This window comes from Arthrobacter sp. 08Y14, from assembly GCF_002929455.1.
GTDB lineage: Bacteria > Actinomycetota > Actinomycetes > Actinomycetales > Micrococcaceae > Arthrobacter_B > Arthrobacter_B sunyaminii.
The window spans coordinates 538,601-596,271 of sequence record NZ_PJIX01000001.1; the positions used below are offsets into that span (position 1 = coordinate 538,601).

48 protein-coding genes and 1 pseudogene (1 of these 49 cut by a window edge) are annotated in these 57,671 nt (G+C 64.1%); 30 read left to right on the forward strand and 19 right to left on the reverse strand.

The annotated features are described in order from the left end of the window. Positions 1–1,477: the 3' portion of a DHA2 family efflux MFS transporter permease subunit gene (locus CXR03_RS02520; protein ID WP_104101709.1), read on the forward strand. Its footprint begins 179 nt before the window's first position; 1,477 of the gene's 1,656 nt are visible here — the last part of the coding sequence; its start codon lies beyond the left edge, outside the window; it ends in the stop codon at positions 1,475–1,477. A gap of 18 nt (positions 1,478–1,495) precedes the next feature. On the opposite strand, the gene CXR03_RS02525 is transcribed toward CXR03_RS02520, so the two are convergent. Together CXR03_RS02525 and CXR03_RS02530 are read right to left on the reverse strand one after the other, a co-directional pair. Continuing rightward, positions 1,496–2,851, reverse strand: coding sequence for a GAF domain-containing protein (locus CXR03_RS02525; RefSeq protein WP_104101711.1), 1,356 nt, complete (start codon positions 2,849–2,851; stop codon positions 1,496–1,498). 144 nt (positions 2,852–2,995) lie between these two features. Next, on the reverse strand, positions 2,996–4,417 hold the full coding sequence (locus tag CXR03_RS02530) for an FAD-dependent oxidoreductase (RefSeq protein WP_104101712.1): 1,422 nt from the start codon (positions 4,415–4,417) through the stop codon (positions 2,996–2,998). 194 nt (positions 4,418–4,611) lie between these two features. On the opposite strand from CXR03_RS02530, the gene rarD reads away from it, so the two are divergent. After that, entirely contained in the window at positions 4,612–5,658 is a 1,047-nt protein-coding gene (gene rarD / locus CXR03_RS02535; protein ID WP_258073461.1) for an EamA family transporter RarD, read from the forward strand. Positions 5,659–5,738: 80 nt separating this feature from the next. Here the strand turns inward: rarD and CXR03_RS02540 are convergent, their stop codons facing one another. The 3 genes from CXR03_RS02540 to CXR03_RS02550 form a co-directional block, all read right to left on the reverse strand. Beyond that, positions 5,739–7,382 (reverse strand): CAP domain-containing protein, encoded by a 1,644-nt coding sequence (locus tag CXR03_RS02540; RefSeq protein WP_104101715.1) that lies wholly within the window; start codon positions 7,380–7,382, stop codon positions 5,739–5,741. Between the two features lie 307 nt (positions 7,383–7,689). Beyond that, complete coding sequence (gene gabT, locus CXR03_RS02545) at positions 7,690–9,045, reverse strand: 4-aminobutyrate--2-oxoglutarate transaminase (protein ID WP_104101717.1); 1,356 nt, start codon at positions 9,043–9,045, stop codon at positions 7,690–7,692. A gap of 66 nt (positions 9,046–9,111) precedes the next feature. Beyond that, on the reverse strand, positions 9,112–10,542 hold the full coding sequence (locus tag CXR03_RS02550; RefSeq protein WP_104101719.1) for a gamma-aminobutyraldehyde dehydrogenase: 1,431 nt from the start codon (positions 10,540–10,542) through the stop codon (positions 9,112–9,114). A 159-nt stretch (positions 10,543–10,701) separates the two neighbouring features. Here CXR03_RS02550 and CXR03_RS02555 point away from each other — a divergent pair, with 159 nt between their 5' ends. The 11 genes from CXR03_RS02555 (at position 10,702) to katG (ending at position 22,833) form a co-directional block, all read left to right on the forward strand. Then, the gene (locus CXR03_RS02555; RefSeq protein ID WP_104101720.1) at positions 10,702–12,126 is read left to right on the forward strand and encodes a PucR family transcriptional regulator; all 1,425 of its coding nucleotides are present in this window, start codon (positions 10,702–10,704) and stop codon (positions 12,124–12,126) included. Positions 12,127–12,251: 125 nt separating this feature from the next. Then, positions 12,252–14,204: a M13 family metallopeptidase gene (locus CXR03_RS02560; protein ID WP_104101722.1), complete on the forward strand. Its 1,953-nt coding sequence runs from the start codon at positions 12,252–12,254 to the stop codon at positions 14,202–14,204. Positions 14,205–14,514: 310 nt separating this feature from the next. Next, on the forward strand, positions 14,515–14,991 hold the full coding sequence (locus CXR03_RS02565; protein ID WP_207347831.1) for an MSMEG_3727 family PQQ-associated protein: 477 nt from the start codon (positions 14,515–14,517) through the stop codon (positions 14,989–14,991). Positions 14,992–15,006: 15 nt separating this feature from the next. Continuing rightward, positions 15,007–16,692, forward strand: coding sequence for a PQQ-dependent dehydrogenase, methanol/ethanol family (locus tag CXR03_RS02570; protein WP_104052916.1), 1,686 nt, complete (start codon positions 15,007–15,009; stop codon positions 16,690–16,692). A gap of 58 nt (positions 16,693–16,750) precedes the next feature. Then, positions 16,751–16,846, forward strand: coding sequence for a pyrroloquinoline quinone precursor peptide PqqA (gene pqqA, locus CXR03_RS02575; RefSeq protein WP_104052918.1), 96 nt, complete (start codon positions 16,751–16,753; stop codon positions 16,844–16,846). Between the two features lie 74 nt (positions 16,847–16,920). Continuing rightward, positions 16,921–17,814 (forward strand): pyrroloquinoline quinone biosynthesis protein PqqB, encoded by an 894-nt coding sequence (gene pqqB / locus CXR03_RS02580; RefSeq protein ID WP_104101724.1) that lies wholly within the window; start codon positions 16,921–16,923, stop codon positions 17,812–17,814. 9 nt (positions 17,815–17,823) lie between these two features. Continuing rightward, positions 17,824–18,516 (forward strand): pyrroloquinoline-quinone synthase PqqC, encoded by a 693-nt coding sequence (pqqC, locus tag CXR03_RS02585; RefSeq protein WP_181034471.1) that lies wholly within the window; start codon positions 17,824–17,826, stop codon positions 18,514–18,516. Then, the gene (gene pqqD, locus CXR03_RS02590) at positions 18,503–18,781 is read left to right on the forward strand and encodes a pyrroloquinoline quinone biosynthesis peptide chaperone PqqD (RefSeq protein WP_104101727.1); all 279 of its coding nucleotides are present in this window, start codon (positions 18,503–18,505) and stop codon (positions 18,779–18,781) included. The genes pqqC and pqqD overlap by 14 nt, the downstream gene beginning before the upstream one ends. Next, positions 18,774–19,949, forward strand: coding sequence for a pyrroloquinoline quinone biosynthesis protein PqqE (gene pqqE / locus CXR03_RS02595; RefSeq protein ID WP_104101729.1), 1,176 nt, complete (start codon positions 18,774–18,776; stop codon positions 19,947–19,949). Before pqqD ends, pqqE begins: the two co-directional genes overlap by 8 nt. A 486-nt stretch (positions 19,950–20,435) precedes the next feature. Next, positions 20,436–20,531, forward strand: coding sequence for a pyrroloquinoline quinone precursor peptide PqqA (gene pqqA / locus CXR03_RS02605; RefSeq protein ID WP_104052918.1), 96 nt, complete (start codon positions 20,436–20,438; stop codon positions 20,529–20,531). A 61-nt stretch (positions 20,532–20,592) separates the two neighbouring features. Then, the gene (gene katG / locus CXR03_RS02610; protein ID WP_104101732.1) at positions 20,593–22,833 is read left to right on the forward strand and encodes a catalase/peroxidase HPI; all 2,241 of its coding nucleotides are present in this window, start codon (positions 20,593–20,595) and stop codon (positions 22,831–22,833) included. Positions 22,834–22,898: 65 nt separating this feature from the next. On the opposite strand, the gene CXR03_RS02615 is transcribed toward katG, so the two are convergent. Next, positions 22,899–23,297 (reverse strand): heme-binding protein, encoded by a 399-nt coding sequence (locus tag CXR03_RS02615; protein ID WP_104052933.1) that lies wholly within the window; start codon positions 23,295–23,297, stop codon positions 22,899–22,901. Positions 23,298–23,510: 213 nt separating this feature from the next. Here CXR03_RS02615 and CXR03_RS02620 point away from each other — a divergent pair, with 213 nt between their 5' ends. The 3 genes from CXR03_RS02620 to CXR03_RS02630 all read left to right on the forward strand — a co-directional run bounded on the left by CXR03_RS02620 (position 23,511) and on the right by CXR03_RS02630 (position 26,885). Beyond that, positions 23,511–24,125 carry a Chromate resistance protein ChrB gene (locus tag CXR03_RS02620; protein WP_258073526.1) on the forward strand — a complete coding sequence of 205 codons (615 nt, stop codon included), beginning with the start codon at positions 23,511–23,513 and terminating at the stop codon, positions 24,123–24,125. Continuing rightward, a complete protein-coding gene (locus CXR03_RS02625) occupies positions 24,122–25,339 on the forward strand; it encodes an MFS transporter (RefSeq protein WP_104101733.1) in 1,218 nt (405 codons plus the stop codon). The genes CXR03_RS02620 and CXR03_RS02625 overlap by 4 nt, the downstream gene beginning before the upstream one ends. Before the next feature lie 199 nt (positions 25,340–25,538). Further along, the gene (locus CXR03_RS02630; RefSeq protein WP_181034472.1) at positions 25,539–26,885 is read left to right on the forward strand and encodes a DNA-binding protein; all 1,347 of its coding nucleotides are present in this window, start codon (positions 25,539–25,541) and stop codon (positions 26,883–26,885) included. A gap of 25 nt (positions 26,886–26,910) precedes the next feature. Here the strand turns inward: CXR03_RS02630 and CXR03_RS02635 are convergent, their stop codons facing one another. Together CXR03_RS02635 and CXR03_RS02640 are read right to left on the reverse strand one after the other, a co-directional pair. Further along, positions 26,911–27,990, reverse strand: a complete 1,080-nt coding sequence (locus tag CXR03_RS02635; RefSeq protein WP_219816189.1) for a sodium:calcium antiporter — start codon at positions 27,988–27,990, stop codon at positions 26,911–26,913. Positions 27,991–28,218: 228 nt separating this feature from the next. After that, complete coding sequence (locus CXR03_RS02640; protein WP_104101737.1) at positions 28,219–29,523, reverse strand: LuxR C-terminal-related transcriptional regulator; 1,305 nt, start codon at positions 29,521–29,523, stop codon at positions 28,219–28,221. 161 nt (positions 29,524–29,684) lie between these two features. On the opposite strand from CXR03_RS02640, the pseudogene tkt reads away from it, so the two are divergent. From tkt to CXR03_RS02680, 8 genes and pseudogenes are all read left to right on the forward strand, one after another. Continuing rightward, positions 29,685–31,935: pseudogene (tkt, locus tag CXR03_RS02645) on the forward strand (transketolase). After that, positions 31,913–33,055 (forward strand): transaldolase, encoded by a 1,143-nt coding sequence (tal, locus tag CXR03_RS02650; protein ID WP_104101738.1) that lies wholly within the window; start codon positions 31,913–31,915, stop codon positions 33,053–33,055. The pseudogene tkt and the gene tal overlap by 23 nt, the downstream one beginning before the upstream one ends. Beyond that, positions 33,037–33,720, forward strand: a complete 684-nt coding sequence (rpe, locus tag CXR03_RS02655) for a ribulose-phosphate 3-epimerase (RefSeq protein ID WP_104101739.1) — start codon at positions 33,037–33,039, stop codon at positions 33,718–33,720. Before tal ends, rpe begins: the two co-directional genes overlap by 19 nt. 97 nt (positions 33,721–33,817) lie before the next feature. Beyond that, positions 33,818–34,441 carry a 6-phospho-3-hexuloisomerase gene (gene hxlB / locus CXR03_RS02660; protein ID WP_104101740.1) on the forward strand — a complete coding sequence of 208 codons (624 nt, stop codon included), beginning with the start codon at positions 33,818–33,820 and terminating at the stop codon, positions 34,439–34,441. Between the two features lie 55 nt (positions 34,442–34,496). After that, positions 34,497–35,120 (forward strand): 3-hexulose-6-phosphate synthase, encoded by a 624-nt coding sequence (hxlA, locus tag CXR03_RS02665; protein ID WP_104101741.1) that lies wholly within the window; start codon positions 34,497–34,499, stop codon positions 35,118–35,120. A 157-nt stretch (positions 35,121–35,277) separates the two neighbouring features. Continuing rightward, a complete protein-coding gene (locus CXR03_RS02670; protein ID WP_258073462.1) occupies positions 35,278–35,898 on the forward strand; it encodes a putative glycolipid-binding domain-containing protein in 621 nt (206 codons plus the stop codon). A 94-nt stretch (positions 35,899–35,992) separates the two neighbouring features. Continuing rightward, on the forward strand, positions 35,993–36,418 hold the full coding sequence (locus tag CXR03_RS02675) for a hypothetical protein (protein ID WP_104101744.1): 426 nt from the start codon (positions 35,993–35,995) through the stop codon (positions 36,416–36,418). Between the two features lie 23 nt (positions 36,419–36,441). Next, the gene (locus CXR03_RS02680) at positions 36,442–36,933 is read left to right on the forward strand and encodes an HIT family protein (RefSeq protein ID WP_104101746.1); all 492 of its coding nucleotides are present in this window, start codon (positions 36,442–36,444) and stop codon (positions 36,931–36,933) included. A 63-nt stretch (positions 36,934–36,996) separates the two neighbouring features. On the opposite strand, the gene CXR03_RS02685 is transcribed toward CXR03_RS02680, so the two are convergent. The 4 genes from CXR03_RS02685 to CXR03_RS02700 form a co-directional block, all read right to left on the reverse strand. Beyond that, complete coding sequence (locus tag CXR03_RS02685) at positions 36,997–37,977, reverse strand: lantibiotic dehydratase C-terminal domain-containing protein (protein ID WP_104101747.1); 981 nt, start codon at positions 37,975–37,977, stop codon at positions 36,997–36,999. A 141-nt stretch (positions 37,978–38,118) separates the two neighbouring features. Then, positions 38,119–39,180 (reverse strand): polyprenyl synthetase family protein, encoded by a 1,062-nt coding sequence (locus tag CXR03_RS02690; RefSeq protein ID WP_104101749.1) that lies wholly within the window; start codon positions 39,178–39,180, stop codon positions 38,119–38,121. Further along, positions 39,173–40,522 (reverse strand): geranylgeranyl reductase family protein, encoded by a 1,350-nt coding sequence (locus CXR03_RS02695; RefSeq protein WP_104101750.1) that lies wholly within the window; start codon positions 40,520–40,522, stop codon positions 39,173–39,175. The genes CXR03_RS02690 and CXR03_RS02695 overlap by 8 nt, the downstream gene beginning before the upstream one ends. Further along, on the reverse strand, positions 40,523–41,230 hold the full coding sequence (locus CXR03_RS02700) for a demethylmenaquinone methyltransferase (RefSeq protein WP_104052963.1): 708 nt from the start codon (positions 41,228–41,230) through the stop codon (positions 40,523–40,525). A gap of 140 nt (positions 41,231–41,370) precedes the next feature. Between CXR03_RS02700 and CXR03_RS02705 the strand changes: the two genes are divergently transcribed. The 5 genes from CXR03_RS02705 to CXR03_RS02725 all read left to right on the forward strand — a co-directional run bounded on the left by CXR03_RS02705 (position 41,371) and on the right by CXR03_RS02725 (position 46,260). Then, complete coding sequence (locus CXR03_RS02705) at positions 41,371–42,699, forward strand: isochorismate synthase MenF (protein ID WP_104101752.1); 1,329 nt, start codon at positions 41,371–41,373, stop codon at positions 42,697–42,699. 183 nt (positions 42,700–42,882) lie between these two features. Beyond that, entirely contained in the window at positions 42,883–43,674 is a 792-nt protein-coding gene (locus CXR03_RS02710) for a basic amino acid ABC transporter substrate-binding protein (RefSeq protein WP_104101753.1), read from the forward strand. A 144-nt stretch (positions 43,675–43,818) separates the two neighbouring features. Further along, complete coding sequence (locus CXR03_RS02715; RefSeq protein WP_104101755.1) at positions 43,819–44,607, forward strand: transporter substrate-binding domain-containing protein; 789 nt, start codon at positions 43,819–43,821, stop codon at positions 44,605–44,607. 88 nt (positions 44,608–44,695) lie between these two features. Continuing rightward, positions 44,696–45,481: an amino acid ABC transporter permease gene (locus CXR03_RS02720; RefSeq protein WP_104101756.1), complete on the forward strand. Its 786-nt coding sequence runs from the start codon at positions 44,696–44,698 to the stop codon at positions 45,479–45,481. 5 nt (positions 45,482–45,486) lie between these two features. Next, positions 45,487–46,260 carry an amino acid ABC transporter ATP-binding protein gene (locus tag CXR03_RS02725; RefSeq protein WP_104101758.1) on the forward strand — a complete coding sequence of 258 codons (774 nt, stop codon included), beginning with the start codon at positions 45,487–45,489 and terminating at the stop codon, positions 46,258–46,260. A 75-nt stretch (positions 46,261–46,335) separates the two neighbouring features. Here CXR03_RS02725 and menD read toward each other — a convergent pair whose 3' ends face one another. The 5 genes from menD to hisC all read right to left on the reverse strand — a co-directional run bounded on the left by menD (position 46,336) and on the right by hisC (position 55,174). Then, a complete protein-coding gene (menD, locus tag CXR03_RS02730) occupies positions 46,336–48,078 on the reverse strand; it encodes a 2-succinyl-5-enolpyruvyl-6-hydroxy-3-cyclohexene-1-carboxylic-acid synthase (protein WP_104101760.1) in 1,743 nt (580 codons plus the stop codon). Between the two features lie 239 nt (positions 48,079–48,317). Continuing rightward, positions 48,318–50,027 (reverse strand): thiamine pyrophosphate-dependent enzyme, encoded by a 1,710-nt coding sequence (locus CXR03_RS02735; protein WP_104101762.1) that lies wholly within the window; start codon positions 50,025–50,027, stop codon positions 48,318–48,320. Positions 50,028–50,350: 323 nt separating this feature from the next. After that, on the reverse strand, positions 50,351–52,282 hold the full coding sequence (locus CXR03_RS02740) for a BCCT family transporter (protein WP_104101763.1): 1,932 nt from the start codon (positions 52,280–52,282) through the stop codon (positions 50,351–50,353). A gap of 138 nt (positions 52,283–52,420) precedes the next feature. After that, positions 52,421–54,073, reverse strand: coding sequence for a thiamine pyrophosphate-binding protein (locus CXR03_RS02745; RefSeq protein ID WP_104101765.1), 1,653 nt, complete (start codon positions 54,071–54,073; stop codon positions 52,421–52,423). A gap of 15 nt (positions 54,074–54,088) precedes the next feature. Further along, complete coding sequence (hisC, locus tag CXR03_RS02750) at positions 54,089–55,174, reverse strand: histidinol-phosphate transaminase (RefSeq protein ID WP_104101767.1); 1,086 nt, start codon at positions 55,172–55,174, stop codon at positions 54,089–54,091. Between the two features lie 322 nt (positions 55,175–55,496). Here hisC and CXR03_RS02755 point away from each other — a divergent pair, with 322 nt between their 5' ends. Then, positions 55,497–56,903: an amino acid permease gene (locus CXR03_RS02755; protein WP_104101769.1), complete on the forward strand. Its 1,407-nt coding sequence runs from the start codon at positions 55,497–55,499 to the stop codon at positions 56,901–56,903. Positions 56,904–56,910: 7 nt separating this feature from the next. Here the strand turns inward: CXR03_RS02755 and CXR03_RS02760 are convergent, their stop codons facing one another. Together CXR03_RS02760 and CXR03_RS02765 are read right to left on the reverse strand one after the other, a co-directional pair. After that, on the reverse strand, positions 56,911–57,105 hold the full coding sequence (locus CXR03_RS02760) for a helix-turn-helix transcriptional regulator (RefSeq protein WP_104101770.1): 195 nt from the start codon (positions 57,103–57,105) through the stop codon (positions 56,911–56,913). Beyond that, the gene (locus CXR03_RS02765) at positions 57,105–57,560 is read right to left on the reverse strand and encodes a hypothetical protein (protein ID WP_104101772.1); all 456 of its coding nucleotides are present in this window, start codon (positions 57,558–57,560) and stop codon (positions 57,105–57,107) included. The genes CXR03_RS02760 and CXR03_RS02765 overlap by 1 nt, the downstream gene beginning before the upstream one ends. Between the last annotated feature and the right edge of the window lie 111 nt (positions 57,561–57,671).

A 57,671-nucleotide genomic window follows, 5' to 3' on the forward strand; every position in this document is an offset into this window, starting at 1 on the left:
CCAGTGGGTCCAGGAAATCTACACCCTGCTGTTCGCTGCCCTGCTCCTCACCTGGGGCCGGATCGCGGACCGGGTGGGACGACGGCGGGTGATGCTGGTCGGCGTCGTCCTGTTTGTTGCCGCGAGCATACTGTGCGCCCTCGCCGAGTCCGGCGGTGTACTGATCCTGGGGCGCGCCATCCAGGGGTTGGGCGGATCGATGATCCTGCCGACCACCCTGGCCCTGTTGAACGCCAATTTCCAGGGACGCGAACGCGGCATCGCTTTTGCCGTCTGGGGATCAACGATCGGCGGCATGGCGGCCATTGGCCCGCTGCTGGGCGGCTGGCTCACCGAGAATGCCAGCTGGCGCTGGGCTTTCGGCATCAACATCCCGGTTGGCGTGCTGATTGTGGGCGGTCTGCTGCTGTTTGTCGCGGAGTCGTCCGAACCCGTGGTTGGCGCCGCACAGCGCTTGGACCTGGGCGGAGCCGCCCTCTCCATTATCGGCTTCGGGGCACTGGTGTTCGGCCTGATCGAAGGCCGCACCTACGGCTGGTGGAATGCGTCCGAGGAGGCTGCGTTCCAGGTGGGGAGCCTCTCCCCTGTTCCCCTGGCCTTCCTGCTCGCTGTGGTGGCCCTGACGTGTTTTGTGCTGCTGCAGCGCTCGCGGACGGCCGCGGGGAAGGGTGTGATCCTGGACCTGTCGCTTTTCCGAATCCCGTCCTTCTCCAACGGCAACGTCACGGCGCTCATTGTCAGCTTCGGCGAGTTTGGGCTGATCCTTTCCCTGCCGCTGTGGTTCCAGAATGTGCTGGGCTTCACCGCTTTCCAAGCCGGCCTGGCGCTGCTGCCGCTGGCCGTGGGATCTTTCCTCGCCAGCGGAGGCGTGGCGGCGCTGGCACGGAGGTTCAGCCCCATCCTGGTGGTCCGGATGGGACTGGGCCTGGAAATCCTGAGCATTGCCGCCCTGGCCCTGCTGATCCGGCCGGACAGCACCGCCTGGCTGACCTCGCCCATCCTGCTGGGTTACGGCATTGGCGTGGGACTGGCTACCGCCCAACTCACCTCAGTGGTCCTTGCCGAAGTTCCCATTGCCAAGAGCGGACAGGGCTCGGCTACGCAGAGCACCGCGCGGCAGACCGGATCCGCGCTGGGCATCGCCGTGCTGGGAACGGCCTTCTTCACCACCCTGCGCACCGGCACCGAGGACCGGGTGGCGGACGCCGTCGCCGGCAACCCCCAGTTGGGTGCTGTGGTGGATTCCGTCAATGCAACCTCCGGGGGCAGCATCTCCGCGCTGGCAGCGGATCCGCAGACCGCTTTCATCGCGGACGCCGCTCGGGAAGCCATGACCAACGGGGCGTCCCTGGCGGGCTGGATCGCCGCTGCCGCACTGCTGATTGGCTTCCTCACCAGCCTGCGCATCAAGCCGGTTATCGGGCCGCAGGCCGGTGAGCGCGCTCCGGAGGAGGGCTCCGCGGCTTCCTCCGCCTAGCCGTCGCGAAATCCTGGGTCAGCCCAGTTCCCGCTCAATGCGCTGGAGGCCGGCCACTATCGAGGCTTTCCGCGGGGAGCGCGCAGGAAGCAGCTGCAGGGCGCGGGACCATGCCTCGGCGTCGTCCCTGCCCTCCGGCAATGCCAGGTACGCGAGCAGCGAATCCGGACCGGCGTCCGAGAGCATCGCCTCGCGCAGCACCATGCTTACCTCGCTGCGCAGAGCGGTAATGGCCGGGGCGTCCGAGCGCGGCAGGACCGGGCCCCGGTACAGTCCCAGCGCCAGCCGGTAGGCACCGTTCTCCAAGTAACCGAGCACCTGTTTGGCATCAATGACCACCCCGCGCGGAAGCCGGTACGGACGGGACTGCGGTACCAGGGCAGGCTCCGGCGCACCTTGGCTGTGCTTTCCCAGCAGATTCCGCAGCCGCAGCATTTCAGCACGGACGGTGCTCACGGAGGTGCGCTCCGGATAGACCATGACGGAAAGTTCATCGGCGGTGAGCCCGCCCGGGTGCAGGGCAAGGAGAGTGAGCAGCTCAGCGTGCCGGGTGCTGAGCGTCGCGGGCCGTCCGCCAACGTTGACCACCGCCGGATCACGGCCCAGAATCTGCAGGCTGTCCTGCCGAAGGAGGGTCCGGTGTGCTGCGCGCGGCGAGGCGTCCGGCAGGCGCGGACGGCGGCGCAGGCTGCGGCGTCGGCCAGCCTCCTGCAGACGCTCCACCTTCAACTGGGATTCCGATGCCGCCACGGTGGCTTCGACCAACGCCAGGGTGTGGGCCGCCACGGCTTCGTCTTTCCCGGTGATGTCGACGACGCCGATGAGGGTTCCCGTATCCGGATCGTGGACGGGCACCGCGGTGCAGCTCCACGAATGGACCTGGCGGCTGAAGTGCTCAGCTCCGGAAATTTGAACGCTCTGGCCCGAGGCAAGCGCGGTTCCCGGAGCGCTTGTTCCGATGGAACGCTCCGACCAGTCCGTGCCGGGGATAAACAGCATTCCTTCCGCGAGACGGCGTGCGTCGTCGTCGCCCTCCACCCACAGCAGCCGCCCCAGTTCATCTCCCACGGCTACGAGGAGCCCGGTGTCGGTGCCCGGGCGGACCAGCAGCCGCCTGATGACCGGCATGATGGCCGCAAGGGGGTGGGAGGTGCGGTACTCCCCCAGCTCGGAGCCGGTAAACACCAGCTGCGGAACGGCCTCGTCCGGGTCTGTGTGGTGGCGCAGGGAACGCTGCCAGGATTCACGGACCGGGGGCCGGAGCCAGCGCGTCAAACCGTCCGCAGAACCAAGGTTTTCATGAGCGCGGAATGCATCCCGCTGCAGGGCGTCCGCAGTCCGCGGAGGCGGATCATCGTAGTCCTGATTGTGCACTGCCCCGACCTATCCACACCGATAAGGAGACTGTCCTGGCACCCGTAACTGCGGGTGTCAGGACAGTCTACTCATGCCGCTTCCGTCCCTTCCACGGGAAAGGGCCGAAGCTTAGGTGTTATGTAGGGGCGTGCGGACGGCGGGTTACTGCCCGCGGGCGATCCGGACCATCTCGTCACGGTCCACAACCTTGACGCGCTCGCGCACCAGCTCGCCCGTGGCGGGATCGGGATGGACGTAGGACGCGCCGAGGCTCTTTTCGTAGGCGTCCAGCTTCAGCCAGCCCTCCCACGTGGTGTATTCAACGCCGCGGTCTTCGAGCAGCTTGATGATGGATTCCTCGTCCGGTTCCTCGGCGGCCGGCAGGTTCAGCCGGTCTTCCAGCAGGAAGCCGATGGTTTCCAGCGCGTCACCCTTGGTGTGTCCGATCAGGCCAATGGGGCCGCGCTTGATCCAGCCGGTGGTGTAGATGCCGGGAACGGGGGCGCCGGCTTCGTCGATGACCCTTCCGCCCTCGTTCGGAATGACGCCGCGCCGGGAGTCAAAACCCACCTCCGGCAGTTCGGACCCGAAGTAACCAATCGCGCGGTAGACCGCCTGCACCGGGTAGTCGACAATTTCTCCGGTGCCGCGGGCGTTGCCGGTTCCGTCCAGTTCATTGCGTTCGAACTTCATGCCAGCCATCTTGCCGGGGTTGGCGGGATCCTCATAGATCTCCACCGGGCTGTGCAGGAAGTGCAGGTGCAGGCGGCGGGAAGCACCGGAGTCCTGTTCTTCGACCAGCCAGTTGGTCAGCGTGTTGACCATGGTCTTGGTCTGGTTGTTGGTGCGGATCTGCTCGTCCGAGCCTTCGTCGAACTCGAAGTCCTCCGGGTAGAGCACAATGTCAACGTCACGGGAGTGCGAGAGTTCGCGCAGTTCCAGCGGCGTGAACTTCACCTGTGCCGGACCGCGGCGGCCGAAGATGTGGACGTCCGTGACGGGGGACTTTTTCAGGCCCTCATAGACGTTGTCCGGAATCTCGGTGGTGAGCAGGTCATCGGCGTGCTTGGACAGGATGCGGGCAACGTCCAGGGCCACGTTGCCGTTGCCGATGACGGCAACTTCCTTGGCGTCCAGCGGCCATTCCCGCGGCACGTCCGGATGTCCGTCATACCAGGACACGAAGTCGGCACCGCCGAAGGAGCCCTCGAGCTCGACGCCGGGGATGCTCATGTCCGCGTCCTTGATGGCACCGGTGGCGAAAATGATGGCGTCGTAGAAGTGCCGGAAGTCGGTGAGGGTCAGGTCTTTGCCGTAGTGCACGTTCCCGAGGAACCGGATGTCACCACGGTCCATGACCTTGTGCAGGGCGTTGACGATGCCCTTGATCCGGGGATGGTCCGGAGCCACGCCGTAGCGGATCAGGCCGTAGGGTGCGGGGTATTTGTCGAAGAGGTCAATGCTGACCTCGAAGTCCCGTTCAGCTTTGGTGAGGATATCTGCGGCATAAACACCGGCGGGGCCAGCGCCGATGATGGCGACTCGCATGGGGCGCTGCGACCGGTCCGCGGCTGAATTAGACACTGATAGTCCTTCGTCTCGGGGAGAAATCCTGTGCGGAATAACGCACAGTTTCCTATTCTAAATGCCGCGTACGACGGCGTCTAAACGGTTCGGTGCGAACGTCCCCGCGGATGGGCGGGGGACGGGTTTGCAGTCCTGGCCACCGGCTGCGCTGCGGCGGGAATACCCGGCGGTCTCAGCATGTTGTGGCTCACGTGTCTTCTTCGAACGGAACCGGCGCCGAGCGCTCCGCATCCTTGTCCGCCTCCGCATCCTCCGCCGCGTCCTCCCCCGCGTCCGCGCCCGCCCGTTCCGCCCCGCAGCAGCCGGCGTCGCCGCCGTCGTCCGGCAGACGCAGCGAAAACTCCACGGGCATCCTGTTCGGGGTTGGTGCGTATGTGCTGTGGGGACTGCTGCCCCTTTACTTTGTCCTGCTGGTTCCGGCGGGAGCGGTGGAGATTGTTGCCTCCAGAATCGTCTTCTCCCTGGTGTTCTGCGCTGCGCTGCTCACCACCCTGCGCTCGTGGAAGGCCACGGCCGCAGCCGCAAGGAACCCGAGATTGGTGGCCACGCTAAGCGGCGCCGCCGTACTCATTGCCGTCAACTGGCTCACTTATGCGTGGGCCGTCCTTAATGAACACGCTGTGGAGGCCGCCCTGGGGTACTTCATCAACCCCCTGGTCTCCGTGCTCCTGGGCGTGGTGATCCTCAAGGAAAAACTCAGGCCGCTGCAGTGGGTGGCTATGGCGGTGGGGTTTGTTGCCGTGTTGGTACTGACCTTCGCCTACGGCACTGTGCCCTGGGTGGCGCTTGCCCTCGCCTTCAGCTTTGGCCTGTACGGGCTGGTGAAGAAGGGCGTGGGTGGAAAAGTTGATGCAATCTCCAGCCTGACCATTGAGACCGCCGCTCTGACGCCCATCGCCGTCGGCGTCCTGATCTGGCTCTCGCTTAGCGGAACGGCCACCATCCTCAGCAACGGCGCCGCTCATTTCTGGCTGCTCGCCGCCTCCGGCATCATTACGGCTGTTCCGCTGATCTTTTTCGGCGCCGCCGCCCGGCGCCTTCCGCTCTCAACGGTGGGCATGCTGCAGTACCTGGCGCCCACCCTGCAGTTCATTATTGCCCTGGCGGTCTTCAAGGAAACCATGCCGCCGGAGCGCTGGGCAGGTTTCGGACTGATCTGGCTGGCGCTGGTGATCCTGACCGCGGACATGATGGGCGGCCCCCGACGGAACCGGCTGCTCCGCGCCGCCGGGGTCTGAGCACGGGCACCGGCTCAAAAAGAAAACAGCCCCCGCTGTCCGAAAGGACGGCGGGGGCTGTTTTGGTCTGCGTGAATCGTTTAGCGGACCGAAGCTGCGCGCTGGCGCTGGAGTGCCACCAGGGCGGCACCACCGGTCAGCGCCATCAGGGCGCCGATCCCGCCGATGGCCAGCTGGGCGGCATTCAGGCCCGTTGCGGCAAGCTCCGCGGTCCCGTCAGCTGCAGCCGGAACCGGCTGCGCGGCGAGGACGGTGACAGCCTGCTCAACCGTGAAGGTTGTCCAGCCTGCAAGGGCCCCGTTCCGGAACAGAGCCACCTTGTGCTCACCTGCTGCCAGAACGGCCGGAACAGCCACAGCCAGTGATCCCTGGGTGTCTGCGGTAACCTCACCCAGATTGACGCCTGCGGACGGCAGCACCACTTCGTAGGCGGTTCCGCCGTTCAGGCCCGAGATGCGCACCTGGCTGCCGGATGCAGCAGCGGTGACCGTTCCCCGCGCGGCTTCGGTGAGGAGCGTGTCCTGCCCCAGCGTCACCTGTTCAACAGTGGCGACCCCGGCCGCAGCCTTGGCCTTGGCCTGCTCGGCTGCACGGCGTGCTTCTTCTTCCGCAGCAGCAGCTTGCGCTGCGGCAGCCGCCTGGGCTGCTTCCTTAGCTGCGGCCTCATTAGCTGCTTCCTGTGCGGCAGCTTCCTGAGCGGCGGCCTCGGCAGCAGCGGCTTCCTGGGCAAGGGCCTCGTCAGCGGCGGCCTGCTCTTCAGCGGCCTGGCGTTCCTGTGCTGCGGCTTCCTCAGCAGCCTTGTTGGCAGCCACTTCCTCAGCAGCCTTGTTGGCAGCCGCTTCCTCAGCAGCCTTGTTGGCAGCGGCTTCCTCGGCGGCCTTCTTGGCGGCGGCTTCTTCAGCGGCCTCCTGAGCAGCGGCTTCTTCAGCGGCCTTGTCCTCCACCGGGGCGGTGTCAGGCTTAGCAGCTGCCGCTTCTTCGGCGGCCTTCTTGGCAGCGGCTTCTTCGGCCGCAGCCTTGGCGGCGGCTTCCGCAGCTGCCTTGGCAGCCTCCGCCTCGCGGGCGGCGTTGGCGGCAGCCTCTTCGGCGGCAGCGCGGGCAGCAGCTTCCGCAGCGGCCTTTTCCTCAGCGGCGCGGGCAGCAGCCTCCTGTGCCGCTGCCTCTTCGGCGGCAGCGCGGGCAGCAGCTTCAGCGGCTGCCTTTTCCTCGGCGGCGCGCGCGGCGGCCTCACGGGCTGCTGCTTCGTCCTGCGGCGAGACCGCGTACTGGCCGAACTTCGCAGTGGCGAGGTAGGCGCCCTGGTTCGGACCGGCAGTCAGCTGGACTGCTCCGATTCCAATATCCGTGTCAGCGGCACGGAGCATGTTGGCGCGGTGCGCCGGCGAGTTGACCCACCAGCTAAAAGCCTGGTCGGCGCTCATGTTCCAGACGATGTTCTCGGGGAACGCATAGGATCCCGGGCTGTGCTGGAAGACGCCGGCTCCGTAGATGTTGGCCTGGTCGGCGGACTGCTGTGTCCAGGACTGCGACTCGGCAGACATCTGGTCATTCCAGCGCAGCGGGGCCAGCGCATGCTGTGCCCGGTAATCATTAATCAAGACATACAGGCGGTTGGCGAACTGAGCGTCCGCGGAGCTTGCCGCTGCAGACGGGATCGAGATCAACGCCGTCATGAGTGCGATGGCGAGCGCCGTGAAGACGCCCACAAGTTTCTTAAAGCGCAAAGTGCATCCTTATGCCTCGGGACCCGGTGAAACACCGGTGCCGGCCGTGCGCAGACTCCCCAGAAGACTGCGGTGCCCGGTAAAAACGTCACGGGGCAACGATGTGAATTTACCGCAGGCACCACCAATAGACAACAGGCCCTCTAATAACATCAGTAACACCAATAACAAATAGGACACGCTGAACCCGGTAACTGCTGTCAGTACCGGGCTTGCCGGAGGGTGGCCTGGGACGCAAAAAGATGCGCCGGGCTCTTCGCAGAGTCCGGCGCATCTCCAGCACCGTTAGGGCGTGCAGACCCAGCAGCTAAAGCTGTGCGCGCACCGCCGCTTCCAACACGTCGAGGGCGTCTGACAGCAGCTCTTCCCCAATCACCAGCGGCGGCAGCAGGCGCACCACGTTGCCGTAGGTGCCGCAGGTCAGGATGATGACGCCTTCAGCCAGGCACGCCGCGGCGATGGCCTTGGTGATGTCAGCGTCAGGGGTTTTGGTGCCGGGCTTGACGAATTCCAGCGCCAGCATGGCGCCGCGGCCGCGGACCTCGCCGATAACGCCGGTGTCTTCAGCGAGCTGCTGCAGCCGCGGAACCGCCAGCTCCTCGATCCGGCGGGCGCGCCCGGAAAGATCGTAGGCTTCCATAGTCTCGATTGCCGCCAATGCCGCAGCGCACGCAACGGGGTTGCCGCCGTAGGTGCCGCCCAGACCGCCGGCGTGGACGGCGTCGAGCAGTTCGGCGCGGCCGGTGACGGCCGAGAGCGGCATGCCGCCGGCAATTCCCTTGGCCATGGTCATGATGTCCGGAATGACACCCTCATGCTGCACGGCAAACCATTCGCCGGTACGGCAGAAGCCGGACTGGACCTCGTCCGCGATGAAGACAACTCCCTTGGACTTGGCCCACTCGGCCAGCCGCGGCAGGAAACCTTCAGCCGGAACAATGAAACCGCCCTCGCCCTGAATCGGCTCGATCAGGATGGCCGCGGTCTGGTCCGCGCCAATCTGCTTTTCGATGGCGAGGATCACCCGGTCCGCGGCCTCGGCACCGGTGATCTCAGCATTTTCCTCGCGGAACGGGTAGCTCATGGGCATCCGGTAGATCTCCGAGGCAAACGGCCCGAAGCCGGTTTTGTACGGCATGGCCTTGGCGGTCAGCGCCATGGTGAGGTTGGTGCGGCCGTGGTAGGCGTGGTCAAAGGCGACGACGGCGTCCCGGCCGGTGGCGGACCGGGCAATCTTGATGGCGTTCTCCACGGCCTCGGCGCCGGAGTTGAAGAGCACGGTGCGCTTCTCATGGTCCCCGGGGGTCACTTCGTGCAGCTTTTCGGCCAGCGCAATGTAACCCTCGTAGGGGGTCACCATGAAGCACGTGTGAGTGAAATGCTCCACCTGCTGCTTCACCGCGTCGACGACGGCGGGATCCGACGCACCGACGCTGGTCACGGCAATGCCGGAACCCAGGTCGATGAAGGAGTTGCCGTCCACATCACGGATGATGCCGCCGTCGGCGTCGGAGACATACACCGGAACGGACGAGGCCACCCCCTTGGCAACCACCGCTGCCCGGCGGGCGTTCAGCTCGGTGGACCTGGGGCCTGGGAAGGTCCCGTTGATGCTGCGCTTCTGCTCCAGCCGGTGGGCGGGTGAGAGGGCTTGGGTGCTCATGGGGGTGTGCCTTTCAAACGGTGTTGCGGGGAGGTAGGTTCTGCGTTGCGGCGGCGGGAGTGAAGCCTAGGCGTCCAGCGCGGTCATGACGTGTTTGATCCGCGTGTAGTCCTCTACGCCGTACATGGAGAGGTCTTTGCCGTAGCCGGAGCTCTTGAACCCGCCGTGGGGCATCTCGGCCGTCAGCAGAATGTGCGTATTGATCCAGACGGCGCCGAAGTCAAGGTCGCGGGCCAGCCGCATGGCCCGGCCGTGGTTGGTGGTCCAGACGCTGGATGCCAGGGCGTATTCGACGTCGTTGGCCATTTCCACTGCCTCTTCCTCGGTGCGGAAACTCTGCACCGTGATGACGGGGCCAAAGGTTTCCTTCTGGACGATGTCATCATCCTGGCGGGCGCCGGTGATGATCGTCGGTTCAAAAAAGAACCCCTTGGCACCGGCCCGCTTGCCGCCGGTGACAATGCTGCAGTGCTCCGGCAGGGCGTCGATGACGGCATTGACCGCATTGAAGTGGTTGATGTTGTTCAGCGGTCCGAAGTAGTTCTCCTCGGAATCCTCGTGTCCGGTCTGCAGGGTTTTGGTGTGCTCCACCAGGGCGGTCACAAACTCGTCCTGGACAGAGTCCTCCACGAGTACGCGGGTGATGGCAGTGCAGTCCTGGCCTGCATTAAAGAAGGAGAACTCGGCCACGGCCCGGGCAGTCTTCTCCAGGTCCGCGTCAGCGAACACCACAGCCGGCGCCTTGCCGCCGAGTTCCAGGTGCGCACGCTTGAGTGTTTTGGCGGCGCCGGAAGCCACGGCTATGCCGGCGCGGACCGAACCGGTGATGGACACCAGGCCCGGCACGGGGTGCTCCACCATTGCGGCACCGGTTTCTCCAGTGCCCAGGACCACGTTCACGACGCCGGGAGGGAAAATCTCCCCGGCGAGGCGGGCCAGAACGAGTGTGGATTCGGGCGTTGTGTCGGAAGGCTTGAGCACTACGGTGTTCCCCGCGGCGAGCGCCGGGCCAATCTTCCAGACGGCCATCAGCAGCGGGTAGTTCCAGGGGGCAACCTGGGCGACGACGCCTATAGGCTCGCGGCGGATGAATGAGGTGTGCCCCTCCATGTACTCCCCCGCTGCCTTGCCCTCCAGCAGACGGGCTGCACCGGCAAAGAAGCGCAGCTGGTCCGCTCCCACGGCCACTTCCTCCGCGGCAATGACCGACCGCACCTGTCCGGTGTTGCGGTGTTGGGCGTCCACCAGTTCATCGGCATTGGCTTCCAGTGCGTCGGCGAGACGAAGGAGCATGAGCTGGCGTTCGGATGGAGTGGTCCGCTTCCAGGTCTTGAAGGCGGCCGCGGCGGCCTCCATGGCGGCGTCGACGTCGGCCTGATTGGACACCGGTGACGAGGCAACCACTTCGCCGTTGACCGGGTTGATGATTTCCAGCTGTTCGGTTCCCTGCGCCGGGACAAACTCTCCGTTGATGAAGTTCTGCAGTGTCTGGGCCATGGCTCGCACTGTCCTTTCGGGTGGAGGTAGCCCGGACTCCGCTGCCCGGGACTTTCCTCTCAACCTATGCGGTGAAGACTTCGTTCCATAGGGACAAAACTACAATGCTCACTGTCCCAGTCTGTGCAGGCGACCAAAGCCTGGCCGTATAGTTGCTGAATGCCAATCCAGCTGTCCGATCTCCTCGCCGCCCCCGGTCTCAACCTGCGCAAATGCGGCACTGCCGAGCTCACACCCGCTCCCCTCCAGTGGGTTGCGGTGACCGAACTTGAAGATCCGTTTCCCTTCCTGGGCGGCGGAGAGGTCGTATTGACGACGGGGCTGCGGCAGCGCAGCGGAGCCGTGCAGCGCAGTTTCGTGGACAGCGTGCACCGGGCCGGTGCGCTGGCTATTGGTTTTGGCACCGGACTCAGCCACGCAAAGGTTCCGGCTGCCCTTCTCGAAGCGGCGGACCAGCGCGGCCTGTCCGTTTTCGAAGTTCCCTACGAGACCCCGTTCGTGGCCCTTGGCAAGATGGTGGCGGACGCGTTGGCGGCTGACCACGTCACTCAGCTTCGCGATCTGCTCGCTGCGCACCAGTCCCTGGCGGCAGCGCTGCTGGGAGGGAAAGGCCTGCCCGGATTGCTGCAGGAACTCTCCGGGCTGCTGGACAGCCCGGTTGCCCTGTACCAGTACGGTGCGCGGCTGTTCACCACCGGCGCCCGCGCCGAGTCCGGGCCGCGCCAGCGTCTTCCCATCGCCACCGGCCTCCGGGACCGCTGTACCCTGATGATCGCTGAACCCTATCTCCGGTCGGACATTGTGGCCTACGCCCAAAGCCTGATCAGCGTCGAACTAAGCAACCAGGCCCGCCGGCGCACCCGCGACCGTGCCGTGACCGGGCAGCTGCTGGCCGACGTCGTCGCGGGCCGGCTGACCGGCACCGACGCCTCGATGCGCCTGCAGGGGGCCGGCATCTCCATGACCGGGCGCAACGTGACTTTCCTGGTGGAAGCCGCTTCCGGCCAGGTGCGCTCGCTGCCGTCCCTTCCGCTGCCCGCGGAGTTCGACGGCGCTGCCACCGCCGTCGTCGACGACCGGCTGGTTGTCGTGGTTCCGCAGGGTTCCCGCCCCGAACTCGCCCGGATCCTTTCCGACTACCTCTACGGAAGCGGGCTCACCGCGAAGATCGGCATCGGCGGTTCCTACGCGGACCATGCCGGGCTGCGCTGGAGCTACTTCGAGGCCAAGGAAGCCCTCCAGCGGGGCCAAAGCCTCAACGAACCGGTTCGGCTGAGCCTCACCTCGCTGCTGATGTCCGGCACCGACGTTCCGCTGGCCGATCTCGCCGCCGAAGCGCTGGATCCGTTGACGGACTTTGACGCCGCCCACGACGCAAACCTGTTGGAGACCCTGGATCACTACCTGGCCCTGAACGGATCCGTGGCTGCCGTGGCGGATGAGCTGGGACTGCACCGAAACACCGTGCGCTACCGCCTGGGGCAGATGACCGAGCTGACCGGCTACGACCCCGCCGTCACCGCGGACCGGGTACATCTGTTCCTGGCACTGAATGTTCGCCGTCTCGGCCTCGGAGCGCCCTGAGGTGCGGGACGCAAGACTTCTCCGCGTTATCTAGTACGGTGCATGTAATCAAAGTGCAAACCACCATCACGTTGACGCCGCAACCATAAGAACGCCCGCTGCAGTGTCCACACGAGGAGCCACCAATGCCGCAGTCGGGGATCGATTTTTCCAGTGCTGACAACAGCGTCCGCCCCCAGGACGACCTCTACCAGCACGTCAACGGCGCGTGGCTCAACAGCACCGTAATCCCTGATGACCGGCCGCTGGAGGGCACGTTTACCGCCCTGCGTGATGGATCTGAACTGGCAGTCAAGGCGATTGTCGAAGAAGCCGCCGCCAAAGGAGAGTCCGCATCCGGCGTCGAGCAGCAAATTGGCGGCCTTTACTCCAGCTTCATGGACGTCGCTGCAGTCGACCAGCTGGGGTTGAAACCCCTGCAGGAACGTCTGGAACAAATCCGCGGCGTGCACTCAGTCGAAGAGTTCGCCGGCCTGCTCGGCCGGCTGTTCCGCTCCAACGTCCATGGTCTCTTTTCCATCTACCCCGACCCGGACGCGGGCAACCCGGAACGGGTCATCCTCCATCTCGGGCAGGGTGGCCTGGGGATGCCGGATGAGTCCTATTACCGCCAGGACAAGTTTGCCCCTGTCGCAGCGGCCTACGGCGACTACGTTGCCAGGTTGTTCACCCTCGCTGAAATCCCCGATGCCCAAGCCGCCGCGTCCCGCGTCGTCGAACTCGAAAGGGCCTTGGCCTCGCATCACTGGGACCGGGTCACGCTGCAGGATGCCCACAAGACCTACAACCTCAAGACAGCCGCTGAAGCCGTTGCCCTCTTTCCGCTGCTGGACACGTGGTTCGAAGCCGCCCGGGTGGAACCGGCCAAACGGGATGAGGTTATTGTCAGCACTCCGGACTTCTTCGCCGGTGCCGCCGGCTTGCTGGAGTCCGAACATCTGGGCACTTGGAAGGAATGGCTGACCCTGCGGGCCCTTAGCTCGGCCGCCCCCTACCTGTCCTCTGAATTTGTGGAGGCGCATTTTGACTTCTACGGCACCACTCTCAGCGGGACACCCCAAAACAAGGAACGGTGGAAGCGCGGGGTGGCCGTCGTCGAAGCGAACCTGGGCGAGGCAGTGGGCCGGATCTACGTGGAGCGGCACTTCCCCGCCGGTCACAAAGCCAGGATGGAGTCCCTCGTCGCCAACTTGACCGAGGCCTACCGGGACAGCATCTCCTCCCTGGAGTGGATGGGCGAAGAAACGAAGACTGAAGCACTGATGAAGCTGAAGGCTTTCCGTTCCAAGGTGGGGTTCCCGGAAAAATGGATCGACTACTCGGACGTTGAGATCGATCCGCATGATCTCCTGGGCAATATCGAGCGGGCCCACAACGCCGACGTCGACCGGCATCTGGACGAGGTCGGCAAACCGGTTGACCTCACCAAATGGCGCCTAACACCGCAGACGGTGAACGCCTACTACCACCGGACGCTCAACGAGATCGTCTTCCCCGCCGCCATCCTCCAGCCGCCCTTCTTCAACGCGGAAGCAGACGACGCGGTCAATTACGGAGGAATCGGAGCGGTGATCGGCCACGAAATCGGCCACGGATTCGATGACCAGGGTTCACAGTTCGATGGCAGCGGGGCGCTGCGGAATTGGTGGACTGACGAGGACCGGGCCGCGTTTGAAGCTTTGACGGCCAAGCTGGTGGCGCAGTACGACGCGCTCTCTCCGTATGCCGCACCCGGCCACAAGGTGAACGGAAAGCTGACCCTGGGCGAGAACATCGGCGACCTCGGTGGTCTGGCGATCGCCTATAAGGCCTACCTCCTCAGCTTGGGGGGAGCCGAACCGGAGGTGATTGACGGCGTCACGGGACAGCAGCGGTTCTTCATGTCATGGGCAGCCGTATGGCGCCAGGTAATCCGTTCCGAAGAAGCAATCCGGAGACTGGCGACGGACCCCCACTCCCCCAACGAGTTCCGCACAAACGCCATAGCCCGCAACCTCGACGCTTTCCATGAAGCGTTCCAGGTCACCGCCTCCGACGGCATGTGGCTGGACCCGGAGCAACGCGTCAGCATCTGGTAACGCGCAGGTCCTTCTCGTCTTCACCCCCTCCCCCCCCCCGGGCAGCATCGCGCGTGCACGCAGGGGCAGCATCGCGCGTGCACGCAGGGGCAAATGCGGGCCGTTGCGTTGCATCAGATGGCGGGTTCGGTGTTGAGCGGTGCGTTCAGACCCCTGAGCGGCGTAGTCCGGGGATCGGGCGGTTGTCCCTCGTTGTCCGGGTTTGGCGGGCATACGGTTACTCCCAACTGGCTCGTCTGAGCGAGTGCACTCTGAACATGCCTGCACTGCCGGAGTTCAGATGTGTCTTTTCACGAGGAGGTGAAGTCCTGTGGAGATTACTGAAGAAAACATCACCGAAGAACGATCCGCGATGTTATCCAGGCTCGGTCTGGACGTACAGAACAAAGGAACCATGGGCCGGATTTTGGCCACCGGTTCCATCGCTGAGGCAACCGAACGCCCGGACGGCACGATGGAAGCCACCATTCGGATCAACGAAGACGAGATCTGCTGGGAACCGGCAATTCTGGTGCTTCCGCACGGCGGCGAACTTGACCTGACGGTCATCAACGATGACACAAACACGCATTCGTGCCTGCTGCCCAGCAACGGTGACCAGAAGTTTCTGTGGCTGGTGAACCATTCCAGGGGCCGGGCAACCCTGACCCTGGATGGGCCGGGCTACTACTGGTACAGCTCACCAGGAGGAAACGATGAGGGCCGCGGCCTGACCGCCGCCATCGTGGTGCGGGGCGAAGTGCCCCCGGAAGCCCGCCTCGACCGTCCCGACCAGCCCCGACCATAGGAAGGAACTGAACCAATGACTATTGAGTATTTGGACGCCGGTGAGGCAATCAGCCACGGTGCCCTCAGCGCCGTACCCGGTGTTGCACCGGCGGTTACGGACAACATTGACTACGAGCGTTTGCTGAGATCACGTGCGGAGTCGCATAACTGGATCACTTACTACGGCGCCTATGACGGGCAGCGGTACAGCCTGCTGGACCAGATCAATACGGAGACCGTAAAGCAGCTCACCCCGGCGTGGATCTTCCAGGCCGGGCAGTCGGGACAGATTGCCGGCGCCTCGACCTACGCTTTCGAGACCTGCCCGCTGATCGTGGACGGCGTCATGTACGTCACCGGATGGGACGGCTGGTTCTGGTGTCTGGATGCGGTGACGGGCAAGGAACTCTGGCGCTACAAGCATGCGGTGCCCTATGACGTTTCGCTGTGCTGCGGCAACGTCAACCGGGGTTGCGCAGTGGCAAACGGAAAAGTGTACTTCGTGACCCCGAACGCCCAGCTGGTGGCATTGGATGCTGCCAACGGCCAGAAGGTGTGGCAGAAGACCATTGGTGACGTGCGTGCCGGTGAAAGCGCATCGCTGGCTCCGACGGTCATTAAGGACCTGCTCATCACCGGAAGCGCCGGCGGCGAGTTTGGCGTGCGCGGCCATATCGATGCGTGGGATCTGGAAACCGGCGAGCAGCGCTGGCGCACCTACACCGTGCCCAAGCCCGGCGAGCCGGGTTCGGAAACCTGGCCCGCTGACGGTGAGGCCTGGCAGCGCGGCGGGGCAAACCACTGGGTTACCGGAACGTATGACCCGGAGACGAACCTGTACTACGCGGGCACCGGAAACCCTGCCCCCGATTTCGACGGCGAGGTCCGCGAGGGAGACAACCTTTACACCGACAGCGTCGTTGCACTGGACGTCGACTCAGGTCAGATCAAGTGGCACTACCAGTTCACTCCGCACGATCTGTGGGATTACGACTCCACGATGGAAATGACCCTGTTCGAGCGCGACGGCAAGAAGCTGCTCGGGCATTTCGACAAGAACGGTTACTTCTTCGTCCTGGACCGTACCAACGGTGAACTGCAGAACGTCACCCCCTTCGTGGACCGCATCGACTGGGGTGTCATTACCCCGGACGGAAAGGTCACGCCCCGGAAGTACCCGGACAAAGAGGGTGTGCCCGTTCACTTCTACCCCGGCCCGGCAGGCGCGAAGGAATGGACCCACGCGGCATACAGCCCGAAGACCGAGATGTTCTACGTGCCGGTCGCCGACGTGGGTGCCACCGCAACCCGGCGTCGCCGGGAGTTCAAGGAAAGCATGCCGTACTGGGGTGCCGGCGTGGCCGTGGACATCGACGACATGGCCGGTTCGGTCAGCGCGTTCGACACCCACGGCGAGGAAAAGTGGCGCTGGCGCATCGACTACCCCATGGCCGCCTCGGTTCTGGCCACCGCAGGGGACCTGGTCTTCGCAGGCACCCCGACCGGTGAGTTCGTCGCTCTGGATGCCCGGACCGGTGAGAAGTTGTGGGAATTCCAGTGCGGCAGCGGCCACCACGGCAGCTCCTCGACCTACAAAGTCGACGGCAAGCAGTACGTCGTTGTCCCCGTCGGTTGGGGTGGATGGCTTGAAGGCATCATCCCCGGAATGCTCGGCGCCGGCCACGGCAGCGCGTTGATCGCGTTCGCCCTGCCCGACTGATCCCCACCCAATCAAGGACTGATCCCTGCCCATCAAGAAACAGAAAGGAAAAACAAACATGACCGCCAATAACGATCTGCAGAAGTGGGAAGCGCCCACCCTCGCGGAAATCCGCGTGTCGGCCGAGGTCACCGCCTACGTCGCCACGAAGTAATGCACATCAGGCGGGCCGCCGGGCGACACGGTCCGGCGGCCCGCCTGCCACCAGCGAAAAGGATGCCATCAACGATGTGGGCACGAGTACTCGGATCAGCCGCCGGCGGAGGATTCCCGCAATGGAACTGCGCCTGTCCCCGATGCCGGGCAGTACGAGACGGCTCACGGCCCTGCGTCCCGCGCAGCCAATCGTCCATTGCGGTAAGCGCCGGCCGGCAACAATGGTTCCTGGTTAACGCCTCGCCCGATATCCAGTTCCAAATAGAAGCCTTCGGGGCCCTGCACCCCGCAGACGGCAGTGTGACCCGGATGCAGTCCGTCCTGCTCACCGACGCCGAGCTTGACCACACACTCGGCCTGCTCCTGATGCGGGAAGGCCGCGGGCTCGAGATACACGCAACCGAGTCGGTGTATGAGACTCTCACGACCGGCACCGGGATACTGCGGACGCTCGAAGGTTACTGTCCCGTCACCTGGCGACCGGTGATGCCCGGCACCGAGATGATGCTGGGCGAAGGACTGTCCTACCGCGCCTTCGATGTCCCCACGACCAAACGGATGCGGTTCCCCGGGGCCGCGGAGAAAGGTCGGGTGGTGGGCTACCGCATCACCGATACCGCCAGTCAGCGAAGCCTGGTCTATCTCCCCGGCGTGCAGCGGATCACACCGGACGTCCTTGAGGAGCTGGCGGGCTCCTCCGCACTGCTGGTTGACGGCACCTGCTGGCGCGATGATGAGATGCCCGGCCTCGGCCTTGCCAGCAAGACGTCGCGCGACATGGGACACATGCCCATAGACGGACCGGACGGCAGTCTCGAGCTGCTTGCACCCCTGCCCGTCGACCGCAAGATCTACATCCACATCAACAACACCAATCCCATCTTGATCGACGACTCCCCCGAACGCCTGTCCCTGGACAGGCGTGGCCTTGAGGTCGCCGTAGACGGCTTGGAACTGGAAATCTAAGGAGCAATGATGACGGCAGTACTCACCCCCGATGAACTCGAGGAAACGCTCCGCTCACACGCCAAGCAGTACCACAGCGAGCATCCGTTCCACCGTCGGATGAACGATGGCCAGTCCAGCCGTGAGGAGATCCGGGGGTGGGTGGCCAACCGCTTCTATTACCAGGTCAACATTCCCCGGAAGGACGGGGCGATCCTCAGCAGTTGCCCGGACAGTGATGTCCGGCGCCGCTGGGTCCAGCGGATCATCGACCACGACGGCGTCACTGAAGGAACCGGGGGAATCGAGTCATGGCTTCGTTTGAGTGAGGCAGTCGGCCTGACCCGCGAGGAAGTGGAGGATTCGCGGCATCTGCTCCCGGGCGTGCGGTTTGCCGTGGATGCCTACGTCACCTTCACCCGCACCCGGCCCTGGGTGGAGGCGGTGGCATCCTCCCTCACCGAGTTGTTCGCACCCGATCTGATGGCCGAGCGGATCGCGGCATTCGAACGCGACTACACCTGGATAGCGCCGGAGGGCCTGGCCTACTTCCAGTCCCGCCTTACCCAGGCCCCCCGCGATTCACAACACGGTCTTGAGATCGTCAGGAAGCACTGCACCACACCGGAAACGCAGGCAGCGGCGGTGGCGGCGCTGTCCTTCAAATGCGATGTGCTCTGGAGCATGCTGGACGCAATGGAACAGGCCTATGGAAATCGCTGACCTGAATGCCCGGCCGCGGTTGGCGCCGCACGTACGGATGGTTTTCAATGCCGCACGCGGGGAACACGCGTTATTGTCACCGGAATTGATTTGGGTCATCAACGCCACCGGAGCCGCCATCGTCGAGTTATGCGACGCCAAACGGACTATCGCGGAAATCGCCGTCGAATTGCGCGGCCAGTTCGACCAAGTCGTTGAAGGCGACGTTCAACGCTTCGTGGCCGACCTCGTCACCAAGCACGGCATGGAGGTAGACCATGGATAACCCTTACGGACTGCTCGCAGAACTCACGTACTCCTGCCCGCTGCAGTGTTCCTACTGCTCCAACCCCCTTCAGCTCGATGATTATCGTGACGAGCTGAGTACCGAGGAGTGGAAAAGAGTATTCACCGAGGCCGCCGGCCTGGGCGTGCTCCAGCTGCATCTTTCGGGCGGTGAACCGCTCCAGCGCCGCGACATCGTCGATTTGGTGCAGCATGCCAACCAGCTGGGCCTGTACACAAACCTGATTACCAGTGGGCTCGGGCTGTCCACGCTTCGTGCCGAGCAACTCCGCAAGGCGGGCCTCGACCACGTGCAGCTCAGCATCCAGGCCGATGACCAAGCCCTGTCCGATCAGATAGCAGTGACTACCTCGTTCGAACGCAAGCAGGTAGCCGCAGGGCTCATCAAGTCACTGGGCTGGCCGCTCACCCTGAATGTTGTGTTGCACCGGCAGAACATCGACAGGATCGGGGGCATCCTCGATATGGCGGAGGCGATGCAAGCCGACCGGGTGGAACTGGCGAACACGCAGTATGCCGGCTGGGCAGGACCCAACCAGGCCGAGCTGCTGCCCACCAGGAACCAGTTGGAGGGTGCGGAGGCGGTGGTGCGGGCGGCCCGGGAGCGGATCGGGGATCGGATGGAGATCATCTACGTCATGCCCGACTACTACAGCATGTTTCCCAAGCCCTGCATGGACGGCTGGGCCAGCCGGCAATTTACCGTGGTGCCCAACGGCGAGGCGCTGCCATGCCCGGCAGCCCATGAGGTGGCCCGGGGCCTCGGCCTTCCCCCTGCCACAGTGCGCGAGCACTCACTCCAATGGATCTGGAATGAGGCACCGCTCTTTCAGCAGTACCGCGGGACCGATTGGATGCCGGATCCGTGCCGAAGCTGTGACCGGAAGGAAATCGACTTCGGCGGCTGCCGCTGCCAGGCCTTTGCGCTCACCGGTGAGGCTGCCCGGACTGACCCCGTCTGCCATTTGTCTCCCGATCACGGAATTGTCGAGGCGGCAGTGGAGGCAGCCAACGACCCGCTGCGGCCGCACAACGGACCGTTGATTCCCCGCGCGAAGGTGAGCCGCTCCAAACGCGCTGCCACAGTGACGCAGGAAAGGCCGGCGCGAACTTCGCTGTCCCTGTCCCCCACCAGATTGAAGGATTAGTAATGGGACATCTGGAGATACGCTGCGTCGACCCGGACGGGGCGCGGTTCTGATGCCGGACACCGACGTCAGCGGCCGGAGAAACGACAGCAAGCGTCCGCCGTGCTACCAGTGCGGCGAGGCCTACACGGCGGAGGACGCGGACCGGCACCTGGAACCGGTCAATTGTACCCCGTGTCCGCGCTGCAAGATGATGCCCGCGTGCTACACGTGCCGAAATATGTACTGCAACTGTGAAGTGCACCAGCTCTGAAAACCCCGCAGGGCCATGCGTCTTGGTGTGATGCGGATTCGGAATAAGTGGTCTGTTCAGTCCACTGAACGGCGTGCTCCCGGGATCGGGCGGTTGCCCCTCGTTCTCAGCCTTGAGCGGGGCTACCGTGTCCAGTGGGAGACCAATGACGAAACCATGGCCGCAAACGGAACAGCGGAACCGCCCGGCCCCTTTGATTCCTGCCCATCAATAAGGAGAAAGGAAACCAGAATATGACTGCTAACAACGATCTGCAGAAGTGGGAAGCCCCCACCCTCGCGGAAATCCGCGTGTCGGCCGAGGTAACCGCCTACGTCGCCACCAAGTAAGTGACACAGGTGTTCCGCCGGGCCGCATGGCCCGGCGGAACACCTGCCAAAAGGAGCAACCATGTCGGGGAACCCGGACGCCTACGTTCACCGAACCTACGATCAGACCGTGAAAGCTCGACGGTCGGGCACACGCCGGGGACTGCCGGTGGCGGAAAGCGGAAATCCGCAGGACGGCTCAACCCGGACGCTTGATTTGACGTCCCTGGCTCGACCCAGCCGTGCCGCCAATCCGTTGGACAAGGACTTCGACTATGCCACGGAATTCCTCTCCCTGAACCTCGACGATCTGGCACGCGATGTGGACGAGGTGCTGACGACGTCGCAGGACTGGTGGCCCGCCGACTTTGGGCACTATGGACCGCTTGTGCTGCGGATGGCCTGGCACAGCGCCGGCACCTACCGTGTTGGCGACGGACGGGGAGGCGCCGGTGCCGGGATGCAGCGTTTCGCCCCCTTGAACGGCTGGCCGGATAACCGCAACCTGGACAAGGCGCGGCGCCTCCTGTGGCCGGTCAAGAAGAAATACGGAAACAAGATCTCCTGGGCCGACCTGATGATTTTCGCAGGGAATCGTGCACTGGAGACGATGGGTTTCAAGACGTTCGGGTTTGGCGGGGGCCGTGAGGATGCATGGTCTGCCGACGAGACCTACTGGGGTCCGGAGTCACGGTGGCTCACCGACGAGCGGCACAGTGGCATCCGGGATCTGGACGAGCCCCTGGCTGCCAGCGAGATGGGACTGATCTACGTCGATCCGCAGGGACCTGCCACGGTGCCCGACCCTAAAGCCTCAGCCCGCGACATCCGTCAAACGTATGCCCGCATGGGGTTGAACGACGAGGAGACCGTCGCCCTGAACGCGGGCGGGCACACCTTCGGCAAGAGCCACGGAGTGGCCGATCCTGCCATCTATCTCGGAAAGCAACCCGATGCCGCACCGCTCGAGCAGCATGGCCTGGGCTGGGCCAACCACTTTGGAACCGGCAAGGGTGCCGATACCATCAGCAGCGGGCTTGAAGGGATCTGGACAGCCACCCCCATCACATGGGACAACAGCTTCCTGGAGACATTATTTGCCTATGAATGGGAAGTAGCACTCAGCCCCGCCGGGCTATGGCAGTGGATCCCCAAGGATGGCGGCGGTGCCGGCACCGTACCGGACGCCCATGACCCTTCCAAGACCCATGTTCCCACCATGCTCACCACGGACCTCGCGTTGCAGGCGGATCCGGCCTACGAAGCGATAGCGCGGCGATTCCTCGAGAATCCGGACCAGTTGGCTGATGCCTTCGCCCGGGCATGGTTCAAACTTACTCATATCGACATGGGGCCAACTCAGCGCTATCTGGGGTCAGGGGTTCCATCCGAACCCCTGATCTGGCAGGACCCGGTACCGGACGTGGACCATGACCTCGTGAGTGCCGGCGATATCACTGAGCTAAAGAGCCGGCTGCTCGAGTCAGGGCTGACGGTAGGCCAACTTGTTTCAACCGCATGGGCTTCGGCCTCAACGTTCCGGGACAGCGACAAGCGCGGTGGAGCGAATGGCGCCCGCATCAGTCTCGAACCGCAGCGGAGCTGGGCTGTCAACGAGCCCGGCGCCCTGGCAGTGGTACTGGACGTACTTGGGAAAATCCGCGATCAGTTCAATGCTTCCCAACGCGGAGGCACGCAAATTTCCCTCGCCGACCTGATCGTGCTTGGAGGGTGCGCGGCAGTGGAACGTGCTGCGGCCGGAGCTGGTCATACCATCGAGGTCCCGTTCCAGCCCGGACGCACTGATGCGACACAGGAGTGGACCGATCCTGAACGATTCGCCGTGCTCGAGCCTGCCGCCGACGCCTTCCGCAGTTACCTCGGCGACAGCAACGGGACGCCGGCCGAGGTGCTCCTCATCGAGCGTGCAGGCCAGCTGACGCTTAGCGCCCCGGAAATGGCAGTGCTGCTCGGCGGTCTGCACGTGATCGGGGCCAACTATGGCGGTTCCCGCCTCGGTGTGCTCAGCTCAACGCCGGGCCTGCTGACTAACGACTTCTTCGTCAACATCCTTGATATGGACACTGTGTGGGCTCCGGTGGCGGACGATGCCTCGCCTGAGATCACATACGAGGGCCGCGACCGCCACACGGGTGAACCCAAGTGGGCCGCAAGCCGCGTCGACCTCTTCTTTGCCAACAACTCCGAACTGCGTGCACTCTCGGAGGTCTACGCCAGCCAAGACGCGGAAGAGAAATTTCTACGCGATTTCGTGTCCGCGTGGCACAAGGTCATGAATCTGGACCGGTTCGGCCGGTGGTGATTTCGCAGCCTCCGTTCCGCCCTGCCCGCTGACGCAGGCAGGGCGGAACGGCGCAGGTGCCGGTGTCAGAGGGCTTTGACGCCTGCTTCTGCAACGTCCTGGTCCTGGTTGCCGGAACCGCCGCTGACGCCGATGGCGCCAACCACTTCGCCGTCACGGATGAGCGGGATGCCGCCGGCAAAGATCATGATCCGGCCGTTGTTGCTGGCGGCGATGCCGTAGAACTGCTGGTTGGGCTGGGAGTTCTCGGCCAGGTCCTTGGTCTGGATATCAAAGGCCCGGGAAGTGAAGGCCTTGTTGATGGAGATGTCGATGCCGCCAAGCCAGGCACCGTCCATCCGGACATGAGAGATGACGTTGCCACCGACGTCGACGACTGCGATGTTCATCGGCTGGCCTATCTCGGTGGCTTTGGCCTCGGCGGCGCTAATGATGTTACGGGCGTCCTCAAGAGTCAGTGCCATAACGTTCTCCTCGATCTAGTGGGCAGCAGACGTCGTCGTTAATGCCAGCCCATTGAGTTGGAAATTCATGCCGCCGTCCGGGCGGCACTGCTTGGCAGGGTACGGCTTTGACGGTTGGTGTGCCTGCGTAATTGCCGGATTATTTATGCGTTCCCAAACATCCCGGCTTCCTCATTTCCTTGTGATGTAACAGGGGTTACACTTCGAAATGTGATGCAACATATCGACTGGGTCCTGATCCTGCCGCAGCTTCCTTCCGAACCCTCCCGGCACCGGGTCGCCGTATGGCGCCAGCTGCGCAAGGCGGGCGCCGTGCCGGTCTCCCCCGGCGCTTGGGCACTCCCTGCCGGACCGGCGTTCCAATCGGAACTGGACCGCGCCGGAGAACTGTGCCGCAAGGGCGGCGGGACTTTGGCCGTTGTTGATGCAACGCCGCGGGACGAGGCCTCGGCCGCGATGATCCGGAATGCTTTCACTGCGGTACGCATCGATGAATGGGCTGAGTTCACTGCTGACTGCGGCAAGTTCGAGGTAAAAATTGCCCGGGAAATCCAGAAGCGGAAGTTCACGTTCGCTGAGCTGGAGGAGGAAGAGCAAAGCCTGGATCGGCTGCGGCGCTGGTACCGGGACCTGAAAAGGCGGGACATACTGGAGCTGCCTGAGGCGAAGGCCGCCGACGTACGGCTGCGTGCCTGTGCAGCCGCCTTGGAGGACTACGCAGAGCAGGTATATCAGGCCGTTCATGGTGCATCCGGAGACGGCGGCCGCCGCCTGGCCGAGCCGACACTGTTGGAGGCTCCGCAGGAACAGGCCGGTTCCCGCTCATGAACGCCCGGCAGAGGCGCAGCAAAGCCGCCGGGGCAACTCCTCCGGCGGTCCCGAAGCCCTCTGCCCGCATCCTGGCGCCCCTTTACGCCGCTGGATTCACCACGGCTTTCGGAGCCCACAGCATAGCTGCCGGGCTCGGTGCCGAAAGCGGCGGCATAGGAATGGGGATGCTCACCCTCGGTGTGCTCCTTGCCATTTACGACGTCGCCGAAGTGGTCATCAAGCCCGTCTTCGGTTACCTGAGCGACAGGATCGGCGCCAAGCCGATCATTGTGGCCGGGTTGTTCGGTTTTGCCCTCGCCTCTCTGTTGGGTACGACGTCGGCCACCCCCCTCATGCTTGGGCTTGCCCGGCTGGGGCAGGGCGTAGCCGCAGCGGCCTTTTCCCCGGCGTCGTCAGCGGCTGTTGCCCGATTTGCCGGGACGGCCGCGGCGGGCAGCTACTTCGGCAAGTATGGTTCGTGGAAGGGCCTGGGCTACGTGCTTGGCCCCCTGCTGGGCGCCGTGCTTATCTGGGCCGGGGGCTTCCGCGCCCTGTTCCTGTCAATGGCCATCGCCTCGGCCGCGGCCGCTGTATGGGTTTGGATCGCCATGCCGGCACTGCAGGTTCTCGCCCGCCCGCGCTACACCGTAACCGAACTGGTGCGCCAAAGCACCCGGCGTTCCTTCCTGGTGCCCACGCTGGCACTGGCAAGCACTACGGGAGCTCTTGGCGCCTCCGTAGGCTTCCTGCCGCTGCTGGGCAACAACCTGCACTTGAACCTCTTCGCGAGCATAGCCGTGGTGTCCCTCCTCGCCTTGTCTTCGGCCCTGATCCAGCCGCTGGTGGGCCGATTGTCGGATCAGGGCCGCATCACAGCCCCTGCCGGCATGGGTCTGGGCCTGGCCATGATCGCAGCTGGAGTTACGCTCCTTGCCCTGCTGCCGGCGCCGGTAACGCTGTACCTGGCCGCGGTGGTCATTGGCTGCGGCATTGGCATTACTACGCCACTTGGATTCGCGTACCTTGCCGTCACCACTCCCGAAGAACGGATGGGCCGCACCATGGGCGCCGCGGAAATCGGCAGGGAAGTGGGAGAAATCGGCGGACCACTGATCGTAGGAGCAGTCGCAACGGCTGCGAGCGTGGCAGCGGGTCTTGGAATGCTGGGACTGATCGTGGCCGGCACATCCGTGCTGTGTCTTGCTTTCCTGCGCAACCGTTCCCAACGATGAATGCTGAATCCGATGTTTTGGAAACCCCACATATTTTGGCCATATTCCGTTGCCAGAACCGTTGCCGCACCATAGAGTCCGTTACCAATTGGACAGTCCGTGACCACGTACAATCCGATGAGCAACCCCAAAGGGGTGATTTCCGATTTTAGCTGAGCAACGGCGCCAGCAGACGCTCCCCCAATCCGCCAAGGATGAGGTGAGAGGCGCATGGGAACGGTTCGTGCAGGGCGACGACGACGTCTATGGCGTGCGGCCGGAAGTCGCCATTTCCTGGCAGCGGTCCCGGGATCGCTACCGGGTCGATCCTTTTCTGTCCGAGGTGCCCAACGCTGTCTCGCAGGTGGCCCACCCGCCCAATCAGGACGCTGTCTTTGCGGAGCTGGGGTTCTGCGCCGCAGCAATGGCAAACGAGGTGGCCAGTGCCGGGGGCATTGTGACCATTGCGGACGCCTATGGGAGGGTGCTGTCCGCCTGGGGCGATAAAAGCACCCGTTCGATTGCTACCGCGGGTGGACTCGCGCCGTGGCACTGCTGGTCCGAGGGTGCAGTAGGCACGAACAGCATGGGCACCGCACTCGAAACTCACCACGCGGTAATGATCAATCAGTCGGAACACTGGCTGCAGGCCTTCCACGACTGGTCCTGCGGGGCCATCGCGGTACGGGACGTAGTGAGCGGGGACCCCCTCGCCGTTCTGAACATTTCATGCTGGCGCAGTGACCTGCCGCTATCCACCCGCAAATGGCTGGAGAACTCCGCCGCCCACACTCAGAACACCCTGCGCACCCGTGCGCGGGACAGCGGAAGCGAGTTGGTCGCCGCTTACGTCCAAGCCAGGGGGCGGACAAGCGGGCCGCTGGTTGCCGTTGATCCCGCCGGCGGGGTGGTAATTGCTGACGACAGAGCGAGCGTCTTTCTCGGCGTACCCGGAAATGTCCCTGCAATTGACCCCGTGACGCGCTGGGCACCGCAGCTTCCGGCCTTCATCCACGCTGCAGGTTATGCGACGAAAAGGGCCAGCTCAGACCCTGGATGGACCGGGTCCACGAAGATCTTCACCGCTCTCTCCGACGAACCGCTGTCGATCGGATTTCACCCCGTCTTCCTTCACAAGTCTCTGATCGGGCATTTGATCTCGTTTGGTGCATCTTCAGGCGAGGAGTTCCCGCAGACGAAAAAGGGCAGCACGTCCCTAGGGCAATCCCGTCGGATAGTCGCGCTGCGCGGAGAGAACAGAGTGGTTCTGCTGGCACCGTCAGAGGTCACAATGGCCGGTTCGGAAGGCAGCGACGTGTGGCTGCTCACGGATGAAGGCAAACTCCCGGCAGCTCAATCCGGCTTGGAAAAACTCGACCATGACCTGGCTGATACCGGTAATTTCCTGAGGGTACACCGTCAGTATCTGGTCAACCTCAGCCGGATCCGGGAGGTGGAACGCCGGGAAAAAGGGGAACTTGTTCTGATTATGGACGATGCAGAGAACACCCGCGTTCCGGTCTCCCGGCGTAACACCGGCGCGGTGCGCCGCGCACTGAGCATTTGAGCCCCCTGAGCGCGCGGCAACCGGCTCAGTCCATCTCTACCGGTATCTCCCCGAACCCGAAGAAGGTGACCATCCAATAGACGGCGTAGAGACCCAGGAGGACAAAGCCGTGCCATCTGCGCAGGTGGCCTGTCCACAGGAAATATGTCGCCAGCCAGGTCATCAGCGTCAGTGCCGGCAGGTGCCAGGTGAGCACCGAAGCGTCGATAATCACGCTGCCGAACAGCAGAAGCACGCCGAGTTTCGCCGTCACGGAGAAAACGGCGCTGCCGATCACGTTGGCAATGCCGATCTCCGGAGCGCCCTTCATTACCGGCCTGACCGTCAGGTAAAGGTCTTCGAGAGTGAGCACCAGAGTGGCGATAGTAGCTCCGAAAACCGTTGCTTCCATGCCAAAGTCTTCCAGGATTCCTTCGGTTCCCTCGGCAACTAGATAGGCGCCCAGGATCAGCACGACGAGCGCGACGGCGGCCAGCGCCAGTGCAGGCCAGCCAGTGCGCCGATTTGCCTCCGGAAACGGCATTTCCTTGCCGAAGAACTTGTTGGTCCGGCCAGTTGATGCTCCACCCTCGCCGCCGGTCAAGGTCAGCGTGTCGACGCTGGAACGGGCTCCGGTGCCGGTAGTGCGGGCGAGCTCATAAGCCTCAAACATCTCCGCATCGCGGAAGACCGGCCGGTTGGCCTTGGATTCCCGGCCGACAACGTAAACGAGGAATGCCAGGAAGAGGCCCAGCAGAATGACTCCGTGGATAACAGTCATTGGGCCCGTTAGGAGGAAGGGGATGAGGACGAGCGGCGTGAGTGCAAAAATGCTGAGGTAATCCCGCGGGATGCTAACCCGCGTCGGTGCCACAATCGCCGCGATGGCGAGGACCAGGCCGCTGTACCCCACCGTGGTTCCAAACACGATGCCGACAGCAACCCCGTCCATTTCTTCTAGGTTGAAAACAACTCCAAGGGCTACATCGTCGAACTCAATCCCGGTGAAGATTATGGCGAGCAAAAAGATCGAGGCGGTCAGGCCCCTCGCTGCGCCGACCAGGTGAGTGACGAGTTTGTCGGCAGCGTAGATTAATATCGCGGCCCCAAGAACGAACGTGATCATTGAAACCATATGCCTCTGACCAGCCCTTCCGATATGTGAGTACAGATGGACGCTCTGCCCTGCAGAGCAGGCAGGCCCTCGCTCGTCCGAGCCAGTTGAGAGGTAACCGTATGCTGGCCCGGGCAAGACAGCCAGAGACAACCGCCGAACCCCCGCACCCTGCCGCTCACCTGCCCTAACATGCCGTTCAGCGTCAAAACCGGACTGTTACCGGGGTTATCACACAGGTCAGAGTCCGTTGCTGTGTGCCAGGGCGATGGCTTCGGTGCGGGAGCCGACGTCGAGCTTTTTGAAGAGGTTCCGCACGTGGAACTTGACCGTGTTCTCGCTGATGCCCAGCGTTGAGGCGATGGTGCGGTTGCGGTGCCCGGCGACAAGCAGCTCAAGGACTTCCAGTTCCCGGGCGGCCAGGTTCCAGCCGGCCGCATCCCGGGCGGGACGGGTGGTCAGGTCCAGTGGAAGCGAGACGAAGACATCGGCACCCCACCCCGGCATGACTTCCATCCGCAACTGTCCGGTCAGCGCTTTTACCCGGCGTTCCAGACCCCTGACACTGGCTGAGTCGGCGGTCAGCACGCCGCCGCCGTCGTCGCGCACGTTGATCAGCAGGTTTTCACCGTCGCAGTCCCAGCGCGTGCGGATTCTGCTGATGTCGGTTTGCTCCATCATGGTCAGCACAAGTCCGCGGACAATGGCCCGTGCTGCGTGCGCGACCTCGCCGGGGAGCGCCCGCCCGTTAAGGGGAGGCTCGATGAACTGGATCTCAATACCGCTGAAGCGGGTGAGCGGCCGCAGCTCCTCCCGCAGGCGTTCAAAAGCCCTGGCTACGGGTTCTTCCACCGCCGTGGTGGTGCGGTCGCTGAGGGCGCGGATGCTGATCAACGCCTTGCCGGCGAGGTCAGTGACTGTTGAACGGGCCGCGGCGTCGTTCAACGATGCAGAACGCAGGGCTGCCAGAAGGGTTTCCAGGGTTGTGGAGTGCATATCGGTGAGTTCTGCGGTTACGCGCAGGCGTTCAGCCGAGGCTGCGCGCGACTCCAGCAGGTACGACGGCGGCGCGTCGGCGATCTTTTCCTGAATCCGCCGGGCGGCGATACGCCACAGATACTTGACCACATCCAGCTCGGCACCGTAGCTGCCGGCGCCTGGATGGGGATCGGTGACCACGAGCATCGCATGGCTGGAGACGTGTTCCAGGGCCAGCACGGGCAGAATGCGGCCCGCGATCTCAGCCTCTGTGAAAACGGGATCCTCACCTGAAAGCGCTGGGCGAAGCTTTTCGAGCTCGGCGATGGAAACCCGGGAGATGATCGATTCCTCGCCGGATTTCTTCTGCGGCCGTCCGGTGCAGTCCTCAGTAAAGATGACCAGCGCACTGCTTTTTAGGTAGGGAAGCATAGCGTCTCGGAGCCGTTCCGCTATGTCGGTCAAAGGAGCATCCGCCAAGGACGCGACTGCGCGCAGAAACAGCCACGGAAGGCTCGACAGGGACTCGGATTCTTCGTCCCGGGGCAGGCTGGTGACAGCACTCATGCGGTGAGTGTACGGGAGCGAAGCGTGTTGACAACCCTTAAGGGTAGTGAGAACCGTTCAAAAACAGTGTTACCCCTACCCGTAAGTTTCTCGATCATGAGTATCAGCCAAGGCATGTGGTGCCGCTGCAGGCCCGGTGACCGAATCAAGGGAGATACATCGTGAATCCGACAGCAAATGCAACGCTCACTGAGGAACCGGCAACACTGATCTGGACTGAACTCGATCAGCGGGCCGTGGACACGGCTCGTGTGCTGGCCGCTGACGCGGTGGAGAAAGCGGGCAACGGTCATCCGGGCACAGCGATGAGTCTGGCGCCGGCCGCCTACCTCCTGTTCCAAAAACTGATGCGGCATGACCCGTCGGATCCGGAGTGGACAGGGCGTGACCGTTTCGTGCTCTCCCCCGGCCACACGTCGCTGACCCTGTACATCCAGCTGTTCCTCTCGGGCTACGGCCTGGAGCTCAACGATCTGCAGGCCCTGCGGGCCTGGGGCTCGCTAACCCCGGGGCATCCCGAGTACCGGCACACCAAGGGCGTGGAGATCACCACGGGTCCGCTGGGCCAGGGGCTGGCCACAGCGGTGGGCTTCGCCTACGGGCAGCGCCGCCAGCGCGGGATGTTCGACGCCGGTGCTGCGCAGGGTGCGAGCCCCTTTGATCACATGATTTGGGTCATCGCCTCTGACGGCGATCTCCAGGAAGGCGTGACGGCGGAAGCTTCCTCCTTGGCCGGGCACCAGGAGCTTGGGAATCTAGTGGTGCTCTACGACGAGAACCACATCTCCATTGAGGATGACACGAACATCTCCTTCACCGAGGACGTCCTGAAGCGCTACGAGGCGTACGGCTGGCACACGCAGCGTGTCGACTGGACCAGGACGGGCGAATACATCGAAGACGTTGCCGAGCTGCACTCCGCGCTTTTGGCTGCCAAGGCAGAGACTTCCAAGCCGTCCATCATCTCGCTGCGCACCATCATCGGCTATCCGTCGCCGAAGAAGCAGAACACGGGCAAGATCCATGGATCCGCGCTCGGAAAGGACGAAGTTGCGGCGCTGAAGGAAGCCCTGGGCTTTGACCCGGAGAAGTCCTTCGAGGTCGCCCCCGGACGTCCTGGCGCACGCCCGCGGTGTGCTCCGGCGGGGCGAGGAAGCGCACAGCACCTGGCAGAAGAGCTTCGATGCGTGGCAGGCATCGCATGTCAGGGAGGCTGCCGCGCTTGAACGCCTCCAGGCCCGCACCCTGCCTGCGGGCTGGGACGCTGCCCTCCCGGTGTTCGAAGCGGGAAAGGACATGTCCACGCGGGCCGCCTCCGGCAAGGTCCTGAACGCCCTCGGCCCCGTGCTCCCCGAACTCTGGGGCGGCAGCGCCGACCTCGCTGAATCGAACAACACCACCATCGAGGGCGCCGCGTCCTTCATTCCGGCGTCCCGTTCCACCGGCGTCTGGAAGGGAAACCCGTACGGGCGGGTCCTGCACTTCGGCATTCGCGAGCATGCCGCCGCCGCGATCGTCAACGGCATCGTCATGCACAGCAGCACGCGCGCCTTCTCGGGAACCTTCCTGATCTTCAGCGACTACCAGAAGCCCGCCGTCCGCCTCGGCGCCCTCATGGGTGTTCCGGCGATCTACGTCTGGTCACACGACTCAATCGGTCTGGGAGAGGACGGTCCCACGCATCAGCCCGTGGAGCAGCTCGCCTCCCTGCGCAGCATTCCCGGGCTCGACGTCGTTCGCCCGGCGGATGCGAACGAGGTCGCCGTCGCCTGGCGCACCATTCTGGAGAACACGCAGAACCCGGCCGGCATCGTGCTCACCCGCCAGAATGTCCCTGTGTTCCAGCGCGGCGCAGGTGCGGCCCGGGGCGAGACATTTGGGGCGGCGGCGGGGGCGGCGAAGGGTGGTTACATCCTTGCAGAAGCGAAGAACGGGCTTCCCGACGTCATCCTGATCGGCACAGGCTCCGAGGTCCAGCTCGCCGTGGAAGCACGTGAGGGTCTCGAAGCGGAGGGAATCTCCACCCGCGTCGTGTCCATGCCGTGCCTGGAATGGTTCAACGCACAGGATTCGTCCTACCGCGACGCAGTCCTGCCGCGCACCGTGCGCGCCCGGGTTTCCGTCGAGGCAGGCGTCTCGCAGGGCTGGCACGGAGTCGTTGGTGATGCCGGACGCAGTGTCGCCCTTGAGCACTTCGGAGCCTCCGCCGACTATCAAACGCTTTACCGCGAGTTCGGTCTTACCGCAGACGCCGTCGCCGCGGCGGCGAGGGACTCCCTGGCAGCCGTGGCCGCCGACCCCCTGGCGCCCAACGGCACGCCGGCCATGCCGTCCGGCCACCGGGGCACCGAGACCGGCGACCAGCAGAAAAACGGAAAAGGAGCACACCATGACCTCATCACCCACAGCTGACCTCTCGGCCGCCGGCGTCTCAATCTGGCTCGATGACCTCTCCCGGGAGCGCATCAATTCGGGCGCCTTCAAGCATCTCATCGAGGAGCGCAACGTCGTCGGCGTTACGACCAACCCCAGCATTTTTGCCGCAGCGCTGAAGAAGGGCGAGTCCTATGCCTCGCAAATCGGCGCTCTCGCACAAGCAGGAGCCAGCGTCGGCCAGGCCGTTTTCGACATCACTACGCACGATGTTGCCCAGGCCTGCGACATTTTTGCCGAAGCCGCCAAGCGCACCAACGGAGCCGATGGCCGCGTCTCCATCGAGGTTGACCCGGGGCTGTCACGTGACACCGCGGGAACGGTTGCCGAGGCCAAGCGGCTGCACGCGAAGGTGCAGCGCACCAATGTCCTGATCAAGATCCCGGCTACCCGCGAGGGCCTGCCTGCCATCTCCTCGACACTTGCCGAGGGCATCAGCGTCAACGTCACGCTGATCTTCTCCCTGGAACGCTACCGTGACGTCGTTGACGCCTTCATGCTTGGTCTCGAACAGGCGAAGGAGAACGGCCACGACCTGTCGCAGATTCACTCAGTGGCCTCGTTCTTTGTCTCCCGCGTGGACACCGAAATCGATGCACGCCTCGAGGCCGTCGGAACTGACGAGGCGAAGGCACTCAAGGGGCAGGCCGGCGTCGCCAATGCCTGTTTGGCCTACCGGATCTTCCAGGAGCAGTTCGCCACCGAGCGCTGGCAGGCCTTGGAGGCGGCCGGCGCCCATGCCCAGCGTCCCCTCTGGGCTTCAACCGGAGTGAAAGACCCGAACCTGCCGGACACGCTCTACGTCGCGGGCCTTGTCGCTCCCCATGTCGTCAACACGATGCCGGAGAAGACACTCGAGGCCGTGGCGGACCACGGTGTCGTGAGGTTCGACACCATCACCGGATCCTACGGGCAGTCCGAAAAAATCCTCAACGGCCTCGCGGCCGTCGGCATCTCCTACGACGAGGTAGTTCAGCAGCTCGAGACCGAGGGTCTCGACAAATTCGTCGCCAGCTGGGCGGAACTGCTGGCCGACGTCGAAGCTGCCCTCACACACGCCGCTCCCGAAAGGCAGGCACCATGCCCCGTTTCCCGCTGAAATGCTGCATCAACCCAAGCATCCTCTCGGCCGACTTCGCGAACCTGGAGTCCGAGCTCGCGCTCATAAGCAATGCCGACGCCGTCCACGTGGATGTCATGGACAACCACTTTGTTCCGAACCTGACCATCGGCCTGCCCGTGGTGGAGCGGCTGCAAAAGATCAGTCCCGTACCGTTGGATGCCCACCTGATGATCTCCAACGCAGACCGCTGGGCACCGCAATATGCCGACGCCGGTTTAAACTCGGTGACTTTCCATGTCGAAGCATCGGACGCCCCCATCAAACTCGCCCGTGAACTGCGTGCCAGAGGCACCAAAGCGGGCATGGCCCTGCGCCCGGCCACTGCGGTGGAACCGTATCTGGACATGCTGCCGGAACTGGACCTGCTGTTGATCATGACGGTGGAACCGGGCTTTGGGGGCCAAGCGTTCCTGGATGTCGTGCTGCCCAAGATTCGCCGTGCCCGGGCGGCTGTAGAGGGTTCCGGAGTGGACGTCGCCATCCAGGTGGACGGTGGTATCACGGAAGAAACAATCACCCGGGCTGCGGAAGCCGGAGCCAACGTCTTCGTGGCCGGTTCTGCCGTTTACGGCAGGCCGTCGCCGGCGGAAGCCATCGAGTCACTGCGGGCGAACGGCCAGCGCGCACTGACCCATCCTTAAGGGTAGTCAAAACCGTTCAAAAACAGTGTTACCCCTGCCCGGAGTGCTCACCATCATGGATATCAGCCACAAGCGGCCGCAACGCCGTTACAGGTCGATGACTGCTTTGAAAGGACAAACAGTGAATCCGACAACAGATGCACCGGCTATTGCGCCCGCCACTGAGAGTGACGTGCTCCGCAATATCTCCCTCGTCAGGGACGAAATCACCAACACTGCAGCCAAACTGGATGCCCGCGCCCTGGCCGGCCTCGCGGCTCATCTCAGCCAGGGCGGACGGGTGTTCGTTGCCGGGGCGGGCCGAAGCGGCCTGGTTCTCCGGATGGCTGCCATGAGGCTGATGCATCTGGGACTGACGGTTCATATCGCCGGTGACACCACTACTCCGGCTATCACATCCGGCGACCTGCTCCTGGTAGCTTCCGGGTCCGGAACCACATCGGGGGTGGTCAAGTCGGCGGAAACCGCGGCGAAGGCCGGAGCGCGGATTGCAGCATTCACGACCAACCCGGATTCACCGCTGGCCGGGCTCGCCGACGCCCTGGTCATTATTCCCGCCGCACAAAAAACTGATCACGGCTCGAGCGTCAGCCGCCAGTACTCCGGTTCGCTGTTTGAACAGGTCCTCTTTCTCGCCACTGAAGCCATCTTCCAGTCCCTGTGGGACAACACCGATGAACCCGCCGAGGACCTCTGGCTCCGGCACGCCAACCTCGAGTAACCACAACGTCCGCCGTCACAGCCCAACGTAGTCCCCTACAGAAAGAAGCAGCATCGTGAAACTTCAAGTAGCCATGGACCTCCTCACCACCAAGGACGCCCTCGAACTGGCAGGCCGGGTGGCCGAGTACGTCGACATCATCGAACTCGGCACTCCCCTGATCAAGGCCGCGGGGCTTTCCGTTGTCACAGCCGTCAAGGAAGCCCATCCGGACAAGCTTGTCTTCGCAGACATGAAGACCATGGACGCCGGCGAGCTCGAAGCCGACATCGCCTTCAAAGCCGGTGCAGACCTGATGACCGTGCTTGGTGTCGCCGATGATTCCACCATCGCCGGCGCCGTCAAGGCAGCCAAGGCGCACAACAAGGGCGTCGTGGTCGACCTCATCGGAGTTGCGGACAAGGTCACCCGAGCCAAAGAGGTCCGTGCGCTCGGTGCGGAGTTCGTTGAGATGCACGCGGGCCTGGATGAGCAGGCCCAGCCCGGTTTCGATCTGCAGGGGCTCCTCACCGCAGGCACCGAAGCCCGCGTTCCGTTCTCCGTTGCCGGCGGGGTGAAGGTGAGCACCATTGGAGCGGTTCAGCAGGCCGGAGCCGACGTAGCGGTAGCCGGCGGCGCCATCTATGGTGCAGCCGATCCGGCCCTGGCCGCCAAGGAACTGCGCGGGGCCATCGCCTAGCTCCCGAAGGGCGCCCCCGTCGAGTGTCCGGGACACTCGACGGGGCGCCAACCAGCGCAACTGCATGGGCCCGCCGCTCCTTCCGCACAGCAAGCACCAAAACCTCCCGTTGCCGCCTACCGCCCGGTAACCATAATGTGGGGGGATGGAAAACTGCGTGCAACCCGCCCGAACTCTCCGCTGGCAGGGCCTGGAAGACACCGCACGCCATGACACCGCAGCCGTATCGTTCCGGGACCGGGAACTGGCTGCCGGCGGCACCTCGGTCGCCGAGGAGTACACCGCCTCGTGGACCCTTTCCACTTCTCCGGGCTGGGTAACCACCCGCTTCTGCATCCGGGTCGAAGCACCTAGCTGGTCGCGTTCCCTGGAGCTCACGCGCTCCCCCGAAGGAAAATGGACTGCCGACACGCAGGTATCGGGGAACTCCGGGCTGCCTGCTCCCGGCATCGAGGACGCCGGCGCGCTGGACAACGCCCAGGACGTTGACCTTGACCTGTGTCCTCTGACCAACACCATGCCCATCCTCCGCCTGGACCTGCTGAACGCCTCAGCTCCTGCGGATGACACCAAACTCACCATGGCCCGGGTGGAAATGCCAAGCTTGCGGGTGCTCCCCAGCGATCAGGTTTATTCCCAGGTTTCGGCCTACGGCGAGGACCGGGGTTACGGTGTGGTCCTCTTCAGTTCCACTTCCCGCGGGTTCACCGCCGAGCTGACCGTGGATTCTGACGGTGTGGTCATCGACTATCCCGGCCTGGCCCGCCGCCTGCCCTGACCCCGCCTTCCCTGGCCCCGGCTTCCGAGTGCACCGGGCTGCCTCCGCCCGCGGCTAGGATTGAAGTACACCATCCGCAATTTTGGAGACCCCATTGAGTCAAATGTTCCTGGACAAATTCAAAGCCCTGGTCCCCAAGTACCTTGAGGACGACTGGCGCGAAGAAGAAGACGGCATCCCCGCTGAAATCCTCAACGAGATGCTCGACGCCCATGACTTCACCATCCCCCTGGTGCTCCGGGAGTTCTACCTTGCCCTGGGCAACAGCGAAGACCTCATGGAGGCGTACCACTTCTTCTGGGATCCGGACGAGCTGGAAATCGAAGACGGCTACCTGCTCTTCCTCGAAGACGAGGACGAGAAGTTTGTCTGGGGCTTCCGCGTGGACCAGCTCGATGTGCCGGACCCGATCGTGTGGCGGCGGAACAACGCCCGCGGCGACTGGCAGAGCGAAGAGGGCACCTTCAGCGAATACGTCTTTGACATGTTCGAGTGGGTCTTCGAGGAAGATCCCAACTAACCTTTCCCGGAAGGAGCCTGCGAATGCAGCAGCCCGGCACCGTTGATGAGGTGTGGCCCAGCCACGCGCCGGAAAACTATCAGTGCCCGTTCTGCGACATGGCGTCCGGGGACTTCGCGTTCCCGGACAACCTCTGCGAGCCCGGGGACCTGGTGTATTCCGATGAGCTGGTACTGGCGTTCATCGCCTCACACGGCTTCGATCCGGAGCCGGGCCACGTCCTGGTGACGCCCCGGGAACATTTTGAGCTGCTGTATGAACTGCCCGACGACGTCGCAGCCCGCCTCATGATTGTCACCCGGGACATGGCGGTGGCCATCAAGAGGGCGTGGCATCCCGACGGCGTCACCACCCGGCAGCACAACGAGCCCGCCGGCAGTCAGCACGTCTGGCACTACCACCAGCATGTGCTCCCCCGCTGGAACAATGACGGGCTCTATTTCACGCCCAAGCGCCCGATTGTGGATCCCGCGGTGCGGGCCCGCAAGGCCGCCGAACTTCGCGCCGTCCTATAGGGCGTCCTATAGGCGGACCGAACCGGCTTTGATGCTGCGCCGCGAGGATTTCCAGCCCCGGCCCTACGGCCGTGACCGGTCAGTCTTGGGTTCACGGTCCTGGCTCCAGGCATGGGAGTAAAGGCCAAGCGCGGCTTCCTCCGGTGGAGTAATGCCAAAGCGGTTGAGTAACCTTCGGCTCTGATAAATGGTCAGGAACTCCGCGCTGCGGCTGATGCGGGCCTTATCCGCCTGGTACAGGTAAGAATCCACAGCGCGACTCCAGCGCTTACGGCAGTTGTCGACGGACGGCTCGGAAGCGATGGCAGACATGATATTGAGTGTCTGAACGGCCTGCGTTGCCGTCCGCAATGTCAGGGCCTGGCGTGCGCGTTCTGCCTGGGGCCCAAAAGAGTCCGTGCAGCTGCGCAGATGCCTCGTCCAGTAGTAGTCCCAGCTAAGCGCCCGGCGATCCGGCCACAATGCCGAACGGGGTCCGCGCATCAGGGCATAAGCCGTGTCGTGGAGAAGCAGGGCCGCAAGCGCCGAGCGGGTGCCGGCGGCCTCAAAACGGCCCAGCCCCCAGGCCGCGAGGTCCGAGGAGAGTTCCGCCACTTCGCAGGTGAGCGCAATACCCTTGATACCTCCGAAGGAAGCCATGACTGCCTCGACGTGCGGCGTGGCTGGCCCGCCCTGGGGTGGCGGGTATTCGCCGCGGTGTTTCAGATCCAGCTCCCCCAGCTGGGGCGAGCACTGGAGCGCGAGAGCCTGTGCAAAGCCCTTCAGGCGGCCCGCGATCTCGCCTCGGACCAAAAAATGCACCTGCACGCTCGGTTCCCTGGCATCCAGATGCCGTGTGTAGAAACTCCGCTCGGCCCCCCACAATCTGGCTTGAGCAATCAGTGGCGTGGCCACGTGCCTCACCGCGGCGTCACACACCTCCGGACGCGCTGGCTGCACCGTCAGCACCCACCAGCCCGTCACATCAGCCTTCTGCGGCAAGGACCTGGCCGGCACCGCCCCGACCTGCTGCACTTCACGGCGCGTGGCCACAACTTGGCTCATGGTCCCTCCCCCTGGAATGTACTACGACGTAGTGCTTCACAGCGTTGCAGAGACCCGGAATGTGCCTTCTGACCTGCAGAAAATTACAGTAAGGATACTTATAAGGATTGCCGGAGGTGGACGCGTCCGCTAAGGTGCGCCCTAGACGTCCCGTTCCACCACGGCCACGGCAAAGCTGGCCAGCGCCTGCTTCACCACGGTGTCCGGCAGCGGTTCCAGCGCGGCAACGGCTTCATCGGACCACTGCCGGGCAACCGCCCAGGCTTCGGCAGTGGCCCGGTTCTCCCGCAGTGCCTGCACGGCTGCGGCCAGAGCTGCATCGGAGCTCAGGTCACCGTCCACCAGCTCAAGTACGGCGGCAGCATCGGCGTCGCCCGCAGCAGCGTTGCGGCGCAGCAGCAGCACAGGCAGTGTTGGCACGCCTTCACGCAGGTCAGTACCAGGTGTCTTGCCGGACTTGGCCTCGAGTCCGGTGACGTCGATGACGTCGTCGGCCAGCTGGAACGCGGTGCCCACCTTCTCCCCGTACTCCACCATGACGTCGACGGCCCGGCGGTCTGCGCCGGAGAAGAGCGAGCCGAACTCACCGGCGGCGGCGATCAGCGAAGCTGTCTTGCCGGAAATAACGGACAGGTAGTGTTCCAGCGGATCCTGGCCCTCGCGCGGTCCCACCGTTTCATGCAGCTGGCCCATGCAGAGCCGTTCAAAGGTGCGGGCCTGAATGCCCAGGGCTTCGCCGCCGAGCTCGGACACCAGCGAGGAGGCGCGGGCAAAGATCAGGTCTCCGGTCAGCACCGCCACCGAGTTTCCCCACACCTCGTGGGCCGTGGGCGCACCGCGGCGCAGGGGCGCGGAATCCATGACGTCGTCGTGGTAGAGCGTGGCCAGATGCGTCAGTTCAACGACGACGGCGGTCTGGATGACGTCGTCGTTGACCGGGTTGGGACCCAGATGAGAAGCCAGCAGCGCCAGCAGCGGGCGGATTCGCTTGCCGCCGGCCTGGGCCAGATGGCGCGAGGTGGCGTTGGCAAAGGGATCCGAGTTGGAGATGGCTTCAAGGAGCCGGGCTTCCACCAGTTCCAGGGCAGCGGCAATGGAAGGGCCCAGCTGGGGGTCTTCGGCGATAAGCGCGAATCCTGCCGGCAGTGCGGGCGCGGCGTCGTCAGCGGCAGTATCCGGGCTGGTGTTCGAGGATTCAGTCACGGTGTGAACTAACTTTTCGTCGGAGCGGGATGGACAGCGGGCGGGATGGATCGTCTTGGTTCGAGGCTGCCGGGACAAGGGCTTCCAGCACGGCAATAACTCTATCCTCCAAACCCTTGTTGCTGCGGTCCGTGAGGTTGGCCAGCATCCGCACCACAAACTTCATCAGCACGGGCAGCGGCATTCCGGTGCGCAGCGCGAGCTTCATGATGGCGGGTTTGCCGATCAGTCCGGCGAAGATCCGGCCCAGGGTGAAGTGGCTTCCCCACTCTGCGCGGATATGCTCGGCGTAGCCCGAAAGCCGGTAATCAAAGGCTGCCGGGACAGACAGGATTCCGGGAGTGCGTGCCTCGGCTTCGGCTGCCACGATGAAGTCGGCGGCGAATCGCGCGGATTCCATGGCGTAGGAAATGCCCTCGCCGTTGAATGGCGAGACCATGCCGCCGGCGTCGCCCAGCAGCAGGAGCCCCGGAGAGTAGTGCGGGGTGCGGTTGAAGCCCATCGGCAGCGCCGCACCGCGGATCTCCCCCACCTGGTTTTCCGGAGAAAAACCCCACTCGGCGGGCATACCCGCGGTCCAGTCGCGCAGGACCTTGCGGTAGTCCAGCTTGCCGAATTCCTTGGAGGAATTCAGGATCCCCAGGCCCACATTGGAGGTTCCGTCGCCAACACCGAAGACCCAGCCGTAACCGGGCAGCGGATTTCCGGCGGCGTCGGGCAGTTCCAGCCAGCCTTCCATCCAGTCATCATTACTGCGCGGGCTTTCGAAGTAGGTGCGCACGGCCACGCCCAGCGGCCGGTCGTCGCGCTTTTCGATGCCCAGGCTCAGCGCGGTGCGGCTGGAGTTGCCGTCCGCCGCCAGCACCACGTCGGCGGAGAATTCGCGGGTTTCACCGGTGCGCCGGCCGGCGTCGTCGAGCACGTTGGCCACTACCCCGGTAACCCGGCCGTCATCGCTGCGCAGCGCGGAGGTGACCGAGTGCCGCTCCAGAATGAGCGCCCCGGCCGCCTGCGCGTGGCGGGCCAGCGCCTCGTCAAAGCCCAGGCGGGTGCGGATCAGTCCGTAATCGGGGAAATCGGAGAGCACCGGCCAGGGAAGTTCAACGGTGCGGCCCGCGGCAATGAGGCGAAGGCCCTTGTTGCGGCGCCAGCCCTCTGATTCTTCATGGGGCAGGCCGAGGAGCTGGATCTCGCGGACAGCACGGGGCGTCAGGCCGTCGCCGCAGACCTTCTCCCGGGGGAAGGAGGTCTTTTCCAGGACGGTAACGTCCACTCCCGCACGGGCCAGGTAATAGGCAGCGGTGGAACCGGCGGGACCGGCACCAACAATAAGGACCTTCACTTAGATGGCTGTCCTCCCCGGCTTTACGGCACGGTGGATGGCCACGATGCCGCCGGAGAGGTTGCGGTAGGCCACATCATCCCAGCCGGTCTCCGAAATCCAGGCCGCCAGTCCGTCCTGGTTGGGCCAGGCGCGGATGGACTCGGCGAGGTAAACGTAGGCATCGGGGTTGGAAGCAACCTTGCGGGCGATAGGCGGAAGGGCCCGCATCAGGTATTCGGTGTACATGGTCCGCCACACCGGAACGGTGGGAGAGGAGAACTCGGCGATCACCAGACGGCCGCCGGGCTTGGTGACCCGCAGCATCTCGGAGAGCGCCTTTTTCGGCTCGTTCACGTTGCGCAGGCCAAAGGAGATGGTGGAGGCGTCAAAGGAGTTGTCCTCGAACGGCAGATTGGTCGCGTCGCCGGCCACGAAGTCGATGTCCGGACGGCGCCGCTTGCCCACCTTGAGCATCCCCAGGGAGAAATCGCAGGCAACTACGTTGATGCCGGCGTCGGCGTAGGGTTCGCTGGAGGTACCGGTGCCGGCGGCCAGGTCAAGGACCCGCTGGCCGGGCTGGGCGCCAACGGCGTCCACGACCAGACGACGCCAACGGCGCGTCTGTCCCAGGGACAGCACGTCATTCACGACGTCGTATTTCGGTGCCACGTCGTCAAACATGGCAGCGACTTCATCAGGGCGTTTTTCCAACGATGCGCGCTTCACTCGATCATTGTCTCAAAGAATGTCCACGGGACCGAACGCGCAGCTGCAGGTGTCTTCCGCCTCACCGAGTAAGGTCCCCGTGCCTTCAGCGGCGGGGAACGCCGCCCGGGACACATCCGCGTGAGGAGTAGGCTGGAGTCATTATGACCACCCTGCGTTCCCTGACCGTGCCCATTGGTGAGCTGTCCGCCACAATCGGGCTGCTGGAGTATCTGGTCCTTAATGACCAGCTTGCCTGGATCCGCAGCGGAGAAGGGCTGGTGGGCTTCGGTGAAAGTGCCCGTTTCACCTCCAGCGGCCCCGAACGCTTCGCGGACGCGCAACAGTGGTGGCTGAAGCTGGCGGACGACGCCGAAATCGAGAATCCGCTGTCGGTTCCCGGCAGCGGCCTGGCAGCATTCGGATCCTTCGGATTCTCCAAACGCTCTCCGTTTGAATCCCGGCTCATCGTCCCGGAGATCGTGGTGGGTTCACGTGACGGTGTCACCTGGATTACGCAGACCACAGCAGATCCCGAGGCCGAGCTGAGCCCGGCCTCCGCCCGGTCGGCCCTGGACCTGTATCTGGATGAAGTTCCGGTTGCGCGTGAGCCGGACCCTGAGGACCGCATCCTGCCCGGTATCCTCAGCGAGGCCGAGTGGAAGAACGCCGTGGCCCGCTCGGTGGCGCACATCAACGCCGGGGACCTCAGCAAGATTGTCCTGGCCCGCGACATTGTGGCATCCCTCGGCTCGCCCTTGTCTGCGGCGCAGGTGCTGCGCGAGCTGGCTTTGCGGTACCGCAGCTGCTGGACCTATTCGGTGGACGGCCTGATCGGTTCCACGCCCGAAATGCTGATCAAGGTGGAGAACGGCGTCGCCCGCGCCCGCGTCCTGGCCGGCACCCTGGACCGTGCCACGGCGCCGGCGGATGATCCGGAGTATCCGCTGCGGGTGCTGGCCGGGTCCGACAAACAGCGTCATGAACACCAGATCGCCATTGATTCGCTCACCCGCCAGCTGCAGCCCTTCACCTCCTCCATGACCTCGCACAGCGAGCCGTTTGTCTTGGAACTGCCCAACGTCTGGCACCTCGCGTCCGACGTGGCCGCCGATTTGGCGCCCGGTGCCGACGGCGGAATCCCGACGTCGCTTGCCCTGGTGGAGGCGCTGCATCCCACCGCGGCAGTCTGCGGCTTCCCCACCAGTGTTGCCGGCGAACTGATCAGTGAACTTGAACACATGGACCGCGGACCCTATGCCGGCCCCGTGGGCTGGATGGACGCCGCAGGCAACGGCGAATGGGGCATCGCCCTGCGCGGAGCCGTCATCGAGGACCCCCGCACGGTGCGGCTGTATGCAGGCTGCGGCATTGTGGCCGGATCCAATCCGGCCGCCGAATTGGCGGAAACCTGGAGCAAGTTCCGTCCCATGCTCGAAGCACTGGAACTGGACCGCGTCCGCGGTGCCGTGGCCGGATCCCGAGCTTAGCGATCAGGGCCGCCTGCTCCTAAACTTTAAGCGCCACCCTTGACGGTGTGACGAAGGTTGTGTATCGCACCGCTTCGGAGTGCGTATAATTGAGTGACCGTGCATATTTATGCATAACTCAGGCAGCAGCACCGGCCCCGCCGGCCGGTCCCGTCCCTTTCCGATTTCGAGGTTGTAATTCCCATGCTGTACAAAACACGCACCGCCCTGGCCGCCATCCTGGCGATCGGCGCCCTGACCGCCACTGCCTGCAGCGGCGGCAGCGGTTCTGCGGAAACGGAATCCGGGATTCCGATCGTGAACGACGGCGCACTGACGGTTTGCTCCAACGTTCCGTTTGAGCCCTTTGAATATGTAGGCGAGGACGGCGAGTACACCGGCTTCGACATGGACCTCAGCCGTGAGATCGCCGCCGGCATGGGCCTGGAGTTGGAAGTGCAGAACGCCAGTTTCGACGGCCTGCAGAGCGGCACCGTCCTGGCCGCCAACCAGTGCGACCTGATCGCCGCGGCCATGACCATCACCCCGGAGCGCGAAGCAAACCTCGCGTTCTCCGATCCGTACTACGACTCGCTGCAGTCACTGCTGGTTCCTGCGGACTCTCCGGCCAAGTCGCTGGAGGACATGTCCGGCAAGAGAATCGGCATTCAGCAGGGCACCACCGGCGAAACCTATGCCCGTGACAATGCACCTTCCGACACCGAGGTTATCGCCTACCAGACGGACGCGGATCTGTTCCAGGCACTGCAGGCCGGCAACATTGACGGCGTCTTCCAAGACCTGCCGGTAAACCTCAAGCACGCGGATGACAAGAATTTCACCCTCGCCGGAACTTATTCCACCGGTGAATCCTATGGTCTGGCTGCAAAGAAGGACGGCAGCGAAAAGCTGATCACTGAGATCAACGCCCAGCTCGCCGAGATGCACAGCAACGGCAAGTACCAGGAGATTTACGACAAGTACTTCACCGAATAACGCGTAGGCGGAGCCCAATACGCGAACGGCGCCGTCGTGTTCAGTACCCCGATGAAATGTGACATGCGTAGAATCTAGAGTGCTTTCATCTGTTTATAAAGGGGCAATCGCCACTGGGTCCGTCCACGAAAAGGTTGTAAATCCATGCTGAACAATGCACGCCGAACCGCTCTCGCCACAGTGGCGCTAACCGCCTTGGCCCTGACCGCCTGCGGCGGTGACGATTCATCCGCCGACGGTGCCGCTGACTCGGGACTCGGCCTGGTTTCGGAAGGAACCCTGAAGGTCTGCTCTGAAATCCCCTACGTGCCGTTCGAATATGTCGAGGACGGAGAATATACCGGCTTTGACATTGATTTGATCCGGGAAATCGCCACCGGCATGGGTTTGGAAACAGAGATCCAGCAGTCGGCCTTTGAAGCAATTCAGGGCGGTACGGCTGTCAGCGCGGGAATGTGCGACCTCAGCGCCAGCGCAGTCACCATTACGCCCGAACGCTCGGAGAATCTGCTCTTCAGTGATCCCTACTATGACTCGCTGCAGACGCTCATGGTTCCCGAAGGCTCGGACATTACGGGCATCGACGATTTGGCCGGAAAGCGCGTAGGTGTGCAGCAGTCCACCACCGGTGCCGCATATGCACAGGAAAACGTCGAGGGCGCAGAGATCCTTGAGTACCCCGGCGACGGCGAGCTGTTTCAGGCCATTCAGGCCGGGAGCATCGACGCCATCCTCCAGGACATCGCCGTGAACACGAACCACACGAAGGAGGGCGAGTACGACATCGTAGAAGAATACGAGACGGACGAGTCCTACGGCTTCGCCACCAAAAAGGAAAACACTGCCCTGATCGAAGAGGTCAACGCCCAGTTGGCCGACCTCCGGGAGAACGGCAAATACACCGAAATTTACGACAAGTACTTTGCCGAATAAGCCCTGACAAGCACTGAACGTTCCGCCGTCCCGGTTTGTGACCCACTCCGGGGCGGCGCCACACATATCTTCCGCGGAAGGCTCCACCTTGAAACCCTCCACCCGCAGACGCCTCTTCCGGGGCGTCCTGTACGTCGTCTTCATCCTGGCCGTTCTGGCCATCGTCCTGCTTGCGGACTGGAAAGCTATCGGGGTGAACTTCTTTGACGCCGAAGTGGCCAAGAAGGCTTTCCCGACGATCATCACCGTGGCCGTCAAGAACACCATCATCTACACCGCCATCGCCTTTGCCGGCGGCCTGGCACTTGGCCTGATCCTGGCCCTGATGAAGCTCTCCCCCGTGGCACCCTACCGCTGGGCCGCGACGGCCTACATTGAACTGTTCCGCGGGCTCCCGGCTCTGCTGGTCATCTTCGCGTTTGCCTTCGCCGTGCCGATCGCTTTCTCCTGGCAGTGGCCCGGAGGAAATGCCGGAGGCGGCCTCATTGCCTTGATCGTGGTCTCGGCCGCGTATATTGCCGAGACCATCCGCGCGGGCATCCAGGCGGTACCGGCCGGCCAGATCGAAGCGGCCCGTTCCCTGGGCATGGGCCCGGCCTGGACCATGGTGTCCGTGACCCTGCCGCAGGCGTTCCGCATCATCACCCCGCCGCTGACCAACGAACTCGTCATCCTGATCAAGGACACCTCGCTGCTGTTCATTGCCGGAATGGCGCTGGCGGACCGCGAACTGACAACGTTCGCCCGCGACGCAGTGTCCCAAAACGCCAATTCCACTCCGCTGGTGCTGGCTGCACTGATGTACCTCATCATCACGCTGCCGCTGACGCAGCTGGTAGCCAAGCTTGAGCGCCACAACCAGAGAGGCCGGTGACTGCCATGAGTACTGCAGCATCCAGCTCCCCCGCCGCCGCCAGCAAAGCGGTTCCCGCCATCCAGGTTCAGAACCTGCACAAGAGCTTCGGTTCCAAAGAGGTGCTCAAGGGCATCGACTTCCACGTGGACCAGGGCGAGGTGGTGTGCGTGATCGGCCCGTCCGGTTCCGGCAAGTCCACCCTGCTGCGCTGCGTCAACCGCTTGGAGGAGCCCACCAGCGGCACCATCCTGGTGGAAGGCGTGGACATCACCGATCCCGAGACGGATCTGGACAAGGTCCGCACCCGGATCGGTATCGTCTTCCAGCAGTTCAACCTCTTCCCGCACCTGAACGTGCTGAAGAACCTCACTCTCGCCCAGCGCCGCGCCAAGAAGCGCGGCAAAGTCGAGGCTGAGGAAATCGCCAGAACGAACCTGGCCAAGGTGGGCCTGGCCGACCGCGGCGACTCGTTCCCCGCGCAGCTTTCCGGCGGTCAGCAGCAGCGTGTGGCCATTGCCCGGGCGCTGTCCATGGACCCGGACATGATGCTCTTTGACGAGCCGACCTCCGCCCTGGACCCCGAACTGGTGGGCGACGTCCTCGCCGTCATGCGCCAGCTGGCCGAAGAGGGCATGACCATGATGGTGGTGACCCACGAGATCGGTTTTGCCCGCGAAGTCGGTGACCGCGTGGTGTTCATGGACGGCGGCGTCGTCGTCGAGCAGGGCCGCCCCAGGGACGTGCTGGATAACCCGCAGCACCCGCGCACCCGCGAGTTCCTCTCCAAGGTGCTCTAGGACTTCACGCCTGGACGCAGCAGCCCTCCCGCACGCCACGTGCGGGAGGGCTGCTTTTGTTGGTGCCCTGGAAAGTTACCTGAGCACGTTCTGCACGGCGCTCTTGACCGCCGCATGCAGTTCCCGCAGGGTGTCCCGGCGCACCGGAACCTCCAGGATGGAGCGGCCCGTGACGGGGGCGTCCAGGGCGGCGTCGAGCTCGTCCGCCGTGCGGACCAGCGTGTGCGGCACACTGTAGGCGGCGGCCAGGGCGGCCATGTCCACGGTGTGCGGGGTGCCGAAGAAGCGCTCGACGACGGCGGCATACTCCTCGCGCTCCCCCAGCGCCCCGTGCTCAAGCGTGGAGAAGATGCCGCCGCCGCCGTCGTTCAGCACCACCAGCTGCAGGTCCGGCTCAGGTTCGTCGGGGCCGAGCAGGAGGGCGCCGGCGTCGTGCAGGAAGGTGAGGTCGCCCAGCAGCACCCGGGTGGGGATGCCGTTGGCCAGCGCAATGCCGGCCGCCGTCGCAATGGTGCCGTCAATGCCGGCCAGGCCGCGGTTGGCGTAGACGTCCAGCGGATGCCAGTCCGGGGCCGCCACCAGGTCCATGTCCCGGATGGGGTTGGAAGAGCCCAGCACCAGGTTGCCGTCCGTGTGGTCCCACACCAGATCCGCCACGTGCAGGCCGTTTAGTTCACTCTCCCTGTCGAGCAGCGAGGATACCGCGGCCATCGCCGCGGCGGAGGCGGTTTGCCAGCGCTCCAGCCAGCCGGGAGTGCCTTCGCCGACAAAGTCGAACAGTCCGGCCAAGTCGGTGATGAGAGTTTCGGGGCGGCGTCCGGCAGTGAACCAGTTCACCGGGCGCGGTACGTAAATGGCCTTCTCCACGTCCCTGCGGGCGAGCAGTCCGGCGACGGGTCGGGACAGGGTTGGCCTGCCGAAGACCACCACGCGCTCGACCTCCGGGCCCAGTTCCTCCAGCAGCAGGCGGTAGGCGCCAATCGCGTTCGGGCCGAAACGGGCGTTCGAGGACGGTTCGGCCAGCAGAGGCAATCCTGCGCGGCGGGCAAACAGTGCGGCAATCTCGCCGGCGCCGTCGCCGGCGATGACCACGGCGCGGTGCGTTCCGGGGTGGTTGGCCAGGGCCGCTGCCTCGCGGCCGGTGGCGACGGGTTCTGCCGGGAGCTCGGCTGGAGTTTCGGCGTCGGGGACTGCCTGTTCGGCGGTGTCGCCGTCCTGCGGGATCAGCGGGTCGCGGAACTGCAGGTTGATGTGGATCGGCCCCACCGGACTGCCGGCGCCGACCGCCGCTATGGCTGCACCGATGGCTCCGGCAGGGTCATCTCCGGCGCGGACATTCGCCGTGGAGGCCGGAAACTCGGCGAAGATCCCGGGCTGGACGGTGGTCTGGTTGGCGCCGGTCCCGTGCAGCTCCGCGGGCCGGTCGGCGGAGAGCACCACCAGCGGCACGCCGGCGTGGTGGGCTTCCATGACGGCGGGCATCAGTTCGCCCACCGCCGTGCCGGAGGTGGTGACGACGGCGGCCGGACGGTGTCCGCCGCGGGCCAGGCCCAGCGCGGTGAACCCGGCAACGCGTTCGTCGATCCGCACGTGCACCTTCACCCGTCCCTGCACCTCGGCCTCCGCCAGCGCGTAGGCCAGCGGGGCGCTGCGCGATCCCGGGGCAATGACGACGTCGGTCACCCCTGCCGCGGTCAGTGCGGCCACCGCGGAGCGGGCGGCCTGCAGCGAACTGAGATTGCTTCCCGCCTTCGGCTCGGAGGATGCGGAGGATGCGGCGGCGGCGGACGGGCTGGGAGATTTCGAGGTTCCGGTCACCTCTCCATCCTAGGGTTCGGGGGCTGGTGTGTATCGTCAGCCAGTCGATACCGGCCTGAAAGGCAGGCAGCGTCGTCGTCTGCTCCGGTTTGGGAAATCCCCTCCGGTTTGGGAGATCCCTGCCGTTCCGCAGCGGCAGCAAAATCCCAAACCGGTCGCCTTTTCCCCAAGTGGAGGGATTTGGCCGGGCGCAGCCGCAGCCAGATGGCCGCGGACAGCCGACCCCTTCCTCAGTACGCTCAGTACGCCTTGACGCGCTGCTCGACAACCAAGTGGATGAGCGCAAAGGTCTTGTCCTCATCGATAGCCTTCAGCGCAGCCTCGATGGCCGCGGGAACATCGGCGTCGCGCTCCACTTTGATTCCGAAGCCCCCAAAGGCCTGGGCCATGAGCGCAAACTCGGGGTTTTTCAGCTGGGTGCCGGAGACCCGCTCCGGGTAGTGGCGCTCCTGATGGGTTCGAATGGTGCCATATTCCTGGTTGTCCATGACGATCACCAGCGGGGTGGCCCCGTACTGGGCGGCCGTGGCCAGCTCCTGGCCGTTCATCAGGAACTCGCCGTCGCCGGCGATGGTGACCACGCGCCGGCCCGGGTAGGTCAGCGACGCAGCTACCGCCGATGGCACGGAATAGCCCATGGAACCGTTACGGGCGCTGACCATGGAGGCGTACCGATTCGTGGGGAAATAGCGGTGGGCCCAGTTGGTGTGCTCGCCTGCACCCAGGGTGACCATGGCGTCATCCGGCAGCGTCGGCACCAGATGCGCCATCAGGGTATCCATCCGTGCCTGCCCGGTCTGCGGTCCGGCGGGCGGCAGGGCGGCGAACGATTCCTGCTCACCGCGCATGCGGGAGGTCCAGGCCTTCCACTCGTCCTTCACCGGCAGATCCATCAGCACCAGGTCACGGACAAAGACATCCGGCTTGGCGACGATCTGATAGGAAACCGGACCGGAACGGCCGCGCAGCGAGGGATCGATCGTGACGAGGAAGTTCTTCTTGCCCCAGTCCTGCCTGGCGACAAAACCATCGGTGAGCACGTCACCGGGCACGGTACCGACAAAGACCAGCAGGTCCGTCTCTTCGAGCAGGTCGTACGTGGGCTTCGGCCTGCCGTACCCGATCGGCCCGACATAGGAGGGTGAGTCGAAGGGTACGGTTCCCTCGCATCGCCACTCAGCGGCGGCGGGGAGGTGGTGTTCCTCCAGCCACCGGGTCAGGGCGTCTGCGCCTTCCTGCGTCCAGTCATTGCCGCCGGTGACAAACAGCGGCTTGTCCGCTTCCTTCAGCGCAGCCTTCAGCGCTTTCCAGTCCGTCACTGTCATGCCGCCCGGAGCAACCGGAATCGGCGGATGCAGGTCGGCGCTGATTTCCTTGCGGATGATGTCTTCGGGAAGGCCGACGACGACGGGGCCCGGACGGCCGCTCATCGCGGCAAAGATCGCCTCGGCCACAATCTCGGACGCCCGATCGGCGTGGTCCAGGACCATCACCCGTTTGGCGCCGGTGTCGAACCAGGCCTTGATATCGAATTCCTGAAACGCCTCACGGTCCCGGTGCTCGAACGGAATCAGGCCCACGAAAAGCACCATGGGCGTGGAATCCTGCCAGGCCGTATGCAGGCCGACGTGCGCGTTTGCCGCACCCGGGCCACGGGTAACCATGGCGATGCCCGGCAGCTGCTGCATCTTGCCTGCGGCCTCGGCCATGTAGGCGGCCCCGCCTTCATGCCGGCAGACGACGGTTTCAATCGCTGACTGGTGCAGTCCGTCCAGCACATCCAGAAAACTTTCGCCGGGCACCACGTAGGCCCGCTCCACTCCGTGAGCAGCCAGCGAATCAACAATCACGTGGCCGGCGGTCTTGGTCGCGGAGCTGGTTGCTGCCGTGGAGGGAGCGGATACTCGGGGAAAGGAGGATGCCTGAGGCAGCTCTGACGTCGTTGTCATCTATTCACTTTCGTTGCTCGGATACATCAATGCGCCGTCGGACTGTCAATGTCCGTTCGATTTCCGTTAGCAAAGCACTTGCTTGGTTTGGAGGTGGGATCATCCTAACCGCACCGGGCCGATATGCGGCGTAGTGTGACGAGATCCCGTCCCCGTGTCCGGGACTCGGGGGTATACGGGGACGTCCCCGGCAACGAGCACCGGCCAACTGCAAAGGGCGGAGCGATACCTAACGGGGCACCGTTAAACCGCGGAAGCGGGAACCAAGATGGTTCCCGCTTCCCTTTCACCCCGGGCAGCAACGGCTCACCCCGGTCCAGGCGCTAGTCGGCGGTGGCGGCTTTTACCTTGTCCGGCCGCTCCTCCGGGCCCTCCACGACGTCCGGATCCTGCACGGCCTCCGTGTACCACTCGGTGAGCGCGGGGTCATCGCTCTCAAAGTCGGCGCCGGCTCCTTCGTCCTCCGACACGGGAGCGGCACCGAAGACAAAGTCATCACCGTGCTCACCGATACCCCGGCGCACCCCTCCCCTAATGGCCTCCAGCGCATACCGGCGGCGAATCATGTAGGGATCATTGCGCAGCTCCTTGCCCCACGACACCATCACGCCGATCAGGATGATGGTGAAGGGCAGGGCACAGGTCACCATGATGGACTGCAGCCCCGAGAGTGCGTTGCGTCCGCCGGCCAGCAGCAGCGCCATGGAGATCAGTCCAAGCGCGGAAGCCCACACGATGGTCACCGACTTCGAGGGGACCGGCCGCCCCGACTGGGACATGGACCCCATGACGTTGGCTGCGGAGTCCGCGGCGGTGACAAAGAAGACCAGAATGGCCACCAGGCAGACAATCGACGTCACGGTGCTGAACGGAAGATGTCCCAGCAAATCGAACATGACGTTTTCCCCGGCGCCCACCACCGTCATGTCCCTGCCGTTCAGATTCATCCAAATGGCGCTGCCGCCGAAAATGGTGAACCAGACGATGGAGATGGCCGAGGGGATAAAGACCACGACGGCGACAAACTGGCGCAGCGTCCTGCCCTTGGAAATCTTTGCAATGAACATTCCCACGAACGGGGACCATGAAATCCACCAGGCCCAGTACAGCGTGGTCCAGGCCGTCAGGTACGTCTCCTCCGTGGCGCCCTGGCCGGCAAAGACCGTGAGCATGTCCGGCAGGTTGTCGAAAAAGGCAATGAGGGAAACCGGCAGAAGATCCAGCACAAAGAAGGTCGGTCCCGCCAGCAGGGCAAAGGCTGCAAGCAGGACAACCAGTGTCATGTTGGCGTTGGACATCAGCCGGATACCCTTTTTGATGCCTGCCACTGCAGAGATGGTGAAGACAACCGTCAAGATGGTGATGGCCACGACGACGAACCCGTTACCCAGTTCCTCCCCGGTGATCATCGAAACGCCCGTTCGGATCTGGAGGGCGCCGATGCCCAGCGACGTCGCGGTGCCGAACAGGGTGACCAAAACGGCAAAGACATCGATGATCTTGCCCAGAACCCGGTTATTGCCGTCCGGGAAGACCGGTTCAAACAGGGAGGAGATCAACGGCAACCGGCCACGCCGGTAGGAGGCGTAAGCCAGGGCCCCGCCCACCAGGGCGTAGATGCACCAGGCGATGGACGCCTGATGCAGGAAGGCGTCCGTCATGGCAGGCAGGATGGCGTCGGAGCTCCCTGCCTCGGCATCCGTTGACGGCGGGGGGCTCAGGAAGTGGCTGAGCGGTTCCATAGGACCGTAGAAGATCAGGCCGATGCCCAGACCGGCGGCGAACAGCATGGAGATCCATGACAGGGTCGAATATTCCGGGGTGCTGTCGTCGGCACCGAGGCGGATCTTGCCGGTGGGACCAAACCCGACCACCAGCATGAAGATCACAATGCCCACGACGGTTGCGTTGAACAGCCAGCCGAAGTGAACCACCACCCAGCCCTGCATAGTGGTGCCCGCCAGGTTCAGGTGGGCCGGCGCAAGCGTTGCCCACGTCAGGATTGCCAGGGAAACAGCCAGCGCGACAATGAACACGCTGCGCCGGGTTGGAAAACTGACCCCCGTGTCCTCGACGCTGATGCCCGGAACCAGCCCGGGGTGGATGCCGAACGTTGGTTCCGAGGCCGCGTGGCGCAGTGCTCTTTTCACCCGCCCAACGGGCCGCCCACCGGGTTTCTGTTCCTGCGGACCGGTTGTCGGCGGCCTGTCAATGCTGGTTGCCGCTCCGTCAAAACGTGAAGGGTCAGAATTCATAACGAATGACCTTAGCGTATTAGTTTGGCATTTCCCGAATTCATAACAATTGGAAAACTATCAGCGCTAATACAAACACTTCGCAACTAGCAGGGAAATCCAGCAAATGCTAATTGTGTTTCACGGGGCTATTATTCCCTACCCGGCAGACGCCTCAGCAAGGATGGGTGCCATGCTTTCGCGCATGTAATCGGCCACCTCGCTCTGCGTGACCGCCACATCAAGCACAAACAGGCCCTCGGCGCCGTCAGCGAGCCATTTCCTGAGGACCTGCAGGTCGTCCAGCGAACGCATTTTTACGCCGTCCGCCCCCATTGCACGCCCCAGCGCGCTGAAGTCAACCTCGGGTATCTGCATGGCTGTGTCATCAAGGCCACGCGCGGCATACTGGTGGATCTCGGCCCCGTAGGCTGCATCGTTGAACACCACCATGACCCCGCTCGGGATGGCGCGCACGGCCGACTCCAGATCCGCCAGGGCCATCAGGGCCCCGCCGTCGCCGGCAATCAGCACTGTGGTCCGGTCCGGACGGGCCACGGCTGCGCCCACGGCTGCCGGGATGCCCAGGCCGATGGACTGGAACCCGGTACCGACCATCATGAGGCCCTGCGGGTCAGGTGCCTGGCAGTACATGGGGATCCAGCCGCAGAAGTGGCCGCCGTCTTGGACGATGGTGCGGTTGGCGGGCAGGACGGCGTCGAGCTGCTGCGCCACGGCGCGGGGATTCAGCCGCCCGTCGGCTGCGAACTCGTCCGCGGCAGGGTCAGAGGTGAACGACGGCGCGGTCACTTCCGGATGCTGCGTCCGCCACCCGCCCTGCACAGCGGAAACTGCTTCCGTGAGTGCCACAACGGTTTCCCGGGCATCGGCCTGAATGAAGCTCGAAACCCGGGGGTTCGTGGGCGCATCGGCTTCATCAATCTGGATGACCTCGGCGTCGTCAGCGAAGAGGGATCCGTAGCGCGCTTGGAAGGCGTTCAGGCTGGCACCGGCAACGAGGACGAGGTCGGCGGAGCGCATGAGCTGCAGCGGAGCCATTCGCGCAAAGCCCCCCGCTATGCCCAAATCCCACGGCGTATCGAGGTAATTCCGCGCCATGAGGGAAGTCGCAAATAACGCACCGATCTTGTCCCCCAGTTCCACCAGGGCGGGCCCTGCACCGGAGACTACGGCACCGTTGCCCGCCAGGATCAGGGGGCGGCTGGCACGGTTGATCAGTGCCGCGACGCGTTCCACGGCAGTCGGGTCCGGCAGCACCCGCACGGCAGGCTGCGGATGCGCTGCCGGCTCCTGGGGACCGGCAGCTTCATTGGCGAGGTCATAGGGAATGGACACGATCACGGGACGCCGCTCATTCTTGGCGGTGCCCCAGGCCTCTTCGGTGAGGCGTCCGGCATTCCCGGCGGAGACGGTCAGGGTGGAAACCCCCAGGCCCCGGGCGACCATCAGCTGATCAATGTCCCACGGCCGGGCTCCGGTTGTGGGAGCCTCGCCCACAACCAGCACCATGGGAATCCGGGCTTTGGCAGCCTCGGTGAGGGCGGTCAGGGAGTTGGTAAAGCCGGCTCCGTAGGTCACGGTTGCCACGGCAATCTTTCCGGAGGCCCGATAATACGCGTCAGCCATGGCCACGGTTCCGGCCTCATGCCGGGCGCTGACATACGGCAGGCCGCGGGCCGTGAGATTGGAGGTGAAAAACGCGTTGCCGTTTCCCATCAGCCCAAACACGACCTCAGTGTGCCGCGCACACACTTCCGCGACGACGTCGGATACGTTCAGTTGTTCAGTCATGTCGGTTCCTTGAGATCAATGCTGTGGTGTCAGCAGGGCCGCTGCCTGACGGGCGACGGTGAGAATCCTGTTGTTGGCAACAGGTGCACCGATGGTGATGCGGATGCCCTCGTTCGGAAAGACGCGGACGGAAAGGGCGTTCTCCTCAAAGAGCGCGGCGAGAGCGCCCGTCCGGTCCCGGCTGTCGAGCCAGAGAAAGTTGGCTTCCGACGCAAGCACGGGCAGCCCGGCCGCCACCAGGGCGTCGTACACACGCCGGCGTTCAGCGACGAGGACGTCAATCCGCTCCTGGAGTTCATCTTCGGCCTTCAGGGATGCCAGCCCGGCCTGCTGCGCCAGTGACGTGACGCCGAACGGAACAGCCACCTTCTGGAGGTTGGTGACCAGGTCCGGTGCGGCAATGGCATAGCCCAGGCGAAGCCCGGCGAGCCCGTAGGCCTTGGAGAAGGTGTGCAGGACAGCAACGTTGGGATATTTGCGGAACATATCGATCCCGACGGCGGTATCGGCGTCGCGGTTGAAGTGGACATAGGCCTCGTCCAGGACAACAAGGACATCCGCCGGGACGGATGAAATGAAACTGTCCACCGCTGCGGCGTTGAGGACCGTACCCGTGGGATTGTTCGGATTGCAGAGAAAAACCACGCGGGTTCTCGGGGTAACTGCGGCAGCCATCGCCGGCAGGTCGTGGCCGCCGTCCTCGGCCAGCGGAATGGGCTGCGGTTCCGCCCCTGCCGTGGTGGCCAAAAGCGGGTAGGCCTCGAAGGACCGCCAGGCGAACATCACCTGGTCCCCCGGATTGGTCACGGCGAGGATTATCTGGCTGGCAACCTCCACCGACCCGGCGCCGAGCGCGATGTTGTCCGGTGAAACCGCCCAGCGGGACGCAATCGCACCGCGGAGTTCCTCCGCCGCGATCTCCGGATAAAGGTTGATACTGGACACGGCGCCGGCAACGGCCTCCACCACGGAAGGCAGAGGCGGGTAGGGATTCTCGTTCGAGGAGAGCTTGAAGGCCTCCAGGCCGTCGACGCCGGCGGGAGTCTTTCCCTGGCGGTAGGGCGGGAATTTCTCGAGCCCGGCACGGTGCGGGATGTTCATGATTCTCCTGATGAGCCGGAACTGAAGGATGAGACGGCAACGCCGTCGCGCTGCCCCATGAGGTTATGTAAGGCAGGTCACTCGAAACAAGCTGCACAGCAGACACCACACAGAGTGCCACCCCAGATACCATTCCGAGGGGTTCCGGCTGTACAAATTGCACAGTTTTCAGCCGTGGATTTGCTCCTGACCCGATTTGTGATTAGCGTCACTCCGGGGCTTGCGCCTGCGGGCTTCACTCACTGACGAGTGCACTGCCGGCAAGTCCCCCCAAATCTTTTCGACGCGGAGCACCTCCGCATCCTGACGCTTGTGAGGCACCATGACCACCGCTGATCTGACAACCAGCCCCGCGCCACCCGAGAACCGGTCCGGCCTGGGACGCTCCATGAATTCCCGCCAGCTCACCATGATGGGACTGGGCAGCGCGATTGGTGCCGGCTTGTTCCTCGGCTCGGGAGTCGGCGTGCAGGCGGCCGGTCCCGCTGTCCTGATTTCCTACCTGGTGGCCGGTGCGCTGGTCATCATCGTGATGCAGGCTTTGGGCGAACTGGCTGCGGCCAACCCCAGTTCGGGTGCATTCTCCGTGTACACGGAGAAGGCGTTCGGCAAGACAGCCGGATCGGCCGTGGGCTGGCTTTGGTGGTTCCAGCTCGTTGTGGTGATCGCCGCTGAGGCCATCGGTGCCGCCGGCCTCCTGGCCTCGGTTTTCCCGGCCCTGCCGGTCTGGCTCATGGCCCTGTTCTTCATCGCAGTCTTCTCACTGATCAACGTGACCGGAGTGAAGAACTACGGCGAGTTCGAATTCTGGTTCGCGATCCTCAAGGTTGTCGCGATTATCGCGTTCCTCGCGATCGGCGCCGCCCTGATCTTCGGCTGGCTGCCCGACACCACCTCCCCCGGACTGAGCAACCTCTTCGGAAACGATGGTTTCGCCCCGACCGGCATGGCAGGCATTGCCTCGGCACTGCTCGTGGTGATCTTCGCGTTCGGCGGGACCGAAATCGTGAGCGTTGCCGCAGCTGAGACCGCTGACCCCGCCCGCAGCGTGGGCAAGGCCATCAAGACCGTTGTCTGGCGCATCCTGGTGTTCTACATCGGCTCACTGGCTGTCATTGTCACCGTCATCCCCTGGGATTCCGAAGCGCTCGACTCGCCTTTCGCTGCCGTCCTGGCAACGGCCAAGATTCCGGGGGCAGAAACGGCCATCATCCTCGTGGCGGCCGTTGCCCTGCTGTCGGCACTGAACGCCAACCTGTACGGCGCCTCACGGATGGTCTATTCGCTGGCCGAACGCCGTGATGCGCCCAGGGCGTTGCTGCGGCTCAACAAAGCGAAAGCACCTGTTCTGGCCGTGCTCATCTCGGTGGCCGTGGGGGTTGTCTCCACTGTGCTGGAGCTCTTCTTCCCCGACCGGGTGCTCCCCGCCCTCTTGAACGTCGTCGGATCCACCGTTCTCCTGGTCTGGGCTTCGGTTCTGCTGTCCCAGTTTGTGCTTCGCCGCAGGGCCGACCGTGCCGGCCAGGCCCTCAAACTACGGATGCGCGGCTTTCCGTACCTCACGGTGGCCGGCATGGTCCTTCTGGCAGCCATCCTTGTGCTGGCCTGCCTGGATCCGGCTGCCAGGACACAGCTGCTTTCCACCGTTGCGCTCGTGGCGTGCATCGCCATCGCGTGCAAACTGGCGCATACCTCCCGCACCCGGCGAAGTGCCGCCGCTGACAGCTAACCGGCACTTATGCGTCGGGCGTGAACAGATCTTCAATGCGGCAGTGGAAGACCTCTGCGAGCCGAAAAGCAAGCGGCAGAGAGGGGTCATACCGGCCTTTCTCGATGGAAATGACAGTTTGGCGGGATACTCCGAGTTCATCAGCCAGCCGCTGCTGCGACCAGCCGTTCTCCTGGCGGCGTTGAGCCAGCGCATTCTCCATCAGGAGGCGTTTTTCTTCAGCCACAGGTAGCGTGCTGCGAAGTCGAGCATGGCGAATCCGACCACGCAGGCAAGGGCCAGGCCGGCGGCGGCCTCAAGCCGTGTGAAAGTGAACGCCACGGAACCGAGCCCTCCGACAAGGAGGATGTCTCCAAAGGCGCCGCCGGCCGCCTTGTCATACCAGGCGGACTCAACGGAATCCTCAGGCTTGTCGGGGGCACCGGCCAGGGTGGAGCGGTCAACCAGCATGCCCCACCCAAACGCTGAGGTAACCGGCAAGGTACAAAAAACCATCACGGTGAACTCCAGCAGAGGATTCCCGCCCCCACCCAACCAACTGAAGAGCCAGCCGAGACCGGCGGAGAACACGAGGCCGATCGCCAGCGCCGTGCCCCACAGGGCAAAAGTGCCGCCGCCAAAGCGTGCTCGTCCCCAGCGGGTCTTTTTCACCTTCATGTCACGGCCTCTCTGCCGATGGAAGCATCACGTAAAGGAAACTGTACTGACAAGCTCCCTTTACGTAAAGGGTGCTTGACTACGTTCCCACGTGGTGGCTCGAGGCCGCCT

Coding starts and splice junctions, on each gene's coding strand:
- CXR03_RS02560 (WP_104101722.1), top strand. CDS start 12,252: ATGCCGCAGTCGGGGATCGATTTTTCCAGTGCTGACAACAGCGTCCGC.
- CXR03_RS02550 (WP_104101719.1), bottom strand. CDS start 10,542: ATGGCCCAGACACTGCAGAACTTCATCAACGGAGAGTTTGTCCCGGCG.
- CXR03_RS02760 (WP_104101770.1), bottom strand. CDS start 57,105: ATGGAGAATGCGCTGGCTCAACGCCGCCAGGAGAACGGCTGGTCGCAG.
- CXR03_RS02725 (WP_104101758.1), top strand. CDS start 45,487: ATGAGTACTGCAGCATCCAGCTCCCCCGCCGCCGCCAGCAAAGCGGTT.
- CXR03_RS02745 (WP_104101765.1), bottom strand. CDS start 54,073: ATGACTGAACAACTGAACGTATCCGACGTCGTCGCGGAAGTGTGTGCG.
- CXR03_RS02710 (WP_104101753.1), top strand. CDS start 42,883: ATGCTGTACAAAACACGCACCGCCCTGGCCGCCATCCTGGCGATCGGC.
- CXR03_RS02620 (WP_258073526.1), top strand. CDS start 23,511: ATGCAACATATCGACTGGGTCCTGATCCTGCCGCAGCTTCCTTCCGAA.
- CXR03_RS02615 (WP_104052933.1), bottom strand. CDS start 23,297: ATGGCACTGACTCTTGAGGACGCCCGTAACATCATTAGCGCCGCCGAG.
- CXR03_RS02635 (WP_219816189.1), bottom strand. CDS start 27,990: ATGATCACGTTCGTTCTTGGGGCCGCGATATTAATCTACGCTGCCGAC.
- katG (WP_104101732.1), top strand. CDS start 20,593: ATGTCGGGGAACCCGGACGCCTACGTTCACCGAACCTACGATCAGACC.
- CXR03_RS02685 (WP_104101747.1), bottom strand. CDS start 37,977: ATGAGCCAAGTTGTGGCCACGCGCCGTGAAGTGCAGCAGGTCGGGGCG.
- pqqA (WP_104052918.1), top strand. CDS start 16,751: ATGACCGCCAATAACGATCTGCAGAAGTGGGAAGCGCCCACCCTCGCG.
- pqqB (WP_104101724.1), top strand. CDS start 16,921: ATGTGGGCACGAGTACTCGGATCAGCCGCCGGCGGAGGATTCCCGCAA.
- tal (WP_104101738.1), top strand. CDS start 31,913: ATGACCTCATCACCCACAGCTGACCTCTCGGCCGCCGGCGTCTCAATC.
- pqqA (WP_104052918.1), top strand. CDS start 20,436: ATGACTGCTAACAACGATCTGCAGAAGTGGGAAGCCCCCACCCTCGCG.
- rpe (WP_104101739.1), top strand. CDS start 33,037: ATGCCCCGTTTCCCGCTGAAATGCTGCATCAACCCAAGCATCCTCTCG.
- CXR03_RS02555 (WP_104101720.1), top strand. CDS start 10,702: ATGCCAATCCAGCTGTCCGATCTCCTCGCCGCCCCCGGTCTCAACCTG.
- CXR03_RS02735 (WP_104101762.1), bottom strand. CDS start 50,027: ATGACAACGACGTCAGAGCTGCCTCAGGCATCCTCCTTTCCCCGAGTA.
- CXR03_RS02680 (WP_104101746.1), top strand. CDS start 36,442: ATGCAGCAGCCCGGCACCGTTGATGAGGTGTGGCCCAGCCACGCGCCG.
- CXR03_RS02570 (WP_104052916.1), top strand. CDS start 15,007: ATGACTATTGAGTATTTGGACGCCGGTGAGGCAATCAGCCACGGTGCC.
- CXR03_RS02740 (WP_104101763.1), bottom strand. CDS start 52,282: ATGAATTCTGACCCTTCACGTTTTGACGGAGCGGCAACCAGCATTGAC.
- pqqE (WP_104101729.1), top strand. CDS start 18,774: ATGGATAACCCTTACGGACTGCTCGCAGAACTCACGTACTCCTGCCCG.
- pqqD (WP_104101727.1), top strand. CDS start 18,503: ATGGAAATCGCTGACCTGAATGCCCGGCCGCGGTTGGCGCCGCACGTA.
- CXR03_RS02625 (WP_104101733.1), top strand. CDS start 24,122: ATGAACGCCCGGCAGAGGCGCAGCAAAGCCGCCGGGGCAACTCCTCCG.
- hisC (WP_104101767.1), bottom strand. CDS start 55,174: ATGAACATCCCGCACCGTGCCGGGCTCGAGAAATTCCCGCCCTACCGC.
- CXR03_RS02640 (WP_104101737.1), bottom strand. CDS start 29,523: ATGAGTGCTGTCACCAGCCTGCCCCGGGACGAAGAATCCGAGTCCCTG.
- CXR03_RS02755 (WP_104101769.1), top strand. CDS start 55,497: ATGACCACCGCTGATCTGACAACCAGCCCCGCGCCACCCGAGAACCGG.
- CXR03_RS02715 (WP_104101755.1), top strand. CDS start 43,819: ATGCTGAACAATGCACGCCGAACCGCTCTCGCCACAGTGGCGCTAACC.
- hxlB (WP_104101740.1), top strand. CDS start 33,818: ATGACTGCTTTGAAAGGACAAACAGTGAATCCGACAACAGATGCACCG.
- CXR03_RS02765 (WP_104101772.1), bottom strand. CDS start 57,560: ATGAAGGTGAAAAAGACCCGCTGGGGACGAGCACGCTTTGGCGGCGGC.
- pqqC (WP_181034471.1), top strand. CDS start 17,824: ATGACGGCAGTACTCACCCCCGATGAACTCGAGGAAACGCTCCGCTCA.
- gabT (WP_104101717.1), bottom strand. CDS start 9,045: ATGAGCACCCAAGCCCTCTCACCCGCCCACCGGCTGGAGCAGAAGCGC.